Annotated in this window: 56 protein-coding genes (1 of these 56 running past the window's edge); 33 read left to right on the top strand and 23 right to left on the bottom strand. The window is 44.8% G+C overall.

Features of this window, described 5'->3' with window-relative positions:
* From HOL16_04155 to HOL16_04090, 14 genes are all read left to right on the top strand, one after another.
* Positions 1-962, top strand: partial view of a hypothetical protein gene (locus HOL16_04155; GenBank protein ID MBT5389888.1) — the 3' portion only. The gene continues 28 nt to the left of window position 1, outside the view; 962 of the gene's 990 nt are visible here — the last part of the coding sequence; its start codon lies off the left edge, out of view; its stop codon occupies positions 960-962.
* Between the two features lie 107 nt (positions 963-1,069).
* Positions 1,070-1,465 (top strand): succinate dehydrogenase, cytochrome b556 subunit, encoded by a 396-nt coding sequence (gene sdhC / locus HOL16_04150; GenBank protein MBT5389887.1) that lies wholly within the window; start codon positions 1,070-1,072, stop codon positions 1,463-1,465.
* Positions 1,466-1,492: 27 nt separating this feature from the next.
* Positions 1,493-1,855 carry a succinate dehydrogenase, hydrophobic membrane anchor protein gene (sdhD, locus tag HOL16_04145; protein MBT5389886.1) on the top strand — a complete coding sequence of 121 codons (363 nt, stop codon included), beginning with the start codon at positions 1,493-1,495 and terminating at the stop codon, positions 1,853-1,855.
* Entirely contained in the window at positions 1,852-3,654 is a 1,803-nt protein-coding gene (locus HOL16_04140; protein ID MBT5389885.1) for a succinate dehydrogenase flavoprotein subunit, read from the top strand. The genes sdhD and HOL16_04140 overlap by 4 nt, the downstream gene beginning before the upstream one ends.
* A 22-nt stretch (positions 3,655-3,676) precedes the next feature.
* A complete protein-coding gene (locus HOL16_04135) occupies positions 3,677-4,471 on the top strand; it encodes a succinate dehydrogenase iron-sulfur subunit (GenBank protein MBT5389884.1) in 795 nt (264 codons plus the stop codon).
* Positions 4,472-4,506: 35 nt separating this feature from the next.
* Positions 4,507-5,505 (top strand): transporter substrate-binding domain-containing protein, encoded by a 999-nt coding sequence (locus HOL16_04130; protein ID MBT5389883.1) that lies wholly within the window; start codon positions 4,507-4,509, stop codon positions 5,503-5,505.
* A gap of 49 nt (positions 5,506-5,554) precedes the next feature.
* Positions 5,555-5,998, top strand: coding sequence for a ribose 5-phosphate isomerase B (rpiB, locus tag HOL16_04125; protein MBT5389882.1), 444 nt, complete (start codon positions 5,555-5,557; stop codon positions 5,996-5,998).
* A 26-nt stretch (positions 5,999-6,024) separates the two neighbouring features.
* Entirely contained in the window at positions 6,025-7,356 is a 1,332-nt protein-coding gene (locus tag HOL16_04120) for a serine hydroxymethyltransferase (protein ID MBT5389881.1), read from the top strand.
* A complete protein-coding gene (nrdR, locus tag HOL16_04115) occupies positions 7,353-7,841 on the top strand; it encodes a transcriptional repressor NrdR (GenBank protein ID MBT5389880.1) in 489 nt (162 codons plus the stop codon). Before HOL16_04120 ends, nrdR begins: the two co-directional genes overlap by 4 nt.
* Positions 7,842-7,876: 35 nt before the next feature.
* On the top strand, positions 7,877-8,344 hold the full coding sequence (gene nusB / locus HOL16_04110; protein MBT5389879.1) for a transcription antitermination factor NusB: 468 nt from the start codon (positions 7,877-7,879) through the stop codon (positions 8,342-8,344).
* Positions 8,345-8,450: 106 nt separating this feature from the next.
* Positions 8,451-8,759, top strand: coding sequence for a hypothetical protein (locus tag HOL16_04105; protein MBT5389878.1), 309 nt, complete (start codon positions 8,451-8,453; stop codon positions 8,757-8,759).
* A gap of 82 nt (positions 8,760-8,841) precedes the next feature.
* Entirely contained in the window at positions 8,842-9,378 is a 537-nt protein-coding gene (locus tag HOL16_04100; GenBank protein ID MBT5389877.1) for a hypothetical protein, read from the top strand.
* A gap of 71 nt (positions 9,379-9,449) precedes the next feature.
* Complete coding sequence (locus HOL16_04095; GenBank protein MBT5389876.1) at positions 9,450-9,983, top strand: hypothetical protein; 534 nt, start codon at positions 9,450-9,452, stop codon at positions 9,981-9,983.
* Positions 9,980-10,876 (top strand): HTTM domain-containing protein, encoded by an 897-nt coding sequence (locus HOL16_04090; protein ID MBT5389875.1) that lies wholly within the window; start codon positions 9,980-9,982, stop codon positions 10,874-10,876. The genes HOL16_04095 and HOL16_04090 overlap by 4 nt, the downstream gene beginning before the upstream one ends.
* On the opposite strand, the gene HOL16_04085 is transcribed toward HOL16_04090, so the two are convergent.
* The gene (locus HOL16_04085; GenBank protein ID MBT5389874.1) at positions 10,845-12,083 is read right to left on the bottom strand and encodes a hypothetical protein; all 1,239 of its coding nucleotides are present in this window, start codon (positions 12,081-12,083) and stop codon (positions 10,845-10,847) included. The two genes, HOL16_04090 and HOL16_04085, sit on opposite strands and share 32 nt — an antisense overlap.
* A gap of 526 nt (positions 12,084-12,609) precedes the next feature.
* Here HOL16_04085 and HOL16_04080 point away from each other — a divergent pair.
* The 4 genes from HOL16_04080 to aspS all read left to right on the top strand — a co-directional run bounded on the left by HOL16_04080 (position 12,610) and on the right by aspS (position 17,132).
* Complete coding sequence (locus HOL16_04080; protein MBT5389873.1) at positions 12,610-12,780, top strand: hypothetical protein; 171 nt, start codon at positions 12,610-12,612, stop codon at positions 12,778-12,780.
* 79 nt (positions 12,781-12,859) lie between these two features.
* Positions 12,860-13,282 (top strand): hypothetical protein, encoded by a 423-nt coding sequence (locus HOL16_04075; protein MBT5389872.1) that lies wholly within the window; start codon positions 12,860-12,862, stop codon positions 13,280-13,282.
* A 109-nt stretch (positions 13,283-13,391) separates the two neighbouring features.
* A complete protein-coding gene (locus HOL16_04070) occupies positions 13,392-15,098 on the top strand; it encodes an ABC transporter ATP-binding protein (protein MBT5389871.1) in 1,707 nt (568 codons plus the stop codon).
* Between the two features lie 243 nt (positions 15,099-15,341).
* A complete protein-coding gene (gene aspS / locus HOL16_04065; protein MBT5389870.1) occupies positions 15,342-17,132 on the top strand; it encodes an aspartate--tRNA ligase in 1,791 nt (596 codons plus the stop codon).
* 1 nt (position 17,133) lies between these two features.
* Here the strand turns inward: aspS and HOL16_04060 are convergent, their stop codons facing one another.
* Positions 17,134-17,325, bottom strand: a complete 192-nt coding sequence (locus HOL16_04060) for a hypothetical protein (protein ID MBT5389869.1) — start codon at positions 17,323-17,325, stop codon at positions 17,134-17,136.
* An 801-nt stretch (positions 17,326-18,126) separates the two neighbouring features.
* Between HOL16_04060 and HOL16_04055 the strand changes: the two genes are divergently transcribed.
* Positions 18,127-18,360: a hypothetical protein gene (locus HOL16_04055; GenBank protein MBT5389868.1), complete on the top strand. Its 234-nt coding sequence runs from the start codon at positions 18,127-18,129 to the stop codon at positions 18,358-18,360.
* On the opposite strand, the gene ligA is transcribed toward HOL16_04055, so the two are convergent.
* The 6 genes from ligA to HOL16_04025 all read right to left on the bottom strand — a co-directional run bounded on the left by ligA (position 18,357) and on the right by HOL16_04025 (position 26,028).
* On the bottom strand, positions 18,357-20,453 hold the full coding sequence (gene ligA / locus HOL16_04050) for an NAD-dependent DNA ligase LigA (GenBank protein MBT5389867.1): 2,097 nt from the start codon (positions 20,451-20,453) through the stop codon (positions 18,357-18,359). The genes HOL16_04055 and ligA overlap by 4 nt on opposite strands.
* Positions 20,454-20,462: 9 nt before the next feature.
* Positions 20,463-22,124: a DNA repair protein RecN gene (gene recN / locus HOL16_04045; protein MBT5389866.1), complete on the bottom strand. Its 1,662-nt coding sequence runs from the start codon at positions 22,122-22,124 to the stop codon at positions 20,463-20,465.
* 313 nt (positions 22,125-22,437) lie between these two features.
* On the bottom strand, positions 22,438-22,695 hold the full coding sequence (locus HOL16_04040; GenBank protein MBT5389865.1) for a DUF1653 domain-containing protein: 258 nt from the start codon (positions 22,693-22,695) through the stop codon (positions 22,438-22,440).
* Positions 22,696-23,021: 326 nt separating this feature from the next.
* On the bottom strand, positions 23,022-23,423 hold the full coding sequence (locus tag HOL16_04035; protein ID MBT5389864.1) for a hypothetical protein: 402 nt from the start codon (positions 23,421-23,423) through the stop codon (positions 23,022-23,024).
* A 335-nt stretch (positions 23,424-23,758) separates the two neighbouring features.
* Positions 23,759-24,985 carry an outer membrane protein assembly factor BamD gene (bamD, locus tag HOL16_04030; GenBank protein MBT5389863.1) on the bottom strand — a complete coding sequence of 409 codons (1,227 nt, stop codon included), beginning with the start codon at positions 24,983-24,985 and terminating at the stop codon, positions 23,759-23,761.
* Between the two features lie 86 nt (positions 24,986-25,071).
* On the bottom strand, positions 25,072-26,028 hold the full coding sequence (locus HOL16_04025; GenBank protein ID MBT5389862.1) for a UDP-3-O-acyl-N-acetylglucosamine deacetylase: 957 nt from the start codon (positions 26,026-26,028) through the stop codon (positions 25,072-25,074).
* A gap of 264 nt (positions 26,029-26,292) precedes the next feature.
* Here HOL16_04025 and HOL16_04020 point away from each other — a divergent pair, with 264 nt between their 5' ends.
* The 7 genes from HOL16_04020 to recJ all read left to right on the top strand — a co-directional run bounded on the left by HOL16_04020 (position 26,293) and on the right by recJ (position 33,347).
* A complete protein-coding gene (locus HOL16_04020; protein ID MBT5389861.1) occupies positions 26,293-27,504 on the top strand; it encodes a hypothetical protein in 1,212 nt (403 codons plus the stop codon).
* Positions 27,453-27,653: a helix-turn-helix transcriptional regulator gene (locus HOL16_04015; protein MBT5389860.1), complete on the top strand. Its 201-nt coding sequence runs from the start codon at positions 27,453-27,455 to the stop codon at positions 27,651-27,653. The genes HOL16_04020 and HOL16_04015 overlap by 52 nt, the downstream gene beginning before the upstream one ends.
* A 217-nt stretch (positions 27,654-27,870) precedes the next feature.
* The gene (gene pdhA, locus HOL16_04010) at positions 27,871-28,941 is read left to right on the top strand and encodes a pyruvate dehydrogenase (acetyl-transferring) E1 component subunit alpha (GenBank protein MBT5389859.1); all 1,071 of its coding nucleotides are present in this window, start codon (positions 27,871-27,873) and stop codon (positions 28,939-28,941) included.
* Entirely contained in the window at positions 28,938-29,918 is a 981-nt protein-coding gene (locus HOL16_04005; protein MBT5389858.1) for an alpha-ketoacid dehydrogenase subunit beta, read from the top strand. Before pdhA ends, HOL16_04005 begins: the two co-directional genes overlap by 4 nt.
* Positions 29,915-31,045, top strand: a complete 1,131-nt coding sequence (locus HOL16_04000; protein MBT5389857.1) for a 2-oxo acid dehydrogenase subunit E2 — start codon at positions 29,915-29,917, stop codon at positions 31,043-31,045. The genes HOL16_04005 and HOL16_04000 overlap by 4 nt, the downstream gene beginning before the upstream one ends.
* Complete coding sequence (locus HOL16_03995) at positions 31,042-31,560, top strand: L,D-transpeptidase family protein (protein ID MBT5389856.1); 519 nt, start codon at positions 31,042-31,044, stop codon at positions 31,558-31,560. Before HOL16_04000 ends, HOL16_03995 begins: the two co-directional genes overlap by 4 nt.
* Positions 31,561-31,655: 95 nt before the next feature.
* A complete protein-coding gene (gene recJ, locus HOL16_03990; protein ID MBT5389855.1) occupies positions 31,656-33,347 on the top strand; it encodes a single-stranded-DNA-specific exonuclease RecJ in 1,692 nt (563 codons plus the stop codon).
* A gap of 36 nt (positions 33,348-33,383) precedes the next feature.
* Here the strand turns inward: recJ and HOL16_03985 are convergent, their stop codons facing one another.
* The 7 genes from HOL16_03985 to HOL16_03955 form a co-directional block, all read right to left on the bottom strand.
* The gene (locus HOL16_03985) at positions 33,384-34,397 is read right to left on the bottom strand and encodes a hypothetical protein (GenBank protein ID MBT5389854.1); all 1,014 of its coding nucleotides are present in this window, start codon (positions 34,395-34,397) and stop codon (positions 33,384-33,386) included.
* Positions 34,398-34,514: 117 nt separating this feature from the next.
* Positions 34,515-36,038: an aminomethyl-transferring glycine dehydrogenase subunit GcvPB gene (gene gcvPB / locus HOL16_03980; GenBank protein ID MBT5389853.1), complete on the bottom strand. Its 1,524-nt coding sequence runs from the start codon at positions 36,036-36,038 to the stop codon at positions 34,515-34,517.
* Entirely contained in the window at positions 36,038-37,393 is a 1,356-nt protein-coding gene (gene gcvPA, locus HOL16_03975) for an aminomethyl-transferring glycine dehydrogenase subunit GcvPA (protein ID MBT5389852.1), read from the bottom strand. The genes gcvPB and gcvPA overlap by 1 nt, the downstream gene beginning before the upstream one ends.
* Complete coding sequence (gcvH, locus tag HOL16_03970; protein MBT5389851.1) at positions 37,393-37,773, bottom strand: glycine cleavage system protein GcvH; 381 nt, start codon at positions 37,771-37,773, stop codon at positions 37,393-37,395. The genes gcvPA and gcvH overlap by 1 nt, the downstream gene beginning before the upstream one ends.
* Position 37,774: 1 nt before the next feature.
* A complete protein-coding gene (gene gcvT, locus HOL16_03965; GenBank protein ID MBT5389850.1) occupies positions 37,775-38,983 on the bottom strand; it encodes a glycine cleavage system aminomethyltransferase GcvT in 1,209 nt (402 codons plus the stop codon).
* The gene (locus HOL16_03960) at positions 38,913-39,449 is read right to left on the bottom strand and encodes a hypothetical protein (protein ID MBT5389849.1); all 537 of its coding nucleotides are present in this window, start codon (positions 39,447-39,449) and stop codon (positions 38,913-38,915) included. The genes gcvT and HOL16_03960 overlap by 71 nt, the downstream gene beginning before the upstream one ends.
* 23 nt (positions 39,450-39,472) lie before the next feature.
* Complete coding sequence (locus HOL16_03955) at positions 39,473-39,745, bottom strand: CDGSH iron-sulfur domain-containing protein (protein MBT5389848.1); 273 nt, start codon at positions 39,743-39,745, stop codon at positions 39,473-39,475.
* 99 nt (positions 39,746-39,844) lie between these two features.
* Between HOL16_03955 and rnhA the strand changes: the two genes are divergently transcribed.
* Positions 39,845-40,288: a ribonuclease HI gene (gene rnhA / locus HOL16_03950; protein ID MBT5389847.1), complete on the top strand. Its 444-nt coding sequence runs from the start codon at positions 39,845-39,847 to the stop codon at positions 40,286-40,288.
* Here rnhA and HOL16_03945 read toward each other — a convergent pair.
* Together HOL16_03945 and HOL16_03940 are read right to left on the bottom strand one after the other, a co-directional pair.
* Positions 40,285-41,904, bottom strand: coding sequence for a hypothetical protein (locus HOL16_03945; GenBank protein MBT5389846.1), 1,620 nt, complete (start codon positions 41,902-41,904; stop codon positions 40,285-40,287). The genes rnhA and HOL16_03945 overlap by 4 nt on opposite strands.
* Positions 41,904-43,289: a leucyl aminopeptidase family protein gene (locus HOL16_03940; protein ID MBT5389845.1), complete on the bottom strand. Its 1,386-nt coding sequence runs from the start codon at positions 43,287-43,289 to the stop codon at positions 41,904-41,906. The genes HOL16_03945 and HOL16_03940 overlap by 1 nt, the downstream gene beginning before the upstream one ends.
* A 64-nt stretch (positions 43,290-43,353) precedes the next feature.
* Between HOL16_03940 and HOL16_03935 the strand changes: the two genes are divergently transcribed.
* Positions 43,354-44,229, top strand: coding sequence for a TIGR01459 family HAD-type hydrolase (locus tag HOL16_03935; GenBank protein MBT5389844.1), 876 nt, complete (start codon positions 43,354-43,356; stop codon positions 44,227-44,229).
* Between the two features lie 10 nt (positions 44,230-44,239).
* Here the strand turns inward: HOL16_03935 and HOL16_03930 are convergent, their stop codons facing one another.
* The 3 genes from HOL16_03930 to HOL16_03920 form a co-directional block, all read right to left on the bottom strand.
* Complete coding sequence (locus HOL16_03930; GenBank protein ID MBT5389843.1) at positions 44,240-44,695, bottom strand: winged helix DNA-binding protein; 456 nt, start codon at positions 44,693-44,695, stop codon at positions 44,240-44,242.
* Positions 44,696-44,867: 172 nt separating this feature from the next.
* Positions 44,868-45,758, bottom strand: coding sequence for a 3-hydroxyisobutyrate dehydrogenase (gene mmsB, locus HOL16_03925; protein ID MBT5389842.1), 891 nt, complete (start codon positions 45,756-45,758; stop codon positions 44,868-44,870).
* A gap of 107 nt (positions 45,759-45,865) precedes the next feature.
* Complete coding sequence (locus HOL16_03920) at positions 45,866-47,185, bottom strand: MFS transporter (GenBank protein MBT5389841.1); 1,320 nt, start codon at positions 47,183-47,185, stop codon at positions 45,866-45,868.
* Positions 47,186-47,456: 271 nt separating this feature from the next.
* Here HOL16_03920 and rplM point away from each other — a divergent pair, with 271 nt between their 5' ends.
* From rplM to HOL16_03900, 4 genes are all read left to right on the top strand, one after another.
* Positions 47,457-47,921 (top strand): 50S ribosomal protein L13, encoded by a 465-nt coding sequence (rplM, locus tag HOL16_03915; GenBank protein MBT5389840.1) that lies wholly within the window; start codon positions 47,457-47,459, stop codon positions 47,919-47,921.
* On the top strand, positions 47,922-48,434 hold the full coding sequence (gene rpsI / locus HOL16_03910; GenBank protein MBT5389839.1) for a 30S ribosomal protein S9: 513 nt from the start codon (positions 47,922-47,924) through the stop codon (positions 48,432-48,434).
* Positions 48,435-49,055: 621 nt separating this feature from the next.
* On the top strand, positions 49,056-50,384 hold the full coding sequence (locus HOL16_03905) for a nucleotide sugar dehydrogenase (GenBank protein MBT5389838.1): 1,329 nt from the start codon (positions 49,056-49,058) through the stop codon (positions 50,382-50,384).
* Between the two features lie 122 nt (positions 50,385-50,506).
* Positions 50,507-53,236, top strand: a complete 2,730-nt coding sequence (locus HOL16_03900; protein ID MBT5389837.1) for a hypothetical protein — start codon at positions 50,507-50,509, stop codon at positions 53,234-53,236.
* Positions 53,237-53,304: 68 nt separating this feature from the next.
* On the opposite strand, the gene HOL16_03895 is transcribed toward HOL16_03900, so the two are convergent.
* From HOL16_03895 to HOL16_03885, 3 genes are all read right to left on the bottom strand, one after another.
* Positions 53,305-54,543, bottom strand: a complete 1,239-nt coding sequence (locus HOL16_03895; GenBank protein ID MBT5389836.1) for a class I SAM-dependent methyltransferase — start codon at positions 54,541-54,543, stop codon at positions 53,305-53,307.
* A 95-nt stretch (positions 54,544-54,638) separates the two neighbouring features.
* A complete protein-coding gene (locus tag HOL16_03890; GenBank protein MBT5389835.1) occupies positions 54,639-55,904 on the bottom strand; it encodes a YihY family inner membrane protein in 1,266 nt (421 codons plus the stop codon).
* Positions 55,905-55,990: 86 nt separating this feature from the next.
* A complete protein-coding gene (locus HOL16_03885; protein ID MBT5389834.1) occupies positions 55,991-57,016 on the bottom strand; it encodes an aromatic ring-hydroxylating dioxygenase subunit alpha in 1,026 nt (341 codons plus the stop codon).
* A 25-nt stretch (positions 57,017-57,041) separates the two neighbouring features.
* On the opposite strand from HOL16_03885, the gene HOL16_03880 reads away from it, so the two are divergent.
* On the top strand, positions 57,042-57,563 hold the full coding sequence (locus HOL16_03880; GenBank protein ID MBT5389833.1) for an AMP-binding protein: 522 nt from the start codon (positions 57,042-57,044) through the stop codon (positions 57,561-57,563).
* Positions 57,564-57,671: the final 108 nt, after the last annotated feature.

Here is a 57,671-nt window from a genome sequence, read left to right as displayed (position 1 = left end):
TTTTCCTCATTGTTTCCTATTTTGACTTGAGTCAAGCCAGTGCGGGGCCCACGAGCGAAGTTGATTTAAGCACAATTTTAGAAGAGAACAAATCAATCAACAAGCTGGTTGTTGGCTGTGGGAAAAAGCCTTTTAATTGGAAAGAGGATGATAAAACTACGCCAGGTGAACAAGAATATATTAACGCCTGGAGAAACTTAGAGGGGGGTCATGAAGAGGGAAAGCATTCGCATTCCGATGCCATAACCCTCGCAGAAGATGCTTCCATAAATCCTATGATTGTCTCGGACTGGACAACAGCTATTTCCCCTTTGTTAAAGGCGAGATTTAAAGCGGTTTACTTGGAAATGCTTCCGCCAAGGGTTCTAGCCCATGAAAATTGTTTTAAAAATGCTTTTGCAACCCTACAGCCAGGGGGACTGTTTCAAGCAGATTTTCAAACATCGTGTTCCATAAATTCCACCTTTGCTTTGGCGGATAATCTGATTAATCCATTTTGGTACGAAGGGGTATATAGGGGTAAAGAAGAATTGTCTGCAATCAGAAAACGAGGGGAAGAGCTTAATGAAAAAGTTAATACGCTAAAAGAAGATTTAAAACGAAAAAAGCATGCCCTCATCATGGAAAGTGGGGAGAAATATTTCGGTAAATCCCAAGAAGAACTTATCGCTGGAATCATGAAAGATCCAGAATTTAGTGCCATGTTGTATGGGACAAAAGAATTGGAATTAGAAGTAAATCAGAACGCTTGCAAAATGGAAGAGCGAGCAAAAGTGTATGCTTCCCAATCAAAAAATGAAATAAGCGACAACCTAAAAGATCAAGCAGAAACAGAATTACGTAAGCAACTAGAAGCAATTGGATTCACAGCGATCAACTTTGTCGATCTTTCTAAAAACTCCTGGAACGGAAGAACAAATATACGTTCAATTTTTGCGCAAAAGCCAAAAGGGCAGAGCTGAGCTTATAAGCAATCTAAAGTTTTCCCGAGATATTGGTGGTCTCTTGCAATTGGTGTTTGAATTTCAAAGGAATTTGGGGTTTAATATCAAAAAAAGGGATTTACAGGATGGCTCCAGAAAAAGTTGCAAACAGACCCCTCTCGCCACATCTTTTCATCTATAAGCCTCAGTTGACGTCTGTTCTTTCTATTTTGCATCGCATGACAGGGATGTTTATATCCTTAGGGCTTGTGGGCGTTGTCGTTCTTTTTGCGGGGGCAGCCATGGGCGAAGAGGCGTTTCAGTATGTTCAATATTTTTTAACATCTTGGCTTGGCATTCTGCTGCTTTTTGCCATGACTCTTTCCTATTTCTATCATCTTTTAAACGGCATTCGCCATCTTTGTTGGGACATGGGGAAGGGATTCGAGCTCTCAGCGGTCTACATGACTGGATGGATTGTTGTTTTCGGGACTGTGGTATTTACTTGCGTCGTTTGGTTCTTACCAGAGTGGGGTGGATAATCCCCGAAGAAAGGAGCAGTACCTCGAATGAATAAGAAGATAACTAGAAATCTAGGGCCTGCCGCGTCAAAGCACTGGCTGTGGCAGAGAATAACCGCTTTTGTATTGATTCCTCTGAGCCTTTGGTTCTTTGTCTCCCTCTTTTTCCATGGGCAGGACTCGTATCAAGATTTTATCTCTTGGTCCTCTACTACTTTGGTTGCCCTCGGGCTTTTATTGTTTTTGATCGTAGCTGTAGCCCATACGCAAATGGGATTGCAGGAAATTATTGAGGATTATATCCATGGGTCCCGTTTAAAGAAGGGGCTCTTGTTAATGGTAAAAATTAGCTTGTGGGGACTTTTAGTTCTAGCAGCAGTTTCTCTTATAAGGATAGCACTAACGCAATGAAGAAGACTGAAGGTAAGGCATACAAAATCGTTGATCATGAGTTTGATGTGGTTGTAGTAGGGGCTGGCGGCGCCGGACTGCGTGCGGCTTTAGGCATGAGTGCTGCAGGACTTTCCACGGCGTGCATCAGCAAGGTTTTCCCAACACGAAGTCACACAGTCGCGGCCCAAGGAGGTATCAGTGCCTCCCTTGGGAATATGGGTGAGGATAATTGGCGCTTTCACATGTATGACACGGTTAAAGGATCCGATTGGCTAGGGGATCAAGATGCCATCGAGTATATGTGCCGAAATGCTATTCCTGCAGTCGTAGAGTTGGAGCACTATGGCGTTCCCTTTTCTCGCAATGAGGAGGGCAAAATTTATCAACGGGCCTTTGGGGGGCACACCATTGATTATGGTAAGAAAATGGCAAAGCGTGCGTGTGCTGCGGCTGACAGGACAGGGCATGCCATACTCCATACTCTTTATCAGCAAAGTCTAAAGCATGAGACCCAGTTTTTTATCGAGTACTTTGTCTTAGACCTTTTGATGGATGATGATGGCACTTGTCGAGGCGTGATAGCCTGGTGCTTGGAAGATGGATCTATTCATCGATTTAGAGCCCACATTGTTGTCTTAGCAACTGGGGGCTATGGGCGGACTTTTCTTTCTTGTACTTCTGCCCATACCTGTACCGGAGATGGAAATGCCATGGCCTTAAGGGCAGGCTTGCCACTTCAAGATATGGAGTTCGTACAATTTCATCCGACCGGCATTTATGGCGCAGGCTGTTTAATGTCTGAAGGGGCGCGGGGCGAGGGAGGTTACCTAACAAATTCCAAAGGGGAGAAGTTTATGGAAAAATATGCTCCCACTGCGAAAGATTTGGCCTCGCGGGATGTGGTTAGTCGTGCGGTTACCATTGAAATTAAGGAAGGACGCGGAGTAGGGCCTAAAAAAGATCATGTTTATCTCCATATGGAACATTTGGATCCAAAAGTGATTCATGAGCGCTTGCCGGGCATTACGGAGACAGCGAGAATTTTTGCAGGCGTTGATGCAACGAAAGAACCAATTCCTGTTGTGCCAACGGTTCACTACAATATGGGCGGTGTTCCCACTAATCATCATGCAGAGGTTGTTTGCCCAAAAGGGGATAATCCTGAAGGAGTTGTTCCGGGCTTAATGGCCATAGGAGAGGGGGCCTGTGTTTCAGTACATGGTGCCAATCGTTTGGGCACAAATTCCCTCTTAGACTTGGTCGTATTTGGTCGATCAGCAGCCCAAAGAGCAGCGGAATTGATCAAGCCTGGTATGACCCATAAGCCCCTAAAAGACAGTATAAGTGGCAAAGTTTTGGCCCGCTTCGACGAGTTGCGCCACCAAAAGGGAAAGCGAAATGTCGGGGAGGTTCGCATTGATATGCAAACAGTCATGCAGAATTATTGTGGGGTTTTTAGAACCCAAGAACATCTTGCAGAGGGTCTAAAGAAGCTACAACATGTCCAGCAAGAATTGAAAGAGATCGGGTTAAGCGACCATTCCCTCATTTGGAATACGGATCTTGTGGAAGGCTTAGAGCTTCAAAATTTGATGGAACAAGCCATCGTTACAATTGCATCTGCTCTCAATCGCACAGAAAGCCGAGGGGCCCACGCCCGTGATGATTATCCCGACCGGGATGATAAGGATTGGATGAAACATACTTATGCCTGGCATAAAGGTGATTTTGATGTCAAAATACAGTATAGACCGGTTCATTTATACACACTGACTGACGACGTTGATGTTGTTCCACCAAAAAAGCGGGTTTATTAAACGGGGAAAAAAGAGGCTTTAAATGGTTGAGTTTACACTCCCGAAAAATTCAAAAGTGAAACCGGGAAAGATTCACAAATTAAAGGGCGCCGAGGAGGCACACGAGAAAGACATTTGGCGGCTTCATGTGTATCGATATGACCCAGATACAGAGGAAAATCCGCGCCTAGATGTTTTTGAAATCAGTAAGGATGCTTGCGGAACCAAAGTGCTAGATGCACTCCTTAAAATTAAGGATGAGATTGATCCTTCCTTAACGTTTCGACGTTCTTGCCGGGAAGGGGTTTGCGGCAGTTGTGCCATGAATATAGATGGCACAAATACTCTGGCCTGTACAAAAGAAATGGATGATTCCAAAAAAGATATTATGGTGCTTCCGTTACCCCATATGCATGTGGTTAAGGATTTGGTTCCTGATCTAAGTCAAGCCGTTGATCAGTACGCTTCGGTCCAGCCTTGGTTGAAAGCTGATACGCCCGCACCGGGGGAACGTGAACGACTACAGACTCCCGAGGAACGTGCTAAATTGGATGGGCTTTGGGAATGCATTCTATGCTTTTGTTGCACAACCAGTTGTCCCAGCTATTGGTGGAATGGAGATCGCTATTTGGGTCCAGCGACGCTTTTGCAGGCAAATCGATGGATTGAAGATTCACGCGATGACCATACCAATGAGCGTTTGGAAGCATTAGATGATGCTTTTAAACTCTACCGTTGTCATACAATCATGAATTGTACAAAGGCCTGCCCTAAGAACTTGAATCCGGCAAAGGCTATTGGCAATATTAAGAAAAAAATGATGGATAAATCAGAATGAAACTGAATCAAATTATTTTTAAGTCTCTAGTGTGCATGACTGTGTTTTGCATAGGGTATACTTCTAGTGCCGAAGCAGGAAAGTTGCTGGATAATATAAAAAAAAGAGGCACTTTAATCTGCGGCATAAGTCTGAAAGCAAAAGGATTTGCCGAAACCGGTAAAGATAAGAGTTGGAAAGGTTTTGATGCTGATATATGTCGCGCCGTTGCAACCTCTTTGTTCGGTGACAAGGAGCGGGTGCAGTTTGTGGAGGTAGATCCAGATACCCAATACGAAACCCTCGAAAATGGAGAGGTGGATCTTTTAGCATCTGTGACAGGAAGCACTTTTTCGGCTGCTGTTGATCACAATGTTGCCTTTGCCCCTGCTATTTTATTCGATGGACAGGGTTTTCTGGCTAAAAAGAGTTTAGGTGTTCGGGCGGCAAGTGCTTTGGATGGAGTAAAAGTTTGTATCCCAAATGAACCTGGCATGAAGGAACGCGTAAAAGATTTTTTTGCGGGAAGGAATCATATTTATAAGGCAGTCGTGAGCAATTCGTTGAATGACTTGACCCGCAATTATTTGAATGGAGCCTGCGATGTGCTGACACTCAACCGTGCTGTTTTAGTCTCGTTTATTGCAAGTTTGGACGAGAAACTTGCAAGTGAAAGTGTTTTGTTGCCAGAACTATTGACTCATGCCCCTTTTGCGCCTTCCTTTCAAGAAGGGGATCCAGAGCTTGAAAAGATTGTGAGCTGGACTCTAAACGTCCTTATTCGTGCGGAACAAAAAGGGTTGTCCCAGCAAAATTTTAGGCAAGTGTCTCAAAACCCGTCCCTTTCAATGAGGCGGTTTTTTAAAAACGCTCGACATGCAGGCAGCAAACTTGGGCTTAAGCCCGAATGGGCTGAAAAAGTGGTGCACTCTGTTGGGAATTATAAGGATATATATACAAGAAATTTTGGACCCTTTGAAAAATATGGACTTAAAAGGGGGCCAAATAAACTGTCGTCCGATGGAGGACTTATTTACGCAAGGCCTTTTCAGTAAGCTATTAATTTGCTAGTTTCCACTTTCATAGGTATAGGAGTTTTTGACCATGGAGCGACATAAGATTGCTATTGGTTCGGATCATGCAGGATTTGAGCTAAAGGAAAAGTTGTTAAAGGATTTGATCGCAAATGGATACTCTGTGACCGATTGTGGGACGAAAAATGGATCGACCTCGGTTGATTACCCCGACTATGCTCATAAAGTATCTGAGTTGATTACGAATGGTACCGTTACAAGAGGCATATTGGTGTGCGGAACTGGGATTGGGATGAGCATTGCTGCCAATCGCCACGCAAGCATTCGGGCAGCCATGTGTCAGAGTTGTACGGCAGCCAGATTAAGCCGTTCCCACAATGATGCCAATATTTTAACGTTGGGGGCCCGGATAATTGGAGAAGAAGTTGCAAAAGATTGTATTACTACATTTTTAGAAACGCCATTTGAAGGAGAACGTCACCAAAGCCGTATCGAGAAGTTAACGATTTTGTAAGTAGATATTTTTGAAAGGATTACTTTATGTCGCGTGTTACAGCACGACCTCGTAAAAATAAGGATTTTGATTTGTTTCATGAAGAACTTTCCCAATTTGATCCAGAGATTTTTTCGGCCATAGAGAAAGAATTGTCTCGGGAACAGAATCAAATTGAGCTCATCGCGTCTGAGAATATTGTGTCTCGGGCCGTTTTGGAGGCACAAGGATCTGTGCTGACCAATAAATATGCAGAAGGCTACCCTGGTCGTCGGTATTACGGAGGCTGTGAATTTGTGGATGCCGCCGAATCTCTTGCCATTGAACGCGCGCGTGCTTTGTTCAATTGTTCCTACGTGAATGTTCAACCCCATTCTGGATCCCAGGCAAACCAGGCTGTTCTCTTAGCCTTCTTAAAACCAGGAGATACAATCTTAGGCATGAGTCTGGATGCAGGAGGTCACTTAACCCATGGATCTCGCGTCAATCTTTCTGGAAAATGGTTTAACATTGTTGCCTATGGCCTTGAGAAATCAACGGGTCGTATAGACTATGCTCAGTTGGAAGAGAGGGCGCTCAAGGAAAAGCCCAAACTTATCATTGCTGGAGGTTCGGCCTATCCCCGCAATATTGATTTCAAAAAATTTCGAGAGGTTGCCGATAAAGTAGGCGCTTATCTTATGGTAGACATGGCTCACTTTGCAGGTCTTGTTGCCGGGGGAGTATCTCCAAACCCATTGCCTTATGCTCATATGGTAACCACGACTACCCATAAGACCATGCGGGGCCCTCGGGGCGGAATGATTCTCTCCGTTGATGACGAAATTGGTAAGAAAATTAACTCGGCCGTATTCCCGGGACTCCAGGGAGGGCCGCTTATGCATATTATTGCGGCGAAAGCCGTTGCCTTTAAAGAGGCACTTCAGCCTAACTTTAAGATTTATGTTCAGCAGATTATTAAAAATGCCAAGGCCCTGTCAGAGTCACTATTGCAGCAGGGCTTTAACTTAGTCTCCGGGGGAACGGATACACATCTTCTCTTGGTCGATCTCCATAACAAAGGCGTGACCGGAAAAGATGCGGAGGCTATTTTAGAGCGCGCTTTTCTCACCTGTAACAAAAATTCAGTGCCAATGGATGAACAGCCGCCCACTATTACCTCGGGCATTCGCTTGGGGACACCTGCCGGAACAACCCGTGGATTTGGTGAAGATGAATTTAGACAAGTTGGTGAGTGGATTGGGACTCTCATTCACGCGTACAAGGATAATCCTGAGGCAATAGAGGACGTGATTGTTCCCATCCGAAAAGAAGTACAAGCTTTGTGTGGGGCTTATCCTATATATGATTTCCAAGGCAAGGGGGGAACCTCAAAATGAAGTGTCCCTTTTGTGGTTTTATTGATACACAGGTGAAAGATTCTCGCCCCACGGAAGATGGGATATCCATCCGGCGGCGGAGATTCTGCAATGATTGCAATTCCCGCTTTACAACCTTTGAGCGCGTTCAGTTGTGTGAGTTAACTGTTCTGAAGAGCAACGGCGCAAAGGTCTCCTTTGATCGCGACAAGTTGGCCCGTTCTATCTATGTGGCCACAAAGAAGAGGCCAGTGGACCAAGACAAGCTGGAAAGGATTATTAATAGCGTGGTGCGACGCTTGGAAAGCTTGGGAGAGTCAGAGATCCCTTCCCAAGTGATCGGTGAACATGTTATGGAGTCTCTAGAAACTTTGGATACCGTATCGTACGTGCGGTTTGCCTCGGTTTATCGTAACTTTGAAGAAGTGAAGGATTTTGAAAAGTTTATTGGTGCACTCGACGAGGCGGATAAACCGGCAAAACGGTCTAAGCGCAACGCTTCTTAACATCTAATTTGGATATAGATAGATCTAATTTTAATATGACAGATAAAAAGAAACCTCAAATAAGAAAAAAAACGCTCGCACGTTTGGCCGCTGTCCAAGCTTTGTATCAAGTGTCACAGACACATGAAGAGCTTGTGGACGTGATGCGTTCGTTTCAAAGAAAGCCTCTGGAGTTGGCGCCAGACAACCCTCTTTTGGAGGAAATGGAAATTAAACTTTTCATGCAGGTGGCATCGGGGACTCATAAACACGCGCAAAAATTGGATAAAATTCTTGTGGCGGCATTGCCTGCCGATTGGCCTCTTAACAGATTAGATCCGGTGCTCAGGGCCATATTGCAGGCAGGTGCATACGAGTTACTATTCCATCATGAAGCGCCTATCAAAGTGGTTATTTCCGAGTACCTGGATGTGACCCATTCCTTTTACTCAAACAAAGAGCCTGCCTTTGTAAATGGCGTCCTTGACCAAGTGGCTAAGCAGGTTCGTTCTAAAGATTTTTAGGTTTGTATATCATAAATTTCTCTTGCCAAAATAGGATACTGTTGCTACGAGATGGGCAGTACTAAATTTTTCGAATTGATTGAGAGTTGAAATAAGGAAGGTTACCATGAATATATTATTTAGGACGACTTTGTCTGCCGTGTTGGTGTGTGTGATGTTTGGCGCTTTTGAGTTGAGAGCTTCAACAGATGGTGAATGTCTACGGGACGTGGGACAAGTAGATGATAAAAGGCATGTGAACATATATAAGCCGTTCATGCAGAAAATGGGAGAAGCATTAGATAAGTCTGAACGCAAACTCTGGACAGCTAAGCGACTTATAAATATTGCAACTTTAGAAAGCATTCAGACAGTGGGTGAAATAGATACCAAAATGATGTATTTGGCTAGTGACGAAAAGGAAGTAACTAACTAACTAACTAACTAACTAACTAACTAACCCGCTGGCTCTGGCAGTAAATTTTGCTGACGTTACATTACTTCAAAAACTTTTGTTAGTGGAAGGTCTTGATGTCAATGATTCGGCATTTGAGGCTTGGGGCTTTAGGCAATATTTTTCTCCAGCACATGTAGCTTTAGATCCTCAGTTCCCATACGTTTCTGCCAGCTTGAAAGATCGTTTAGCCGTAATCGATTTACTTGCACAAATGGGTGCTGATTTTAATTCTATACCAAGCGAGGGTCTATACCAAAATCCTCCCTTAACCGCAGGAACAACTCATACCACCCGAGTCCCAGACTATCAACAGTTGCAAGCCCGAGCGATTCTTCATGGGGCAGATCCAGAACTTAAAGGCTCTTCTTTCTTTGGCATTTCTTTAGATTCAGAAAAAAACTCCTATTTCTTGGCTTTCCTTCGTTTGCATGCCAAGGATATGAAAAGGGAAGGCATATCTACGACCCCCGTTGAAAGTGTTCAAAACATCTTAGCTAAGGACCCCGAGGACAAGGTTTTGGAGAGAATGAAAGAATTGCGTTCTGTTAGTAAGACTATGTCTTCTTCTAGTAAGGCTGAGTCTTCTTCTAGTGAATAATAAATTTCGCTTGCCCTCCTGAACTTTCCTTTATATCCTTCCTGACGAAGTTTCAGGAAGGTAGGAAGGATATGGGAAATTATATTAAGACGAGTAATAGTGCGCGGCGCGTGGCCCTTGTTGTCGCGTCTGTGGCCCTTTGTATTCATACGGCGGCCATGATAATGGGGCCGGCGCCAAAGTCGCTTTTGCGGGATCGACTTTTTCCACTGGTTTCATGGTATATGGATGCTCTTCATATGAGTAACGGCTGGGCGTTTTTCGCACCTATGCCGTTGCAGTATATGAGTCATTTTAGTTATGTGGTGACGACGCGGGAAGGGACGCAATCTGTCTTTTCCCCTGAGGCGTCTATGTCCCGACGGCAGGGAACATATTTAAGATATATGAATCTCTTTGGTCGCCTTTTTCGCAATCCGGAAATGTATCAAGCGGGGATTGCCCGACATTTATGTTTCCGTCATCAAGAGGTGCAGCCCCATTCTATTCGTTTACGGTTTGACTATCAGCGTGTCCCGACTTCTGAAAAATACTTGGACCATGATGATGCTTGGGAAACAGAGACGCTAGGGCCATTTTTCTGTACAGAGGAGGTTGTCAGATGAGTGGAAATTTATGGGAAAATTGGAAGGCCTTTTGGTTTCACGCTGAGGAACCTTACATATTAGAGCTTATTCGAATAGGCCTTGGGTTAGCTCTTTTATGTGTGTATGGAAGCTATAGTCAGGATGATTTGAGCCAATTATATTCCGATCAGGGCTGGGTATCTCTATCGACAGTTTCACTAGATGTACTGAGCACGAAATATTCCCTTTTATTTTATCTTACAACGCCTGCAAAAGTTGCCCTGATTCATTTTGCTTTCATGGTTTTGTGTCTTTTGTTCACTTTGGGCATTGGGACCTCTGTCGTAAAGTGGATGTTGTTATTGGGCCATGTTAGCTTTGTTTGGCGTAATCCGGGCATCTTTTATGGTATGGATAATCTGATGTGCAATCTTCTTTTTATTTTGTGCTTTGCGCCCATTGGACAACGGCTAAGTTTGAGGCCCAAAAAGAAAATGGATGCCTCCTGGAGGGATTCGGCATGTTTGCGGCTTATTCAGATTCAAATGGTCGTGTGTTATTTCTATGCGGCAATCAAAAAGCTAAAAGGCGATGTCTGGTGGTCAGGGGATGCCCTTTGGTACGCTTTGGCCCATTTCCAGTATACGAATCTTCCCATAGGGTGGTTGGCAGAAAACTATTGGATCATTAATTTCCTAACCTACTGGGTAATCGTGATGCAACTGGCCTATGTGTTCCTTATCTGGGGCAAGAAGACGCGGCCTTTTTTCCTGGCAGAAGCAATTCTACTCCATGTGGGCATTGCTCTTTTCATGGGAATCTACGCGTTCTCATTCGTCATGATTGTTGGACATTTTTCTTTTGTCAAAAGAAGTTGGCTTGTGGGAATAGGCGAGAGGTTTATTGTAAGGCTGATTCGAAAACCGGGCTGACATTGCCAAATTGAACAAAGACAATGTTATCAAAGAGCGACGCAAAGCCTTCGTCAAAGAGGACCTCTTTATATGCTTGTGCGACGATGGTTTGTGGGTTTCCAAAGGCTCCTGTTCCGATGGCACCAATGACGATGTTTCGAATGCCTTGGTCTGCGGTTGAGGCTAGGATAGCTCTGATCTTCGCCCGTGTATTTTTTATATATTGCTGTGAGCCTAGGGGATAGGTTTCAGCAAAACTAGATATAAACTTTCCTACTTTATGGTCGGGATCCGTTAGGCGCTTGGCCATATCTTTATGAACATAGTTATTATAGCCCGATGGAATATTTCCATAACCTTGGTAGTCGTATAAGGCCGAGGCAACAATATTGATTTTGCGATCAGTTACGGCCTTTGTGCGGGGATCTAGCAGTTTTACATCGCGTAAGAATATAACGCCGAGTTCTGGGAGATCAAAAAAGCCTCCTTGATAGCGATCTTGAATCCAATTCAAACGCATAAATCCATCGGTTTGACGAAGCATGGCCTCCTCTTGCGTGCTAGCGTCGGCGTAAAAAAGGGGGCCAGCGCCAGCTAAATTAGCATCAGCATGGTCTAAGATAGCAATCTTCGATGTGTCTCCGTCTAAAAATCTATCGGCGAAACTTATGGCACCTTGCACGGTATCATTTGCCTCCAGATATATTTTTGGTTTTTTAGAGCGGTCAATCTGGTGCCTTAAATCATTCACCACTTGCACAATATCTTTGCCTTGTAGAGCACCCTCATTATCTTTTGTGTTCGGGTACTCATCGGCCAATAGTAAATGGGGGTCGTTAGCTTGCTTCGTCCCATAAATTGTAAATTTATCCAGCTCAACTTTATTCTGTTGTGCAGCCTGATTTAACTGCGTTAAAATGCGTTTCGCTTGGGAGGCTGCACCCGCAGTACTAAGTTGATACCTTCCATTTTGCACGAATCCTCGAACGTAATTTCCAAACTTTGGTCCATTGGGGTGATCAAAAATAGGAGCGTGTCTTCCCTTTTGTTGAGCAATGTCTGCGGTGCTAGTCTCGGAAATTGTTGGCTCATTTTCTGTTGCGACCTCACTTAGAGAATTTGTTGCGCTTTCTTTCATCACTATGTTCTCAGACTTTGCATCATATATTCCCATAGTTTTAAAACTTGCAAAGATCATCAGGAGTACAAAAAATAAATTTACCAACGTTCTACTCTTCCAATTTAAAAGGATATGTTTAAAAAATAATCCTACTTGTTTCGTCTAAAAGCGGGTTTTTGCAAATATCAAAGGTGTGCTGCATCAAACCTTGCGCAATCTACGAGACTCTATTCCATTTTTCAAGCCTTGATCGTGTATCCGGCTAGTACAGCAGGGTGATTTCCAGCAGTGGGGTGCATGATAATTCTTATTTTAAAATGTAGGTGGTTTTCGATAGGTTTGAAGAGGAGTAAAAAAACCGCATGGAAGAGGTGAATATTTGTTTAAGAGTAAGCTGTTTTTTAGAAATATTATTCAAGCTCTCAACTTTTCTTCCTGCAAGCTTTGATCGTAACTCCTTGAAAAAAAATAATATTTATCTCTCTTTTATATAGAGTGAGTTTTTCCTAAATAAACAAAATAATCGCATTTCAAGATTGTATAAATGTATTTTTATGGGTGTTGAAGGGGGGGATGTTTTCTGATTAATTTTTTGCAGTAATTGGATTAACCGAAGTATAGGAGGTAAATTATGCGTAAAGAATCAAGGAATGGTTACATGTCAAAAACAGGAACGAAGATTGTGATCCCACATTGTTTGGGGTCAGACACCAGTTGTGGAATTCTAAATATACAACGTCAAGCAATTGGTAGTTTCTTTGAATATGGAGCGAAGGCGGCAACCCCTCGTCTTGCTTCTTAGAGACTGTAATCTAGTGGAGGTGCTAGTCACCTCCACTTCGTAATTCAGGAAGGTTTTATAATCTGGGAGATTAAAAGGAATGGATAGAGTTGAGGCACCAAAAAAACTATCAAATAATATCATCAAATATATTCAAAAATATAACTTTACGAAGCTGCGTAAACGTATGGGTTATCCTGTTGAGGTGGCTGGAACCGGTTGGGATGAAGCGACGCTTAGACGTGTGGAAAGAAAGTATAAAGATTGGATGACAATCTTGTATGCATATCAAGATAGAATTTCCATTATTGGCTTTGATATGGAGATTGATTTCTTTTGGCACAATCATATGTTGGATACCATTTCCTATGTTAATTTTTGTAAGAAGGTTTTCGGTTATTATTTGCATCACAATCCTTATGCGGGAATGCCTGGAGAGCCAGTGAGCATGAAGGACTTGGCAGGTTATTATGAGAATTTTCAGCAACTCTTGGAACAATACCAGAAATCTAAGGCCGCCTAGGATGTTTAGGCAGTCAGTTTTATATTGGTTTTGGCAGGAATTTGTTTGGATTTCTGAAAAGAGCACCTCTTTTAAGGACTTTAAAAGCCCCATTATATATCTATCAATAATGGGGGTCCTCATTGCGGGCATGCATATGGCGATTCCGGTCATTTTTAAAAATGTTGTAGAGGAAATATCCAGTGGAAGTTCGGTTTCACAACTGACAATTCTGGTGACTAGTTACTGTAGCATTCAATTATTTTTGCGTGTCTTGAGTGAGCTGCGATGGCGGTATAGTGGTGCCATTGATTGCTGGGCTCAATCCAATATTCTGCAACGGGTTTTTAGGCACACCATGGGGCTTGATTTTGGATTCCATGAAAATCGATCCCTTGGAGAGATGGGGGCTGTTTTGTCAAAATCCTTAACGGCAAGTCGACAAATTTTGTTAAGCATTTTTCTGATTATTCTCCCCATGTTTTTAGAGTTTTTCTTTTTAGGATGGATGATTCTGTATTTTTTTGACGGCCTATTTTTAACGGTATTTTTTCTGTCTGTTGGAAGCTATCTATTGGTCCTAATGGTAGGATCAGAGTGGCTATATAAACAACAAAAAGTCGCGCAAATGTCTGAAAAAGGAACCGTTGGAAGCTTTGTAGATACATTGTTAGGCTATCAATCCATTCGACTTTTCCGGACAGAGGCTTTTCAGTATTCAAAGTTTAAGAAAATCGTTACTGATACCATGGAAAAGAGTCTCTCAACCTGGGAAAGGCGGAGCATTTTTGGCGTTGTCCAAGCGGTGATAATTTCAGGGGGAATCGGGAGTATATTTGTTCTCTCCGTGTACTACTATCGCTTGGGCCATATTAGTATGGGCAGCTTGATATTTATCAACATGTACTTTTTTCTATTGGTACGTCCCTTAGAAGTTCTGGGGTTTACCTATCGGGAAATGAAGCGCTTTGTGGTGGATTTGGAGCATTTAAAAAAATTATTCTCCGTAAAATCAGAAGTCACCTTTCCCACAGAGATGCAAGCGGTGCTTTCTAATCAAAGAGGACTTTACTTTAAGGGGGTTACCCATGCATATCCCGGAAATGCGCCGGCCTTGGAGGATGTCAGTTTTAAAGTAATGCCGGGGCAGTCCGTGGCTTTGGTAGGACACAGTGGCGCTGGGAAATCGACCCTCCTGAAATTATTAATGAGATTCTATCAACTGCAAAGAGGAGAAATTCTTATAGACGGGAGGCCCATTGAGACTTTTTCCAAGGAAGCTTTGAGTCAGAAAATTTCGGTCGTTCCCCAAGACTCGTCCCTTTTAAGAGGCACATTTTATGAAAACATCCTGATGGGGAATCCGGATGCTTCCCAAGATCAGGTTGTGAAGGCAGCAAAACGTGCGCTGATTCATGATGTTATTATGGGAACGGCTGACGGGTACGAAACAGAAATAGGGGAGGGGGGAGTGAAACTTTCCGGGGGACAAAAGCAAAGAATTGCTATCGCACGGGCTCTTTTAAGATCGGCGCCCATATTGATTCTCGATGAGGCGACATCTGGATTGGATCTTAGAACAGAAAATATCCTATTGGCACCCCTGTTAAAGGGAGTGGAAGAACGAACATTGATCATTATGTCCCATCGACTCTCGAGCATTCGGAGTGTGGATCATATTGTGGTGTTGGAAAATGGTCGTGTTGTTGAAGAAGGAAATCATGAGAGTCTTATACCCTTGCGTGGCGCTTATCATGAGCTTTGGACAAGCCAATTGGAGGAAAAGCGAGAGTTTCGTGGTTTACCACAAGCTTACATGCCGACATGGGCTGTCTAGTTTTAATGGGCCGTCTAGTTTTAGAAGAGAGCAGGGAAAGGAGTCTGCGATTTTGAGAGGGGGTAGAATTCGCAAAATACTTTTGAATGGAAGGGTAGGATTTTAGGCAAAAAGCATGTGAATATTAAGGGCCAGATCGTTGTGTTCATTTGCTAAGAATTCCCAGATAGACTTGACAAATGGGCGTAAGTCCCGTAACCGCAAAGGGTTAAGATTGTTATGGAAATAGGGGAATTTAATATTATGCATCCGTATCGGACACATACGTGCGAAGATTTGCGACTCAGTGAAAAAGGGAAGACCGTTCGGCTTTCAGGGTGGATCCACCGCATGAGGGACCATGGCAATCTCCTTTTCGTTGATCTGCGGGATAATTATGGCATCACCCAGTGTGTAATTGATTCGGATAATCCCCTGTTCAAAAAAGTGGAAGTGCTTCGCAACGAAACGGTTATCACTGTCACGGGCAAAGTGGTTGCACGGACTGAGGATACCATTAACAAGACATTGCCCACGGGCGAAGTAGAAGTAGCCATTGAGGAAATGGAAGTTCTTTCCCACGCTGACATGTTGCCCATTCAGGTAAACAGTGATCAAGAGTTTCCTGAGGATACACGACTTACCTATCGCTTTTTGGATTTGCGCCGGGAAAAAATGCATCGAAATATTTTGCTCAGAAGCCAAGTCATTTCCAGCATCCGCCGCCGTATGATCGAGCAGGGGTTTGTAGAGTTTCAGACACCGATTCTGACGGCCAGTTCTCCCGAGGGTGCTCGTGATTATTTGGTGCCAAGCCGAATTCACCCTGGAAAGTTCTACGCCTTGCCTCAGGCGCCTCAACAGTTCAAGCAACTTTTGATGGTTTCTGGCTTTGATCGCTATTTCCAGATTGCGCCCTGCTTTCGTGACGAGGATGCGCGTGCCGATCGATCTCCTGGTGAATTTTACCAGCTTGATTTTGAGATGGCATTTGCGACCCAGGAAGATGTCTTTAATGCCCTAGAGCCGCTCCTTCATGGAATCTTTACGGAATTTGGAGGAGACCGAAAAGTATCTCCTATGCCGTTCCCAAAGATTCCCTTCGGAGAAGCCATGCTCAAGTACGGGACAGATAAGCCTGACCTGCGAAATCCTCTTGAGATTAGCGATGTAACAGAGGCCTTTAAAGGATCGGGTTTTTCTATTTTTGCCAAGGCCATCGAGAAGGGAGCGGTTGTTCGGGCCATTCCTGGAACGGGCGCAGCTAGCCGTCCCCGAAGTTTTTTTGATAAGCTCAATGGTTGGGCGCAGGATGAGGGGGCTGCGGGACTTGGCTATGTGGTGTTTGCCGAGGAAGGCCCTAAAGGTCCCATTGCAAAGTTATTAGACGAAAAGCGCTTGGATCAGATCCAGAAACTAGCAGGCGTTAAAAAAGGCGATGCCGTCTTCTTTGTGTGCGACCAGAAAGAGGATGCTGAAAAGTTTGCAGGCACCGTGCGCCAGAAAGTAGGAATTGACTTGGATCTGTTGGAAAAGGATGTTTTCCGTTTTTGTTGGGTGATTGATTTCCCCATGTTTGAGAGAGACAAGGACACTGGCAAGATTGAGTTCAGCCACAATCCATTCTCCATGCCTCAGGGAGGACTTAAGGCCCTTGAGACTCAGGATCCTCTGACTATCAACGCATTCCAATATGATATTGTATGCAATGGCATCGAGCTCTCTAGTGGGGCCATTCGAAATCATTTGCCTGAAGTAATGTACAAGGCTTTTGGAATCGCGGGATACGGCAAGGAAGTGGTGGAAAAAGAATTCGGCGGCATGCTCAATGCCTTCAAGTTTGGGGCGCCTCCCCATGGTGGTTGTGCCCCTGGTATTGACCGAATTGTGATGCTCCTGGCCGATGAACCTAACATCCGCGAAGTCATTGCCTTCCCCATGAATCAACAAGCACAAGACTTGTTGATGCAGGCTCCTTCGTCTATCTCAGAGGATCGCTATAAGGAACTCCACATCAGCCCCGTGAAAAAGAAGACAAAGGCAAAAGTAGCTTAGTTCAGAGATCAGGGATCAGAGATCGGAATTCAGAGAGCAGAGATTGGAGTTCTGAGGCCACACACGACGGCGTCTTCCCTGCCATTAGATCCAAAACCGTCTTCCCGACCATTAGGTCCAAAACCGTCTTCCCGACCATTAGGTCCAAAACCGTCTTCCCGGCCATTAGGTCCAAAACCGTCTTCCCGGCCATTAGGAATTCTAGGAGTGCGATTAAGCACGAATTAGTATTCCTTATGAGCGCGGGATCCAGTTTATATCCTCGTTTGTGGCAAGCTTTTTTCTGGATCTCGCGATACCAAGCCCCTCTATGACTCATCGGCTTAAGACGCCGATTCGTCAAGAGTGCCTAAAGGTTCCGAGATGACGGACCCTCTGTGTGTCTTTCACCCTGAGACATCTGACCACAAACCGTCTTCCCGGCCATTAGGAATTCTTGGAGTGCAATAAGCACGACTTAGAATTTCTTATGAGCGCGGGATCCAGTCGAGCAGCGGTCGTTGATTAGGAAGCAGAAATATCATGTCGAAGCATCGCGTAGACGAATCTAAAAATCACGTAAATTTAACATCCAATATTAAATTTACGTGATTTTAAAAACTAGTAACCTTTAAATTCAATGGATTAACAAAACTGCCCCTGACAGCGGCAAAATGAATCTAAATATGCGAGCCAACCCTCTTATCGGACAACCAGTTTGTTAACGAAGTTGGTCATATCATGTGTTTGCGACATAATTGGCAAAGAATTTGCCTTTAAATCATATATAGCGTAGCATAACCCCAACTTTGAATTGATTGGGAGAGTGAAAATGCCAAAGACGGAAACGAAGGGCGCATTGTGGATTCTGTATCCTTCCATTGTTTGCGCCATATGTGTGATTGGGCTTTGAATATCTGGAAGCTTTTTTATCTATGGTGTACTAGAGGCCAGTTTTCCTTCTTATACGATTAGTTCCTACGAATATTCAAGCTTTAGGGATGACGAAGCATTTTTGGATTCTAAAAAACATACAGTTAAGGATGAGAGAGTTTTGCCGAAGGAATATCTCCAACTTTCCCAGGAACAACTAACGGCCAAACGTTTGCGCGCACGGGCCATGGCCTTTTCTGAAGAAAGCAGGGGAGGCATTCGGACAATGCTCATCAATTCTCCCTTCATCCTCTTGAGTCTCATCTTTTTCGGCATCCACTGGCGGATCTATAGGCGCGTTTTGGGGAGAGACTAAACAAACCCCAGCCATTCTTCTTCTGTCAACACTCTCACACCCAGTTCTGTGGCCTTTTTGGCTTTGCTACCGGGGTCTGCACCGACGACCACATAATCGGTATTTTTGGAGACGGAACCAACCACTTTGGCACCGAGGGATTCGGCACGGGCCTTGGCTTCGGGGCGGGACATTTTCGTGAGAGTGCCTGTGAAGACAATGGACTTGCCCGAAAGGGGTGAGTCAGAAGTTTGAAGTTCCTCCGCATCTTGGATGGCCAGGAGGGATGACAGATCTTGAAGGATTTCTTGGTTATGGGGTTCGTCCATGAAATCAATAAGCGCCTCTGCCATGCGTGGGCCAATGCCGTCCAGACTCACCAAGTCTTCATAGGCGGGGTGGTCGTGGTCTTTGGCATCTGAAATGGCCGTATGCCAGTTTTCATAAGATGTGTAATGGCGGGCCAACATTTTGCCAGTGACTTGCCCAATTTCAGGAATACCCAGGGCAAAGAGAAAACGACCGAGGGGAATATTGCGCTTTTCCTGAATGGCGGCAAATAGGTTTTGCGCCGATAATTTGCCCCAGCCTTCCCGATTTTGAAGGGGTGTCAGGCTTTGCTTGTTTTTTTCTTCCAGCCGAAATATATCGCCCGGCGTTTTGATCAGGCCCTCTTTCCAGAAGGCGATAATGTGTTTGGCCCCAAGGCCTTCTATGTCAAAGGCATCCCGGGACACAAAATGGCGGAGGCGCTCCACGGCTTGGGCAGGGCATATAAGACCGCCTGTGCAACGATGGGCAGCAAACCCTTCCTCTCGCACAGCATGACTGCCGCATTCTGGACAAACTTTGGGAAAATCGTAGGCTCGGCTGTCTTTGGGTCTCTTTTCAGTTATGACAGAAACTACTTGGGGAATCACGTCGCCGGCCCGCTGGACAATAATCGTATCTCCAATGCGAACATCTTTGCGGTGGATTTCTTCCTCGTTATGTAGGGTAGCTCGAGAAACTACCACACCGCCGACTGTAACGGGCTTTAGATGGGCCACTGGGGTCAGGACTCCTGTGCGCCCCACTTGAAGCTGAATATCTTCCAGGACTGTTTGAGCCTGTTCTGCCGGAAACTTGTGGGCAATGGCCCAACGAGGAGAGCGGGCCGCTGTTCCTAGCCGGTGTTGCCAGTCCAGCCGATTGATTTTGTAAACGGCGCCATCAATATCATAGGGCAGGTGAGGGCGCTCTTCCTGGAGTTTGTCATAAAATTCAAGGATGGCGTTTTCAGACGACAGCAATTTCTTATGAGTATTGACCGAAAATCCGCATTCTTCTAGAAACACCAACACCTCCCAGTGGTTCTTGAAATTCTTCTCATCGCATTCTAAGGCATAGGCAAAGAAATGAACCTTGCGCTTTGCTGTGATGCTGGGATCCAGTTGTCGCAAAGACCCCGAGGCCGCATTGCGTGGATTGGCAAACACCGATCCTCCAGTTTCTTCTCGACTTTTATTCAGGGCATTAAAGTCATCGTGGCGCATATAGACTTCGCCCCGCACTTCCAAGGATTTTGGCACCGAAGAGGCCTTTAGCTTATGAGGAACGCCTGAGACAACCTTAAGGTTTTCTGTAATTTCTTCACCTACTTGACCGTCTCCTCTTGTAGCCCCCAGAACTAACTGGCCATTTTCATAAAGGAGCGTGGAAGACAGCCCATCAATTTTTGGCTCGCCAACCACATCAATGGGTTCCTGGGAAGAGAGAGACAAAAAGCGACGCACCCGGCCAAAAAAGTCTTCGATATCTATTTTTTCGAAGGCATTATCTAATGAAAGCATGGCCGTCTTGTGCTTAACCTTTTTGAAACCCTTGGCGGCAATGTGGCCCACTTTTTTACTGGGGCTGTCATTTCGAATCAAATCGGGAAAGAGTGTTTCGATTTGACCATTGCGAAGGCGCAGCGCATCGTAGTCGGCATCGGAAATCTCTGGAGCACTATGCTCGTAATATAGTTTGTCGTGATGGCCGATTTCGTGGGACAGATTCTTGAGTTCTTCTCGAGCTTCTTCCTGGGTGAGCTGGTTGGGTTGAATCTCGCGGAGTGTATCAAAAAGGGGCATGCTGGATCCTCACGATGCCTTTGCCATGAGGCGAGAGGCAGCGGCTCGGGCTTCATCGGTTATTTCGGTCCCAGCCAGCATGCGGGCTACTTCTTCCTGGGCGGTCTGTAGATTTAATTTTTCAACAGACGTCGTTATGCCCCCTGCTTTTTGGGATTTTTCCACCCGCCAATGATGGTCGGCCAGGGCGGCAACTTGGGGCGCGTGGGTAATGGTTAAGATTTGCAGACCGTCCTGAGAAAGCCTATGCAAGCGTTCCCCAACGGCCGTGGCGACGGCACCACCTAAGCCAGCATCAATTTCATCGAAGACGATGCTAGCGAGGGTGTTTGACTGAGAGAGAGCCACTTTGAGCGCCAACATGAATCGAGATCGCTCACCACCCGACGCAATTTTTTTAAGGGCCCCAGGAATGCCTCCGTTGGGGGCTACTTGGAATTCGATTCGATCGATCCCGGTGGCCGACCAGTGCTCTTCGGGCAACTGAACACATTCCACATTGAAAAGAGCTCGTTCCATTTTGAGTGGGGGAAGTTCTTTCAGGACAGCATTGGACAAGTCTTTGGCTGCCTTTTGGCGGGCCTGGGAAAGTTTTTCTGCTTTGGATGCAAAGGCTTGCCTTGCGGCCGCCTCTTCTTTTTCAAGCTCTTGCAGGCGGGCATCGTGATTCACTATTAAGTCCAGCTCTTCCAGGAGAGCATTAAGTTTCTCGGCCAGTTCGTCAACGGCACAGTCGTGCTTTCTGGCCAAAGATCTCAACAAATGGAGGCGCTCTTCTGTTTCTTCCAGATGGCTTTGATCAAAAGCATCCTCGCCCTCCGCATTTTCTAAAAGGGCGGTGGCTTCTGACAGTTCCAGGGCGGCTCGGTCCAGGGCTTCCATGACGGGTGTGAGCTTAATGGGGGCATATTCTTGGACGGTGGCCAGACTGCGATGGGCTGTGATTAAGGCCGTCGCAATATTTGTCGGCTCGTTAAGGTTTTGGCTGGCATTGGCCATGGCTTCTTTCAATTTGCCATGGTGCATCATTTCAGACCGAGCTTGAGCAAGGGTTTCTTCTTCGCCGGCCTGGGGGTCGAGGGCTTCCAATTCCTGAATATAGTGCTTTAAGAGTTCTTCCTTTTCCTGGGAAGAACAATGCGTTGTGCGTGCCTGTTCCAATCGTTCTCGTGCCGCTTTCCATGCATCAAAAGACGCAGAAACCTGAATGCGTTGGGAAGTGAGATGGGCGTAGGCATCCAAAAAGTCTCGATGGTGGGAGGATTCTAAAAGTCTATCAAATTGGCCATGTATTTCGATAAGCGTTTCGGCTACCTGTTTTAGGAGAGCTAAGCTGACAGGTTCATCATTGATGAAAACGCGATTTTTGCCATCCCGACTGAGGAGCCTTCTTAGGATCAGAGTATCATTTTCCGAGAGGCCATGTTCCTTTAAAAGTGTTCGCGCCGGATGATCTGTTGGGGGGTCAAACTCGGCTGTTACAATGGCTTGATCCGATCCGTGGGAAATAAGGGACAGATCTCCCCGGGTGCCCAATGTGAGGCTCAGGGCATCCAATAGGATGGATTTTCCGGCACCAGTTTCTCCGGTCAGAATGCAGAGTCCCTTTTCAAAGGTCAGATCGAGGCGATCAATGAGGACAATGTTTCGGATGGAGAGGCTTTTGAGCATGAATGACAAATCGCAATTAAAAATTCCTGGGCAAGTAGGCCAAATGTAATGGGTAGTGCCTAAAATGAGAAGCCTTATTTTTCATAAAACAACGTAAAGAGATTGGAGGTGAAATAAAATTTACTTAATCAGATTTAAGTCTGGCGGATGATATTCACTGGGGCAACTCACAGATGAGACATATGTACGTAAGGAGATGGGTTTTGAGAATATGCGAATAGGTTTGGAGTGAAGCAAAAAACTGGACTTAAACATGTTTCAGAATGTTCAGTTGTTTGAAATTTGAGAGCAATTATCTAAAACTAAAGATTAACTATCTAAGGCGAGGTGCTTTTGTATTCATGGTGCCTATGAAGGAAAATCTAGGTTGAGGATTCTCATTGGCGTTAACCTCTGCAAAAAACATGGCTTTTGGTCTTACCCACAAACCGTAATCAGCATATAACGCCCTATACACGACCATTTCTTCTAAAGTTTCAGAATGGCGGCAAAGTCCTATTACCTCGTAAGTCTTTCCTTTGTAGTGCTTGTAGAGACCTAGCTTGATCTCTTGTTCGGAATGCTGAGTCACTTTAAAAAACTCCTAAATTAATCATAAGAAACTACAGGATATACATCTTTAAACAACCTACATTGAACTCTTCTAACGGAAAGATAGAACTTCTTCAAGAAGTCTAAACAATATGTGCTGCATACGAATGATTGCAAGCCTCCGCGGGGAAAGGATGGATTTGATATAGCGACGCCCTTATGCCCTAAAGCGCGATACCTTAGGGCAGATAAGTCAAATTGGGAGGCTTAAATATGAAGAAAACAGTCACACACCTCAAAAAAATGAGCAAGAAAGATCCCAATTGCTCTCTATATCGGTGCCACCTCTTAGTGAACTATTTATGATTATTTCACTGGTGTACGTACGACACGAGGCTTCCAGTATCCACTTTTAGCTTTTGTACAGTTTTTATCGGTGTACTCTTTGCATTCCTTCATTCTATAATGAAAATGATTCATAGGGTCTTGTTTATTACCCTCTGGAACATAAACTCTATAAACTTCATGACATTTATCATAACATGCACCAGTCCATTTGCATAAATTTCTTGCAAGGTGATCACCAGGTGTTGCACCCTTTTTCACATGTTCCGCCCAGCCATCATATTCAGTGAAATTATCATCACAGGATTTTGCTAGCGCCTTCTGATCAGCAGTTAACACAGGTGACTTACTATTCGCAGAATCTGACCAGCTCACAGATACCAATATAGCGGCAACTGAAGCCATTAAAGTTTTCTTAAACATGACCTTTCTCCCATTTAATTCGTAATTTCCTCCACAGTAAGAACCCAGCAACCAAACTCATATGCAAAAAAGCTCAATTTCTGAGTGTGTTACTTCTATTCTCTTCCGATTATATCAAATTCAGGGGAAAAATGCAATTTATTGGCATGAAATGAGGGCCAAGAAACATGCTCAAATCCAGGCAGGAAGCGACTTACGGTTCCTTCAGGTTTTAAGCTTGGGGTATGTTCAACCAAATATCTTTATTCGCCGGTATGAAATACCTTTATTCGCCGATATGAAATGCCGAAATTGCCGTTTCTTTTGGCGGGCACTTCCTAGGAAATGCCTTTGTCTCAATCTTCGGCTATCTCTTCGTCAATGCCTGGCTCATCCATCTCATCTAGATCAATGGCAGGTTCATCGCTGACTTCCAGTTCGTCAACTTCGGCCTCATCGGCTTCAGATTCATCAAATTCGGTTTCATCACTGGCTTCCAGCTCGTCAGCTTCACCTTTGTCAGCTATATTTTCCTCAGCCTCATCATCCTTAGCTTCACCTTCGTCGTCTACGGCTTCCTCACTCTTGTCAGCTTCATCATCCTTAGAGTCATCTGCGTCGTCCTCAGCGCTTTGATCATCAGCTTCGGCTTCATGGGCGGGCTCTTCTGTGGCGAATTCTGGCTTCGCCACATGGGCTGCAGCCTTTGCTTGATCTTCTTTTAGTGTGGCGTCATCTTTGGCGGCCTCTTCAGAGACTGCCTCATCAGACTCATCATCCTCATGGGGGATGGCTCTTTGGATGGGCTTTAGATCATCTTTCGCCAAGAGAGCCAATGTATCCGCTGTCCACTGGTTCCGGGGGAAGTTATGCTTTAGGACCGAAGCCGTTGCCAGGGCTTCATCCTTGATGCCAATGGTAAGGTAAGATTCTACCATTCTGTGGAGGGCCTCTGGAATATGGTTAGTGGTTTGAAATTTATCCAGGACTTTCTTAAACCGGTTTAGGGCCGCGATCGACAGGTGTTGTGATTGGTAAAAGCGGCCAATTTCCATTTCCTTTCCGGCCAAGTGATCCCGAGTGAGATCTAACTTATACTTGGCATCTTTTGCATATTTTGTGTTGGGATAGCGCCGCAAGAGTTCCTCGAAGGTAACCATGGCCAGTTCGGTCATTTTTTGGTCTCGGTCAACGGTGGAGATTTGTTCGTAATAGGAAAGAGCCAACAGATAGTAGGCGTAGGCAATATTCTCATTGCCAGGGTGGAGTTCGATAAATGTCTCTAGGCCTTCGATGGCATCTTCGTACTTTTGGGCCTCATAATAGGAGTAAGCAGACATAATTTGCGCCTTGATGGCCCATTGGGAGTAGGGGTGTTGACGCTCAACTTCGTTAAATGATTTCGCGGCTTTTACAAAATCACGGTTTTTCATTTCGACGTAAGCTTTGTTGTAGAGTTCTTCAACGGGGCGTTCCACATACTCGTCATCTTTTGAATCAGAACACCCATTCAAAATGCCCAGTGCAAGGACAGCAACATAAAGAAATTTGATATCTTTAAAATGAAAATGTTTCTTAGCCATTCGTACTCTCAACTCCATTTATCCCATTACAAATCGCCTTCCCCAACCCTAAGGAGGCATCCTTCATTTATTTCCTTATAAAGGGATTAAGCAGAAACAGCAACTCTTTCGGTCGGAAAAGCTACGGGGAGGAATTGCTCCACGGAACCGGCTTCTTCAGCCAAAGTTACCCAGGTATAGGCATCGTTATCGGCGAAGAGATCTTTGAGAACAAGATGATTCAAAGTGTGCCCTGAGCAATAGCCTTTAAACCTGCCTATAACGGGGCCACCAGCAAGATATAGATCTCCCAAGGCATCTAAAGCCTTATGACGTACAAATTCATCGTCATACCGGAGGCCTTCTTTATTCATAATTTCGGAGCCATTGAAAACAACCGTATTATTAAGGGATCCTCCTAAGGCAAGTCCTGCTTTTCGCAGCGTCTCAACTTCATCGATGAATCCAATAGTACGGGCGCGAGATAGGTCCCGTTTAAAGTGCTGAGGATTGTTTTTAAAGGTGATTTTTTTCGTGTTTTTCCAAAAGCGCTTTAAAGTGGCCTCAAAAGTCATGGAAAAACTATCAGCAGGGCGAAGCGATACTTTAGCTGAATCCGATGAGATTTCCATAGGCTTAAGGATCTTTAAATATTTTCGGTAAGCATCTTGCTCGAGAGTTCCGGCACATTCAATCAAAAGGACGAAAGGATGAGAGCTGCCATCCATAATAGGAACTTCGGAGCCGTCAATATCCACATAGGCATTGTCGATTCCAGCGCCGGCAAAAGCGGCCATGAGATGTTCAACGGTGCTTACGCTAATGTTTTTGGAAAGTCCGATCTTTGTGCAGCGCGTTGTGTCAATAACATACTTATGATTGGCTGGGATTTCGGGACGTCCTTCAAGATCCGTCCTGACGAAAACAATTCCCATATCTGACGGCGCTGGGCGCAATGTAATAGAGACGGATTCACCAGAATGAATGCCAACGCCACTACAACCCATAGCGTTTTTCAAAGTTTTCTGATAGAGTCCAGAATTATCTTTCTCGAAACCAAACATATTATAAAAATCTCTCATATGAGCGTGAAACTTTAGATCTACTTACACTCTAAGCCACCTCTTGTCCCATTAAAAATCAAACATTATTACCGTTTGTTACAGAAAGGAAACATTGTTTGATTTTGGGGCTGGATTTCGGGCGAACACTTGAGCAAAACCCCAAAAAAGTAAAATATAATTTATTATATGGGAAAATATGACTTGAAAATAAAATATATTTTACTATAATAAAAGAATCTTGGAAAAAATAAAAGATTTTTTACTATGGCAAATCTTCTTTGGGGGAAAGTTTTTTATAAAGATCATTTTGCAGGGTTTTTGCGTGAAGAGCCTGGAGAGAGGATTTCGTTTGCCTATGATGAAAATTACTTGGATTCAGGCCAGCCTGAGATAGCGTATACTCTACCGCTGCGGAAAGAGCCTTTTATTTCAGCCCACGGATTGCTCGCGTTTTTTGATAATTTAGTTGCAGAAGGTTGGCTTGAAAATGCCCAAAGCCGTCTTTTGGGCAAAAGAGCTGTTTCTCGTTTTGAGCTGTTGCTTGCATTTGGAAGCGATTGTGCGGGGGCTGTGTCTGTTCTTGATCCTGAGCCTAATAAATTAAGTGGAAAGTTTATGGATACTGATAATCCAAAAGAGTTGGCAGTTATGAATGGACGCGCTTCTCTTTCAGGTGTGCAACCTAAATTGGCGATTGTTGAAAGGGGGGGCGTATTTTTTCCTGCAAAAATTGGAGAGCTTAGTACCCATATCGCTAAATTTCCTTCATCCCATCATGAGGATTTGGTAATAAATGAATACCTGACAACTTTGGCCTTTAAGACTCTTATGCCTAAAGAGGAAGTAGTTGACCTACATATGAAGGCCATACATGGCTTCGAGGAACAAGCTCTTATCATTAAGCGTTTCGATAGGGCAGAGAACGGAGAGAGGATCCACTTCGAAGAATTTAACCAATTGCTGGGAAATAATTCACTTCAGAAGTATGATGGTAACTACAAACAGATGGCTGACTTTATCAGAAATCTTAAAGAAGAGAACAGATTGGATCTATATAAGTTGTTCAAGCGGATTATCGCGGGGTTTCTTTTGGGGAATACAGACATGCACTTAAAAAACTTTGCGATGATATACAGAGAAAAGTTTATGCAACTTGTTCCAGTTTATGATGAAGTTTGCTCAACGTTGTATGGATACAAAACATTGGCTCTTTCTTTAGGAGGGGCCAAAGATATGGAGTTGGGAAGCCTAAAACCTAAACACATCATCGCGCTGGGGCAGGAGTTTGATGTTCCGGATGAGGCCATAAAAATGGCGGTAGATCAGCTAAAGGAAAATCTTGAAGCTGCGAAAACAGCAATCGCTTCCGCGCGTGTAGAAGCGCCCTTTTTGAAAAACACACTCATAGAAACGATAGAGAAACGATGGAACGGAACCTTTGCCTTAATTGGCAAGAGCTTGTCAAAGAGGCCGTAAGACGCCGAAAAAAGCAAAAGCTGACGCAAAAAGAGTTAGCAGCGCTTGCTCAGTTGAGTTTACCAACTCTAATCGCTTTTGAACAAGGCAAAACAAGCATCACAGTTGCAAATGCATTAAAGATCCTAAGGTGGTTAGGGCCTGCTTGATGCGTTAAATTATTTTCGTTGTAGAACAATGTATACGGGTTGTGATTGAGGTGAGCAATGGAAAATGCTGCTAGCAGACGTATCATCACAAAAAATAAAACACGGTCATTGTGAAAAGATTTTTGAATTTTTTTCGTCCAAAACTCATATAAACTTGACGTTTGCTAAAATTTCCTTTCATAATGAAGGCAATAATAAAAATGTGGGGTCTTCCGGGGTGGTAATTTCCGCAAAGTTCGAAATCAAGTATCTGCAGTTTTTGAACCCCGACGGTGAAGTTGTTACTAAACTTCCGACTTTTGCATCTGATGCCAAAAAGCTTATTCCATTGTATGAAGGCATGGTACTTACGCGCACATATGACGCTAAGGCTGTGGCCCTTCAACGCACAGGGCGACTGGGAACATTTGCTTCTTCATTGGGACAAGAGGCCGTCAGTGTTGGTCTTGCCAGTGCTATGAAATCGGATGATGTATTGGTGCCTTCCTTTCGTGAGCAAGGTGCCTATATATGGCGCGGCGTTGGGATGGCTCAAATGCTCCAATACTGGGGTGGAGATGAATTTGGCAACCAACTTGCTCCGGATATAGAAGACTGTCCACCGAGTATTCCCATTGGAACACAGGGGACTCATGGCACAGGAATTGCCCATGCCATCAAGTTGCGCGGCGAAAAGCGTGCCGTTGTTTGTGTCTTTGGGGATGGGGCCACTTCCAAAGGGGAAATCTATGAGGCCATGAATCTGGCTGGTGCTTGGAAATTGCCCATCGTGTTTGTTATCAATAACAACCAATGGGCCATCTCGGTGCCTCGTGATGCTCAGTCGGCAACGGAAACCCTTGCCCAAAAAGGCATCGGGGCTGGGATCCCCAGTCTGCAGGTTGATGGCAATGATGTTATCGCCGTGAAGTATGCTGTGGAAGAAGCGCTGAACCGGGCTCGCAAAGGGGAGGGTGCCAGTGTAATCGAGGCCGTTACCTATCGTATGACCGATCATACAACGGCTGACGATGCAACGCGGTATCGCGAGGAAAAAGAAGTCTCGGCCCAGTGGAAGCAAGATCCTATTACCCGATTGCGCACCTATCTGGGCAACGAGGGTGCTTGGACCAAAAAGGATGAAGAACGACTTACAAGTGAAACGCGTCAAAAGGTGGAGGAGGCTGCAGAAAGTTATTTAGCCCTTCCTGATCCTGATCCATCTTCCATGTTTGATTATCTTTATGAAACGTTGCCAGACGCTTATGTTTCCCAGCGGGATGATCTGTTGGGGAGAAGCAAAAAATGAGTGAAGTGACACTTGTGGAAGCTGTCCAAATGGCTCTCAATAAGGCCATGGAAATGGATGAAAAAGTGATCGTTTTGGGGCAAGATGTTGGCCCCGATGGTGGTGTTTTTCGAGCGACCGATGGGTTACATGAGAAATTTGGCACCGATCGCGTTTTTGATACCCCCTTGGCCGAAGCCATGATTGCAGGACATGCGGTTGGGATGGCCATTCAGGGTTTTCGTCCCGTGGCAGAGATTCAGTTTATGGGATTCATTTATCCCACCATCGATCAGATGCTGAATCATGCGGCGCGCTTTAGAAATCGAACTCGGGGTAGATTCACGTGTCCAATGGTTTTGCGGGCTCCTTTTGGCGGTGGCATTCATGCCCCAGAACATCATTCGGAAAGTACCGAAGCCCTTTTTGCTCACATGCCAGGGTTGCGGGTCGTTATCCCGTCTACACCACAACAGGCATATGGGTTGTTACTAGCGTCCATTTGGGATCCAGATCCGGTGGTATTTTTAGAGCCCAAACGAATATATCGGGCCCCCAAAGAGCAAATAGATGATGATGGGAAAGCTCTGCCGTTGGATAAGTGTTTTTTCCTAAAGGAGGGCAGTGATGTCACGTTCGTAACGTGGGGAGCCATGACTGTTGAGGTTCTGGAGGCTGCTATGCTTTTAGAATCAGAGGGCATTTCGGCGGAGGTGATCACGCCTGGGACCATCAAGCCCATGGATATGGAAACGATTCTTCAATCTGTGGAAAAAACTGGACGTTGTGTCATTATTCACGAAGCAGCTTTAACAGGTGGGGTTGGGGCTGAAATTGCGGCGCAATTGGCTGAGAAGGCGCTTTTATCTTTACTAGCCCCTGTGCAACGGGTGGCGGGGTATGATACGGTGATGCCACTTCCTAAACTGGAGAAGCTATACATACCCAGCGCGGAACGTATCGTTGAAGCTGCAAGAAAAGTCATAGAATACACATGAAAAAATTTAATCTACCCGATTTAGGTGAAGGCCTTCAGGAGGTCGAAATAATTTCGTGGAGGGTGGCCCCCGGAGACAACGTGGTGGCGGACCAGCCCCTCCTTTCTGTGGAAACCGATAAGGCCGTCGTGGAAGTCCCTGCGCCCTATTCGGGCCGTATTGCTAAGCTTCATGGCGAAGCCGGAGATGTGGTCAAAGTAGGCTCGATTCTTGTTGAGTATGAAGAAGGAGAAGCATCGGATTCTGGGGCGATTGTTGGCGAAATTCCCAAAGAGGAAGAGACCGTAGAAACTGGTCCCAAAGATGAAAAGCTCTCTGGGGCGGGACCAAAAAAACCGCTGCCCAAGCACAAACCTCACCCGGGGCACAAGGCGCTCCCGGCGGTTCGTGAACTGGCCAAGAGCTTAGGCGTCGATTTAGCAAAAGCGACGCCATCGGGGCCTGAGGGAAATATTACAAAGCAAGATGTAGAGGCAGCGGCGGCGGGTCAGGGAGAAAGTACATATGAACCTCTTCGGGGCGTCCGAAAAGCCATGGTTAAGCATATGGAAAAGGCCCACAGAGAAGTGGTGCCTGCCGGTGTTTCAGATGAGGCTGATGTGGATGCTTGGATCAAAGAAGGCGATCCTACGGTCAGGCTTGTACGCGCCATTGTTGCTGGATGTAAGAGTGAGCCAGGCATGAATGCATGGTTTCAAAAGGAAGGGCGGCGCCTTTTCAAAGAGGTAAATCTGGGGATTGCTGTCGACACGAAAGAGGGATTGTTTGTCCCCGTTTTGAGGGAAGCAGGGTCTTTGGCTGCTAAAGAAGTGCGTCAAAAAATTGATGAATTAGTTGCTGGAATTCAGGACAGATCGTTACCGCCAGAACTGTTACATGGAGAGAGCATAAGCCTTTCCAATTTTGGCGCTATTGGTGGCCGTTATGGCAATATGATTGTGAATCCACCGCAGGTTGCTATTGTGGGTGCGGGCCGGGTATACGAAAAGGTTGTGGCCGTAGAAGGCAAGCCAGAGATTCGTCATGTTATGCCCATGTCTCTTACCTTTGATCACCGAGCCGTGACGGGGGGAGAGGCCGCTCGATTTATGAAGGCGATTATCCAAGATCTGGAGTTAGATCAATGAAGCTGATTGTCCGTGGAAACGGCATTGGGGCAACTCAAGGAACGGCCCAATGGGGAAAACATGTATTTCCTTGTGCCCTGGGGCGGTCTGGTATTCAGCCTAAGGTTAAAGAGTGGGATGGGACGACACCCATCGGGGATTTTCCTTTTCGAAAAGTGTATGCGCGAAAAGACAAAATCTCGCTTCCAAAAACAAAATTGCCTCTTATTGTGACGGAAGAAAACATGGGGTGGTGTGATGATGCGGGCGACAAAGAAAATTACAATCGTCCCGTAGAACTGCCATACAACAAAAGCCATGAGAAGCTCTGGCGGGATGATGATCTCTACGATGTGGTTCTAGTCATTGGTCACAATGATGATCCCCCTTGCCCTGGACTGGGAAGTGCCATATTTATTCATGTGGCGCGGGAGGGATTTTCCCCTACCGAGGGTTGTATTGCTTTTAAGTTAGAGGATTTGCAGATGATTTTAGAAACGGCGACGCAAGAGACAATCGTTGAGATTCGCCCGTGAGTCAGGGGGATTCCACTCAAAAAGCATTATTAGGTGTTCAGCAATCCCTCTTGGGAAAGCAGTGGGTATTAAGCGAAGGAAACGATCGACTTGGAATGGCTTTTTCCCAGCGATTGGGAATCCCGGAAATTGTGGGGCGCATTTTATCTTCTCGAGGGGTGCAATCAGATAAAGCGGCCGAGAATTTCCTGGAGCCCACATTGCGGGATTCTTTGCCTGATCCCTCTCACTTAAAGGATATGGACAAGGCAACGGATCGCATTTGTCAGGCCATTGAGACGGGTGAAACAATGGCTGTTTTTGGGGACTATGACGTGGATGGAGCCACTTCATCAGCCCTTCTAAAAAGATACTTTGACGCCTTGGGGAGTGCCCTCCGGATTTATATTCCCGATCGGATAAAAGAAGGCTATGGCCCCAATGTGAAGGCTTTTCAGACCCTTAAATCAGAGGGGGCATCTCTTGTCATTACGGTGGACTGTGGCACGACGGCCTTTGACGCGCTGGAAGGGGCACAAGAGATGGGTCTGGATGTGATCGTCATGGATCACCATGTTGCCGAGTCCAAATTACCATCGGCAGTAGCTGTGGTTAATCCCAATCGTTTGGATCAGGATAGCTCGGGAAAGTCTGTTGCCGCAGTTGGCCTTTGCTTTTTGCTGTGCGTGTCTTTGAATCGGGCCCTGCGAAATCGAGGTTTTTTCAAAGATCGTTCCGAGCCTGATCTAAAGCAGTTCTTGGACTTAGTGGCCTTGGGGACAGTTTGTGATGTGGTGTCTTTATCTGGACTCAATCGTGCCTATGTGTCTCAAGGGCTGAAAGTTATGGCTAATCGGCGCAATACGGGACTATCAGTTTTGGGAGAGGTTGCTGGACTTTCTGAGAGGCCTGAAGCGTACCATGCTGGTTTTGTATTGGGCCCCCGTATTAATGCTGGCGGGCGTGTGGGAGAATCCAGTTTGGGGGGGCGCCTTTTGTCCAGCGATGATCCCCATGAGGCGAAGATAATTTCTTTACGCCTTAACGAGCTCAATAAAGAGCGTCAAGAAATAGAAGCACGTGTTTTGCAAGAGGCTACAGAACAGGTGGAGAGCAGGGGGAAGGACCTGCCGCCATTTCTTCTATTGTCCCAAGAGGGCTGGCATCCAGGTGTTATTGGCATTGTGGCGGGGAGACTAAAGGATCGATACCATCGGCCCGTTGGCGTGGTGGCCATAGATGATGAGGGTGTGGGTAAGGGCTCGGGTCGTTCGGTTTCAGGGGTGGATTTAGGAACAGCTATTCATGGCGCTCGACAATCGGGGCTTTTGACGGCAGGAGGAGGCCACGCAATGGCGGCGGGATTTACAGTTTCTGCTGATGCACTTTCTCAATTCGAAGCTTTTATGATTGAGCGCGTTGCGCAACAAATGAAAGAGTCTGACTATACCCCCAAGTTGATGGTTGAGGGGATTTTGACACCGGCTGGTGCAAGTAAAGATTTTATCCAAGTTCTGAGTCAACTGGCTCCGTTTGGCATGGGAAACCCGACGCCTCGGTTTGTTTTCCCCAATGTGAAAGTAATCAATGCTTCTATTGTGGGCAATGACCATATTCGTTGTTTGATTCAAGGGGAAGATGGGAAGAGTCTAGCTGCCATTGCCTTTCGTTCAGTGGAGACACCCTTGGGGGATGTTCTTCTTTCCAAACAACGGACCCTGTTGCATTTGGCGGGGACGCTTCGCGTTGACTCTTGGCAGGGAAGGGAGACGGTTAAGCTGACCATTGAAGATGGGGCGAACGTTTAAAAAAAGATCACCTGGGATGATTTATCAGGAATAATCCTATTTCAACATATCGGAGAACTTTTTGATATACATGCTCGGGGTTCCTAGCATTTTTTTCAGAGCACGTCTTTCCATAGCATAATGGCTGGATCCATAAACAACGAGAACGCGATCATACTTATTGAGTGTCTTCGCAATGGTAGAAATGATATTGGCTTCACGCACTGTGTTCACATGCCCGGAAACATTTTGAATAAATGTTGCCTCAGGACCTACATCTGGCATATACGTTTCTTCGCTAACATTACTAGTCTCAAAGCTTTCTTGGGAGTTGTCTTCGAACCATGTGAGGAAAGATGCGTATGTAAAGTCATTTGACTTCACGCCTAGGTTACGAAGATCTCTTTCCTTGGAGGCTTGAAAGAGATCCATAAGATTTTTCTCTGTTGTTTGGACGGATCTGATTTCTTGGGGGATTTTTCGGACAAAGTTAAACCCCATATAATCCTCGGGGTCATAGCCTAAGGTTTCCAGATAGTCCCATTCTTCTTTTGGAAGAGGATCTCCTCCAATGAATGGAATCCCCAAGAGATTTGCCAGGTGGACGGCATAGAAAATTTCGCCACAGTTGAATCCTCCTTTTTGATCCCAGCATTTTTTTGTTTCTTTCAGAAAATCTTTTGGCGAAAGGCCTGCTTTCTCGGGATACCCCTCAATAATAATAATGTCAGGCTTAAATCGTTGAATGGCTTCTTTTATAAGGAGGAAGGTTTGGGTCGATAGCTCTTTTCGATGAGAGGTGCCCACATACCCTAAATATTTTTGGCCATCATGAAACAAGGCCAAAAAGGGTGGCGGCACCAGTGCTTCTCCAGTTGCGATAGGGCTGTTTGGTTCGAACCGCCAATGGGGAATCAGGGAAGGATCTGCTGTATATGTCTTTTGAGCGAGTGCATTTTGGGAGGGGTAGTAGAAAGCGATGATCGCAAGAACGCCCATAAAAAACTTTAAAGAGTTTCTGGGAAGGAATTCTTTGTATGAGTCAGCTTCTCGAGCAGATACGCATCTCATATTTGTCACCAAGTTATTCTGTATTATGTTGACCACAATTCTTAGATTCATAATCTTATTAGGTAATTTAAAATACGCAACCCCTGTTACGCGAATCAATGTGAAATTGCACAGATTCTATAGGTTTTTTTTCCATCTTAAAACTGGATTTCGAGCCGCTTTTGTCTCATCCAGACGTTTGCGAGGAGTATGCACAGGGGCTTCTTGAAAGAGAGTTTTATTCCCTTTCTTAGCCTCATGGGTCAGATATTTGAGTGTATCAATGAATTGATCTAGCGTTTGTTTGCTTTCCGTCTCGGTAGGCTCAATCAAAAAGGCCCCACTGACGATGAGGGGGAAGTACATGGTCATGGGGTGAAAGCCTTCATCAATTAGAGCCTTGGCCATGTCCAGTGTCGTAACGCCAGTTCCCTTTAGGAATTTGTCATCAAAGAGGCACTCGTGCATACAAGTGCCCTTATAGGCAGGCGTCATGGTATCTTTCAGCTTGGCCAGGATATAATTGGCAGATAAGACTGCATCTTCTGATACTTGCTTTAGGCCATCGGCACCGTGGCTCAGCATATAGGCCAGGGCCCGGATAAACATTCCCATCTGTCCGTGGAATCCTTTGAGGCGGCCAAGGGTTTTTTGGGTGCTTTCCGAAATCGTTTCTACCAATTTCAGTCCATCTTTTCCCTTTGAAAGGTAGGGTACGGGGACAAATGGGGCTAATGAATCAGCGAAAACCACCGGTCCACTTCCAGGGCCGCCCCCTCCATGGGGTGTTGAAAAAGTCTTGTGAAGATTGATATGCATGCAGTCGATGCCCAGATCTCCTGGGCGAACTTTGCCCATGATGGCATTGAAATTGGCACCATCACAGTAAAAATAGGCACCAGCCTCATGGACTGCCTTGGAAATCTCGAGAATATCCTTTTCAAAGAGGCCACAGGTGTTTGGGTTGGTTAACATGAGAGCCGCCACATCGGGCCCTAATTTCGCTTTTAGATCGGTGACATCCAAAAGACCGTCGTTGGTGGATTTGACCGTGTCTACACTATAGCCGCAGAAAATGGCGGTGGCGGGATTGGTTCCATGGGCTGAATCGGCCACCAGGATTCGAGAGCGTTTTTCCCCATCTGCATCAAGGGCGGCTTTGATGGCCATAATTCCGCACAACTCTCCGTGCGCCCCAGCGCCTGGGGAAAGGGCGACGGCAGACATTCCTGTCAGGGTCATAAGCCAGTGGCTTAGAGCGTCCATAAGGCCTAGAGCCCCTTGGACTGTCTCAAAGGGCTGAAGGGGATGGAGAGCGGTGAAACCTGGATTGCGAGCAATCTTTTCATTGAGGCGCGGGTTGTGTTTCATTGTGCATGAACCCAAAGGATAAAATCCAGCATCAATGCTATAGTTCTTTTGGCTTAGCCGTGTGAAGTGGCGGACGACTTGGGGTTCTGAAAGCCCTGGTAGTCCTATTTTTTCTGAGCGCTCAAGGGACCCCAAACGCCTTTTCTTCTCCAACGGCTTTGTCCAATCTACACCCGAAAGGCCAGGATCGTCTAACTCGAACAAGAGGGGCTCTTCCATCTGGAGCCCCTTGTTCCCGGTGAATGTGCTTTCTTTCTGGGCAGGAGAGGGTGTTTTTTTTGCTGCTTCCATTATAGCGCCTCCTGTAAAACGACCTTTAATCTAGCAACAAGTTTATCCTGATCCGCTTCAGTTGTCAGTTCTGTGGCAGCCACAAGCAAATATGGGGCCAGCTCTTTTTTCTCTGGGTAAAGTCTGGAGAGAGGAACGCCCGCCAAAAGGCCCTTAGAAAGGAGTTTTTTCATTACTAGGTCTGCATTTTTGGGCAGCTTAAGCGTGAATTCGTTAAAAAAAGTATCATTCACGACGGTGACTTGGGGAATTTTTTCCAATTTCTCGGCCAGTTGGACAGCATTTGCATGATTCACATCCCCTAGCCGCCGAAATCCTTTTTCTCCCAAAAGGGCAAGATGAATGGTAAAGGCGAGTGCGCAAAGTCCTGAGTTGGTGCAAATGTTGCTGGTGGCGCGCTCACGGCGGATGTGTTGCTCGCGCGCTGCCAGGGTCAGAACCCATCCTCTTTTTCCATCACTATCGACAGTTTGGCCCGAGATTCTACCTGGCATATGGCGAACATATTTGTCTCGGGTGGCCATAAGACCCAAGTAGGGACCACCATAATTAAGGGGATTTCCCAAAGACTGGCCCTCTGCGACAACAATATCGGCTCCCATACTGCCGGGTGATTTAAGTTTACTGAGGGATATGACTTCGGTCACGACGACAGCTAATAGAACGCCGTGCTCGTGACATTTTTTTGAGAGATCTGACAGATCATAAAGCTGCCCAAACAGGCTGGGGTTTTGAATGATACAGCATGAGTAAGTGTCATCAATTTTGGAGAGTAAGTCTTCTTCGTTCTCTATGTTTGGTTCTAAGGTTTCTACATCAAACTCGGCGAAGTGGGCATAGGTATTAACAGCATCGGTATAGTGGGGATGTAGACCCCCAGAAATTAGGACTTTATTTCGCTTAGTGATCCGATTTGCCATGAGAGCCGCTTCGGCCGTTCCAGAGGCCCCGTCGTAGAGTGACGCGTTGGCTACGTCCATTCCTGTCAAAAGGGCTACCTGGGTTTGGAATTCAAAAAGATATTGGAGAGTGCCTTGGGAAACTTCTGGCTGGTACGGCGTATAGGATGTGAGAAATTCTCCCCGCTGTATGAGAGAGTCTACTGCGGCAGGCAGGTGATGGCGATAGGCACCGGCTCCCAAGAAGCTGGTCAGCGTTTTTGTTGTTTGGTTGGCATTGGCAAAGGTATCCAAATAGTTCTCGACTTCCCACTCCCCCATATGCCCTGGAAGATCCAACAGTTTTTTCAGTTGGACGTTTTGTGGAACATCACGAAAGAGATCTTCTACAGAGTTTACACCGATGGCTTCCAGCATTTCTTGCCGATCATTTTGGGTCAAAGCCAAATAGCGCATTAGGATAGATCCTCTACGAATTTCTCGTAAGCAGAAGTATCCATGAGTGTCTCCAATTCTTTGGGATCAGACAGTTTAATTTTAATAAACCAGCCCTCTTTAAGAGGGGACTCGTTGACTTTTTCAGGGGTCTCTTCCAATTGAGCATTTACCACGAGGACTTCCCCACTCACAGGTGAGTAGACTTCGCTGGCTGCTTTCACTGATTCGACCACCGCCACTTCTTCCCCCCTTTTGACCGTTTGTCCCGTGTTGGGAAAATCGACGAAAACCACATCTCCTAGTTGCTCTTGGGCATAGGAGGTGATGCCAACTGTTCCCACATCTGATGATCCTTGGTCTAAACGGATCCACTCATGTTGCTTTGAAAATTTTTCCATATTATTGGCCCCTAAAATAGTTTTGCTTTACGAAGGGTAATTTTACGACCTTCGCATCGAGTTCTTTGTTCCGAACGATCACTTTGAGCGGTGTCCCTGGTTCAGAATAATCCGAAGCAACGTACCCCATTGCTATGGGAGTTTCAAGACATGGGCTGTATCCACCGCTGGTAATGGAACCGATTGTGATTCCCTTCTTCGATTGAATCTCCGCCCCTTCGCGAGCCGGAATTTTACTGTTGATCAGGAGACCTACCCGAATCTGATCAGGTTTTGAATCCAACTGAGGCAGAATGATTTTGTCTCCCAAAAAGCCACCTTGCTGGCGTCGCCTTTTTCCAATGGTCCACCCCAGGCGAGCAGCAATGGGTGAAGTGGATTCTGTTAGATCCTGTCCATAAAGACACAGTCCTGCCTCTAGTCGGAGGGAGTCTCGGGCGCCAAGTCCTGCCGGTTGAACAACTGGATTTTCCATAAGTTTGAGGGCGAGTTTCTGGGACTGATTTTCGGGGAGGGATATTTCAAATCCATCTTCTCCGGTGTAGCCTGATCTACTAATGAGGCAAGGAATACCAACAATCTTTGTTTCAAGAACATGCATGAATCTTAAGTCGTGGAGCGCTGGAACATATTGTGAAAGAACGTCCACCGCTTTGGGCCCTTGGAGGGCGAGGAGTGCCTTTGATTCTAAATACTCAATTTTGCAGTCGCTTCCTATATGCTTATGGAGATGTTTTAAGTCTTCTTCTTTTCGTGCGCCGTTTACAACAAGAAGGAGAGAGTCTTCTAGTCGCGTAACGAGTAGATCATCTAGGACCCCACCATTACGGGTCGAAAAGAATGTATAAGTCATTTGATAGGGAGCAAGCTCAGAGAGATCTGCAGGGACTAGTTTTTCCAATAATCCGCAAATATCAGAAGATCCGGATAGCTTGACTTGTCCCATATGCGAGACATCAAAAAGGGAAGCTTTGGTGCGGGTATGTTTATGTTCTGCTATAATTCCCGAGGCATATTGGATTGGCAAAAGATATCCAGTAAACGGGACAAGCTTGCCTTCCCATAATTCGTGCAAATCATAGAGAGGTGTTTTCTTAGGAGATGGTTGGGAATCTGTAGTGACGGTCAATGGATCGAATTTACTTCCCCCTTCTAGCGTATTTCTTGCGGTTTTTTTCCAGTTGGACACTGTCAACTTGGAGGCCAACATAAACGCGATAGTCTTTGATGGATTTTTCAGAACTTTCTGGAATGGAGATAACTTGTTCTATAAGCTCAACTTTTTTTCGTTGGTTTTCATCAAAGTCAACAAGAGCGGTATAAATCATTTTCGATATAATATCATTTTGTGCATCTGTGACGGTTATAAAGTAATCAAAACTGAATTCTTGTGAGTCATCGGACGCGGTATTTGGGCGTTGTATCATGGTTTGAATTACAAGTTTGACGTTCGTTGTTTCCTCGTCACCTTCACACCATCCTTTTACTTGATCTAAGTTTATGATGAGGCTTCTATTGCCGTCTGTGTCATATTGGACTGATTCAGAAAGGTCTCCCAGTAAAGCCATGGGAACACAAGGTGTGGGATGGTATGCGTATTCTTTGTAGCCACATCCCGACAGAAGGGGAGCAACAAGCAGGCTTACGATAAATGTCAAACTGGTATATTTTCTCATGGTCTTTATTCCATCCATATTTATTACTTCAGTGAATTATGACTTCCGTCACACAGGGGAGGCGTCCGGGTTTGCTTACATCCGCAAAAATAAAGGGTCTCAGATTTCGTTGGCGTGAAAGAGACAGGCTTTATACCTGATCCTTTGTGTTTTCCATCGCACATGGGTTGTTTCGAACTATGTCCACAGGTGCACCACCAATACTGTTTTCCAGCTTCAACTTGAACGGGGTATGCTCCCTTCTGAGCAACACATATCTCAAGAGGATTTGTAATGGCGTTGTTATCTGTAGTCATAAATCTTTCTTTCAAAGAAATGTTTCGTTGACGCGACATTAATAGAGCTTGTAAGAATACTCAAGAGGGAGAAAGAACAAAAATGAGAGGAATTTTAGAGTGCCAACCATTGTAGAGATTTATACGGATGGGGCATGCAAAGGGAACCCAGGTCCCGGAGGTTGGGGCGTTCTATTGCGCTATGGAGAAGTTGAAAAAGAACTTTCCGGCTATGAGTATGATACAACCAATAATCGCATGGAGCTTTTGGCTGCAATAAAAGGACTAGAAGCCTTAAAGCGACACTCTGTTGTTCACGTTCACACAGATAGTACCTATGTTAAGGACGGCATTACCAAGTGGATCCACGCTTGGAAAAAAAAGGGATGGAAAACGTCTCAACGGAAACCCGTTAAAAATGCCGACCTTTGGGAAATATTAGAAGGCCTCACACATGCTCACAAAGTATCTTGGTTTTGGGTAAAAGGTCACTCAGGACACCCCGAAAATGACCGGGTGGATGAACTGGCGCAAGAGGCTGCAGAAGCGGCTTCAGGACATTAAACCGATTGCGCTTGTGTTAAAGACTCTAAAAGAATGTCCGTGGATAAGAGCTCTGGAAGGATGACTCCTTCTGGGCGCTGGGGACTAAAGATAACCGTAAATGGAATTCCTCCCCGTTGATAAAGCATTAAGAATTTTTTGATGCGTTCATCTTTTTTGCTCCAATCACCCTTCATAAGAACGATATCAGGATTTTTTAGAGCTGCAGAAACTTCTTCGGAGTTAAAGACAAAATTTTCATTGAATTTGCACGTTAAGCACCATGTGGCGCTGATGGTAACAAGGACAGTTTTTCCGTCTCTGACCAAGGAAGGGATTTTTTCCGAGTCAAAGTTTGTCCAGGGGAGGGAGCTAGCACTCTCAATGGAGATGTGTTTTTCGTAAACGTGTTGGCCTAAAAGGGAACCGATCCAAAGAGCAGTTCCAAACAGGCCGACGGCCAGTATTTTCTTCAACTTTTCCATCCACGGGCCAGGTTTTGGGAGAAGATGAACCATCTTGGGTGACATTGCTACTAGGATATAGGGGATGGCCAGTCCTAGGCCGATGGTGAAAAAGATTACCAGGAGCTCTAGAGGGGACCTTCCAAGGGCAAAACCAACGGCTGTTCCAAGAAAGGGGGCCGTACAGGGGGTCGCAAGAACAGCTGCTAAAATGCCTTTTACATAGTCGCTCAAATAGGGGTGCGTTTCATTGGTTGGAAGCCATCTACTTACCTGCGAAGGAATGGGGATGTTTATGGTGCCCCACGTCCCTAGTCCAAATACAACAAGGGCAATGAAAAGGATGGTCAAGAATATGGGATTTTGAAATTGAAATCCCCATCCCATTGTAACGCCAAAAGTTTTTGCTATATTGATGGATACCGCAAAGGCTATGAAAAAAGATAGGATCCCAGCAACTGTGATCATAAATCTGAGTCGGATCCGCGCTGCTGAATGATTATGTGATTTGAGAACGCTAAGGATTTTGAGAGAGAGAACGGGTAACACACAAGGCATGAAATTAAGGATAAATCCTCCCAGAAGGGCAAATCCTAAAATCATGAAAAAGAGACTCCAGTTTAGGGTATGGTCCGATGTAGAAGTAGAATAGGCAGCTTCAATGAGTTTGGCATCATCGGTTTGAGAAGAGGGGCCATTTGGAACAAAAAAAGTGACCGTTTGTTCTACAGGAACACACATGTCACTGCAGCTCATATAGTTGAGGTGCATGTTCATAGTGAGGTGTTGGCCAGGGTTCTTTAGGGTTACCTTTAGGGGTAAAATTATTTTTCCTTCGTAAATGGAAATTGTTTCTCCATAACTTTCCACTTCTTTTGGCTGAGGCCAATATATTTCAACATCTTTAATATTGTTAGAGTGATTCCAGTTTATTTTGGGGGGAAAGCCCACATGGCCGTTTTGAGAGTGGGCGTATATTTTCCAAGGGGACTGAGTTTCCAAAACTAATCCCATTTGGACTTCATTTTGATTTGAGATTGCCGTGATAGAAGATATAAGTGATGCTTTTGTGGGCTGAGGCGCTTTTGGAAAGGCTGCTTCGGATAAACAGGGTATCAGGAAAGCCACAAGCCATCCAAGCAAGAAGTATTTATTCCAGAGCCGTTTCGACATTATTTTACCCATCTGTTTACCATCTCGTACATAGCTCTCAATCCCATGGCTTCTCCACCTTTTGGCCGCCCAGGTCGTGCAGTTAAATTCCATGCCATAAGATCCGTATGAATCCAAGGGGTATCGTTAGAAATAAACTTCTCTAAAAACAACCCTGCTGTTATAGCGCCGCCGTAAGGACTTGTTGGATTGTTGCTTAAATCAGCCACAGACGTTTCGATCATGGCATCATAGCCTTTCCAGAGAGGAAGCTGCCAAAACGGATCGTGGGAAACTTCGGATGCCTTCATGAGATCCTGTGCAAGGGATGGGCGATTGGTAAAGAACACAGGTACATCCGGGCCCAGTGCAACACGAGCGGCCCCAGTAAGGGTTGCAAAATCAATGATCAGATTTGGCTTTTGGGAGGATGCTTCTGTCAAAAGATCGGCAAGCACCAGCCGTCCTTCCGCATCGGTATTCCCGATCTCAACAGTCATGCCATTACGAGTCTTCGTAACATCCAGAGGGCGCATCGCTTGGGAAGAAACACTGTTTTCAACGGCGCCAATAAGGAGTCGTAGAGAAATGGGTAAGTTGGCATCCATGATCATCTGAGCAAGAGCAAGGGCATGGGCCGCGCCCCCCATGTCTTTTTTCATGAACTTCATGGCACCGCTTGGCTTGAGATCTAGGCCACCTGTATCAAAAGTAACGCCTTTTCCAACTAAAGTAAGTTGGGGATGTTTGGGGTTTCCCCATTTGAGATCTATGACATGTGGTAGGCGATGGCTACTTTTTCCAACCGTATGGACGGCGGGGTAATTTTGCTCGATCAGGTCATCGCCCGAAATAACATGGCACGTTGCCTTGTGCTGTTTCGCCACATTCTGGACCTCTTCCACAAGTTCTTGGGGCCCCAGATGAGATGCCGGGGTATTGATGAGATCGCGTACGAGGCAGATTCCGTTGAGGGTGGAAGAGACATCCTCAAAATTTACAGATGGGGGGACGATGATTTTTGAAAAGGATCTTTCAGGTTTATCAGACTTCAGTTTATCAAATGAATAAGCGCTAAGCCCCCATGCCAAGATCGCAAGCAATAATTTGTCGTCGGATAAAGGGGACTTAAATTCGTAGATATGATGATGGGGAAGCCTCTTTGCTAGGACACCATAGGTCCAAAAGTCATCGGGAGTGCCAAAAAGAACTTGGTCCAAATGGCCCTCTTTTGTCGGAACAAGACGGAACGTCCCAGGGGCGGCTTTAAAATTAGTTGCCTGAATCCAATTTTGGGTTTCTAAGGATTGCTGCAAGCTCCAGGACTTTAAGGCTTTCTTGGTGAGCAAATAAATGGGGACTGGATTTGTAGCTTTTTTTGCTAGGACGTATGGGCTATTTTTCATTCTTATGTCTTTTCCATCAAAGGTGATATGTGTCATTGTAGCCTTTCAACAAGAAGGAGTGAAGATGAGTTTTTCAACTTTAGTGGGGATGCGTGAATGTGTGGATAAATTTGAAGGATTTATCGTCGATTTATGGGGAGTGACCCATGATGGAAAACTACCGTATCCTGGGGTCATTGAGTGCCTGACAAAACTAAAAGAGCTAAAAAAACCGGTGATTTTTCTGTCCAACGCTCCTCGGCGGGTTGAGAAGGTTGAAGAACGTTTGGACGAAATCGGTATTCCTCATCAACTTTATGAATTTATCATGACGTCGGGTGAAGATGCCTATAAAACGCTTAAGGCTGGAAAATATGCTGATTTGGGAGAGAAGTGCTATTATCTGGGGCCTGGTAAAGATGAACATTTGATGGAGGGAGTGCCGCTTGAGGTCGTAGATAATGTCTCGGAGGCGGATATTATATTAGCAACGGGTACGCGTGAGGCCTTTGATACGTTGGAACCTTATAAAGGTTTATTGGACAAAGCAGCTACTAATAGCCCTCCCATGATTTGTGTCAATCCAGATTACATTGTCCATATTCAGGGCAAGCCGATGTTTTGTGCGGGAGCTTTAGCAAGTCTGTACGAAGAGAGAGGCGGAACAGTTTTCTATCATGGCAAACCGCACCCTTCGGTTTATAGAGCCATTTTTGATAAATTTGATGGTATTCCAAGGGAAAGTTTTTTGGCCATTGGGGATTCTTTTCATACTGACATCCAAGGGGCACAGGGAGTAGGAATTTCCAGTGCCTTTGTTCCCGGCGGAATTCATTGTAAAGAGCTAGAAGTATCATATGGACATTTGCCAAAGGAGTCGCTTTTGCGGGGGCTTTGTAAGAAAGAGGGTCTTGATCCAACCTTTGTCCTGCCAGGACTTATTTGGCAACAAGAAGACTAGTGTATTCGTCTTAGAACAAGGGTGTTCGTGTTTCAGAGGCCCAAAAGTTTTCGAGCATCTTTAGATAATCGGTTGCGTCTTGGAGGTTTTCTGTTGTCGTTCCTGCTTTCTTGAGTTGCTTGGCCTGTTTGTCGAGGACGGCAGCAATTTTTTTGCAAAGGGCGCGTCCTTTCTCTGTCACTCGTACTTGGCTTGACCGTCGATCGTGGGAAGATTTCTCTTGATGAAGGTATCCATTTTCAACAAGTTTTTTTAAGTTGTAAGTCACATTAGAACCCATATAAAGCCCTCTGGACGTCAAATCTCCCACTGTGAGCTGATTCTCGCCAATGTTATAAAGAATGAGTGATTGAACATTATTGATGTCATAAATCTTTGAGCGTTCCAGTTCTGCTCGGACAACTTCTAAAAATAGCCTGTGCAATTTTTCAATCAACACAATTGATTCAAAATAAATACTTTTCATGTTCCACGTCTCCCAGACCTAAAAAATTTAACTCCCTTTATATTAATTATGTGAATAAAAAGGTTAAAATTTAGTTAATTTTTTAAAATAAATTTTAGTTGGTTGTTTTTAAAGGGATAATTTGTGAAAGATTGCACTTTGGTGGTTTAAAAATGGGAATCAACCCTTTTCACTACAACTCTTCAATTATTCCTGAGAAATCTTTGCCGTCGAAACCGTCTTTGCAGAACTTCTCGTAAAGTTCGATGGCCTTATCGCCTATGGGGATATTGGCTTTTGCAAGGGAGGCTGCGGCCTCGGCTAATTTTAGGTCTTTCAGCATCATGGCAGCCGTAAATCCTGGCTCATAATCACGATTAGAGGGGGCGGCTTCGACGAGTCCTGGTTCGGGGCAATAACTGGTGACAGACCAGCATTGGCCCGAAGACTGGGAAATAACTTCGAAGAGGCGTTGAGGATCGATGCCGAGTTTTTTCCCCAAGGCAAAGGCCTCGCACGTTCCAATCATGGAAATACCCAGCAATAGATTATTGCAGGTTTTGGCCACCTGACCCATGCCATCTCCCCCCGTGTGGATGATATTTTTGCCCAGAATATCAAAGATAGGAAAGGCTTCTTGAAAGTCTTTGTCAGAGCCGCCGACCATAAAGGTCAAAGTGCCTGCTTTTGCGCCACCAACGCCACCAGAGACAGGGGCATCCACCATGCGATGGCCAGCGGATTTTGTTTTGATGTGGACAAGTTTAGAAGTCTCTACGCCAATGGTAGAGCATTCCATGAAAAAACTATGGGGCTTGGCATGGGCGATTAAACCTTCGTCTCCTAAGTAGACGCTTCGAACATGGGGGCCTTCAGGAAGAATACTCAGGATAGTGGTGCATTTTTCGGCGACTTCAGCTACAGAAGATGCTTTAACGGCGCCTTCTTTTTCAATGGCATCAAGGGCGCTCTCAGCTAGGTCGAAGACATGGACCTTATAGCCACTGTTCAGGAGGTTTTTGGCCATAGGAAAACCCATATGCCCGATTCCAATGAAGCCTATTTCTTTTTGCATCGTTGCCATCTCCCACGTTTTGAAAACAGTAACTCCCTAGGCTTATTGTGACTCAATATAGGGGGAAAAACAATTGGGAAGTTCGTGGTTTTGTAGAGAGTCTCGGGCCTCAATGCCTATTCTTTCTCAAGGCCTTCTTCGATGCGAGGATCGAATTCACTGACGACGGGTGTAGAGCGTGGCATGGCGACGAAGTTTGCTTGGTCATCTGCTGAGACAGCGGGTAACATAGCTCGTCTCCAAAAAATGAAGATGCCCAAGGCTGCGGAAAGAAGCCCAATGTATACGAATAGTCCAATGGGGGACATGAATCTCACTAAGGCCTCTGGGAAGTAAGGAGCAAGCCTTGCCCCGACGCCATAGAGGAAAGGACCAACGGTTGCTCCGATACCATAGGCCAAAAATAGGGTTCCGGTCGTAGCAACGATGTCATCAGGCTTTACTGTGTCACAGGCAAAGGTAATGCTGAGTGGGTATAGCACAAAAGCGAATCCTCCAAATAGAAATGTGGAAAAGGTGAAAAATAGTTGATGTGTGTAGGCAGAGGCCATAATCAAAATACATGAAAGGCTTAATAAAATGCAGATAACTGTCATGACACTTCGTTTCTCAAAGAGATCAGACATAAGACCGATGGGGTACTGAAGGAGCATACCGCCAAAAATGACGATACTCATTAAAATGGCAATTTGATCCACATTGGATCCCACATCGTGAAGGAATGATGGGAAAAGGCCGTATAGGGAGCCCAGGATCATGCCCGATACTAAACTTCCTAGAACGCTAGAAGGTGAGATTTTGAACATGGTCCCAATGGTTAGAAGAGAGGTTTTTTCGAAAATAGGAGACTTCACCTTTGTCATGGACAGAGGAATAATCGAGAGAGAGCAAAAAATAGTAATAATGCAAAATGGCATAAGAGTTTCCATGTCGCTGAGTCTCAGGAACAGTTGTCCCAAGGACTGGGAGGCATAAAGGCTGATCATGTAAAAAGACAGAATTCGTCCTCGTGTGCTAGGAGCGCTTTTTATCAGCAACCAGCTTTCTATCACAATATAGAGGCCTGCTAGGCAATAACCTCCGATGAATCTAAGCACGATCCAGGACCATGGATTCAGAAAGAGACCATGAAGCATAGCCACGATAGCTGTAATTGCCCCAAAAACAGCGTAGGCTCTGATATGTCCGACACGCACCAAAAAGGGTTCAGATCTAAATGAGCCTAGAACAAATCCGCCATAGTAGGTAGTAGAAAGAAGGGCTATCTCGAACGTGGAAGCTCCCATCATTTCCATGCGCACCGTTAGCAGTGTCATTAAAAAACCGGTTCCAATACTGATGGCACCGAGGCTAACAAGTGGGGAAACTGTGGGTAAAACAAGTTGCAAAAATTCGCTCTTCTTTAATTTCCTGAGAAGATGAAATTTTTTAAACATTTTTTATACCTTTTATACAGGAAGTTTCGCCTCCAATTCACCTTTGACTATACGATAGTTGTGCCCTCTAATCAAAAGGGAAATTTAATTGGGGAGCGATTTTTTTTCCTGTGAGAAAGGGGCAATATCGGGCCCTTAAGAGGCGGAGGTATTATGATACCTCTCTTGGGACTGGCATAAAATATGGAAGGGAGCGATTTTTATTGACACCAGTCTTACTGTTCAGTAGAAGCATACTCATTGGATGAAACATAAGGATAGTAGGTGCTTCATGAAAACCTATTCGATGAAAGCTTCTGAGATCGATAAGAAGTGGTACATTATTGATGCGAGAGAAATTATTTTGGGGCGAATGGCGTCGTTGGTTGCCAATATGCTTCGTGGAAAAACAAAGCCTGAGTATACGCCTCATATGGATTGTGGGGATTACGTGATTATAATCAATGCTGAAAAGGTGGGGCTCACCGGTAAAAAGCTTTCTGATAAAATCTACTATCGTCATACAGGATTTCCTGGCGGAATTAAGCAGAAAACTGCTGGTGAGATTCTCGAGGGTAAGTTTCCTGAACGTGTGATTCAAAAAGCTGTTCAAAGAATGATTCCGAGGGGTCCTCTTGGACGGCAGCAGATGAAGAATCTATACGTATATGCTGGAGAAAAGCATCCCCATGAGGCTCAAAAGCCTACAGTATTAGACATTGCAAAGATGAATCCAAAGAACAAGAGGAGCGCATAGATGGCTGCAGAAAAGACAGATCTTGCTGGATTGAAAAAGGTAACCGAAGGAATCGCAGCTCCAGAGCAGAAGACGACAGAAAAAAAATCTGCGGAGTCAAAGCCTGTTGAGCCCAAAAAGGATTCTTTGGGGCGTTCTTACGCGACCGGAAAGAGAAAAAATGCCATTGCCAGGGTATGGATTAAGCCTGGAAAAGGTAAAGTTACAGTAAACGGGAAAGATAGCAGAGTTTATTTTGCGCGTCCTGTTTTGCGAATGCTCATTGGGCAACCTTTTGATATCGTAAATCGCAAGGGTCATTTTGACGTTATGTGCACCGTTAAAGGTGGTGGGCTTTCGGGACAAGCCGGAGCTGTACGCCATGGTATCAGTAAGGCACTCGTTTGCTTTGAGCCAGAGCTTAGGCCATCATTGAAAACGGGCGGATTCTTAACGCGTGACAGTCGTGTGGTTGAGCGTAAGAAATACGGTCGTCGCAAAGCACGTCGTAGCTTCCAGTTCTCCAAACGTTAGGTTTTTTTCAGAGTATTCGTCTTCCCGGCCCCAGGTCGTCTTCCCGGCCATTAGGAATTATGGGCAAGCCGTAGGCGCGTCCCTAGAATTCCTTATGAGCGCGGGATCCAGTCTTACACCTTGTCTGTGGCACGCTTTTTCCTGGATCTCGCGATACCAAGTCACTCTAGGCCTCACCGGCTCAAGACGCCGGTTCGTCAAGAGTACCTAGGTTCCGAGATGACGGACACTCTGATTATTCAAGCCCTCTGAGATATCCGACCAAAGCCTTCTGAGAATCAGGACCAAAAACGTCTTCAGCCATCAGGACTCAAGCCTTTTTCTCGGCCATTATGTCCAAAGTCGTCTTCCCGGCCATTAGGAATTCTTGGAGCGCGATAAGCGCGACCTAGAATTCCTTATGAGCGCGGGATCCATCTTCCAGAAATCAGAGAAGGTTCAAAATCACGTCATAGCGGCCTGTCCGTCATAGCGTAGCGAAGACGGAAGCGAAGACGGATGAGCGCGGGATCCATCGCTCAGGAACCTTCTCATCCCATAAATATTTTATTCCCTTTTGAAATGGCAATATGCTACACAATACCAGTTCTTGGAATTCTTGTTTAGAATGTGGGATGAACTATGAGTCATAAGATTGCTGTTGTTGGACTTGGGTATGTCGGATTGCCATTGGCCGTGGCTCTTGCCAAGTATTTTGATGTCACGGGCTTTGATATTGATGCTGCCCGAATAGATGAGCTAAATCGAGGGATCGATCGTACTGACGAGGTCTCCAAAAAGGGCCTGCAGGATTCTACCATAACCCTGACCGATGATCTGGAGGCCTTAAGAGGCTCAGATATATTTATTATCACCGTTCCGACGCCTGTGACCGATCAGAATAAACCGGATTTGACGCCCCTCGAACGCGCTTCTAAAAGTATTTCCAAAGTTCTGCAAAAGGGAAATATCGTCGTTTATGAAAGCACTGTCTATCCCGGGGTTACGGAAGATTTTTGTGCCCCAATATTGGAAAAAGAAACGGGACTTAAGGCAGGTGAGGACTTTTATTTAGGATATTCTCCAGAGCGCATGAATCCCGGAGATAAGGATCATAATATCTATACTCTGACCAAAGTCGTCTCTGGACAAACACCGGCGGTGACAAAGCTGTTGGCAGATATGTACGGCAAAGTGAACAATGGAAACGTTTTTTGTGCCGCAGATATTCGTACAGCTGAGGCAGCCAAAGTGATTGAGAATGCCCAACGGGATATTAATATCGCTTTCATCAACGAAGTTACCATGATTTTCAACAAAATGGATATCTCTATCCATGATGTGTTGGCTGCTGCCCAAACTAAGTGGAATTTTCTCCCCTTCACGCCGGGGCTGGTTGGGGGCCATTGCATAGGGGTTGATCCGTACTATTTGGCCGAAAGTGCTAAAGGCTTGGGACACAATCCGGAAGTAATTCTATCGGGGCGCCGTATTAATGACTCCATGGGACACTTTATTGCCGAGAGAGTGCATGAAAAACTCAAATCCATTTTGAGCTATGGAAAGAGTGGTCGCATTTTAGTCCTCGGCCTCACCTTTAAAGAAAACGTTCCCGATTTGCGCAATACGCGCGTTATAGACATTATCAAGACACTCGAGTCATTTGGACATAAAACAGATGTGCATGATGCCTATGCAGCTTCCGCAGAAGCCAAAGAGCATTATGGGATTGAATTGATTTCTGAAACTTTGATGTCACGTAAGTCCGCACAAGCGGTTGGGCAAACACATTCATCACAGAGTTCCGATGCTTATGATTGCGTGCTGCTTGCCGTGCCCCATGATCAATATTGTAATCTCCCATCTGAGACTATCAATGGTCTTTTAAGGGAAGGTGGATTGTTAGTTGATATTAAAGGCACCTGGAAAGAAAAAGAATTGTGTGATTCTTTCCATCTTTGGACTTTATAGGGCATACATAATCACTGATGATAATACGTAACAATATCATATTGACGTGGCCGAGTTCGATGGTTTAAACCTATTCATAAATATTTCATACACTTTTATTGTATTTTTAGGTTTGGATTCAAATGTCTATGAAGAAATTTACGTTTTTTATTCTGGTTTTAATGTTATGCAAAATTTCCGTGGCACATGCGCTAACGGATTCACTATTATACAGAGATGCTGATGAAAAAGTACAATCGATTGTATCTGTACACACAAAGGAAGTGCTGCCAGATCACCTGCTTCCTTCACAACGACTTGCCATAAAGCAACACGTACTTTCGCTAAAAGCTATTATGTTTATAGGCGAATTATTCAATGGGTATTATCCACATCGCCATACCGTAAGTGTAGAGGGTTGTCCCTTCCCACAAAGTGCTTTTGCAAGCCTATTACAAACCCTATTCCCTAGTGAGGAAGAATTTTTAATCAGAGTAAATAACTGCGCAATTGATCCCGTCGCAGAACTGTCTCCTTTGAGAATTGGTCAATTAGTTAGAGAGGTTGAAAAGTTAAGTTCTTATTCGGCTCACATCTTAGTAAATGGCTATTATGAATGGAGGGAGAAGTCCATATCAAGCATTGGTGACATATTAAAGTGCAACTCGAAAGCGGCAGAAGTCACACTCCAATCCATATCAAATGAAGATTTCGAACGTTATGAAGTGCTTCATGAACTGGCAGTATCTTTTGACCAAATTCTGAAAACAGTTAGTCTTGAGGATATTCCTTTGGAGGACAGAGAAGACATTTCTCAAATATTTGGCTCCAAATTTCCTTTAACCACAGGTTTGAAAGTGTCATTAGAAGTGCGATACACGACTCTAAAGTTGAATGAGGGTGATTTAGAGGATTATCTCCCTGACAGATACGAAGGAAACAAAGGTCATCGCGCTTTAAAAATTTTGCGAAAGAGGCGATTTTTAGTACGATTGATTGATGCTATTCATGATCAGGCTCTTCATTCTGTCGATCAAAACGAACATCTTATTCAAAAGTTGTTGACCGTATTTTTCTGGGAAAAAGCAAAGGGAGTGGAAGATGTTGCTGAGTTCTATCTGGGCCTCACAGGTTGTTCCCAATTTTCGGAACTTAAATTGGAACAAGGAAGCGCCTTTGAGACAGGAAGCACATTAAACAAAGAGCTAACCGCTAATCCTGAGTCATTCTTTGAGTTAGGTACAAGTGAGATGCCAACGGCTGTTTGGTACGAAAGAATTATGAGCAATTTTTTCCCTATTTCACTTGGTACAACGAAATTCCAAAATAATAGTTGTGCAGACTGTGTTGAAACTTCTTTTCGGAACCTCTTAATGCTTTTTCGAAGGAAAATCACTCCAACAGGAGAAATTTTCTTTGATTTTTCTGGATTGGCAGACTCTCCGGCAACAGGATTTTTTAATGGTTTCCCGGGATTTGAGCAGGCTCTATTGCAAAGTGCCAGAGATGCATGGGGACAAATTCTCTATGATAGGGGAGAACATAATATTCGTTATTGGAAACCAAAAGAAGCGCCGCTGTACGAAGTTAAATCTGGTTTTTTAAATATGCTGAATGTCTTCAAGTACTTATTAGAACTTGGAGATGACATTTTACCAAAGTCGATTTTTGATTCGCAAACAGATGAGGCGCTTACAGAGGCCTTTGGAAGATTGGCGCACGTATTAGATCCAACAGGAAAACTTACTCTTTTAGTGGAGGATAGTTACAGTTTTATTGAAGAACAAGATTTCTATGGCCAGCTGATTGTTAAGCGTGGGGAAAGTCCTGTGGCAAGACTTACAATGAGTATAGGTCATCTAGAATTTACCCCAATTAAAGCATCAGAAAATTCCTGGTCTTCTGAAGTCATGTCTCACGTTTCCGATGAGAGCCGTGTTCTTCGGATAGCTCCTTTTGTTGGGAGCAGAGAGGCTTTTGATCAGCTTCTCCCAATGGTTACTAACGAGCAACTTCACAGATTTATATTAAGGGTTGATTCTTTTGACCGTAGTGTCAAGTTGGCAATTCTAAAGGCGGTTTTAACGCAAGCTTCTGAACACTTGTTTACGGTTGCCTTGGGGGTTTTATCTAATTTACATAGACTCAACGATTGGGATTCAAACCGTGAAGCGCGCGAAATTATTTATCCTCTCATGGATGCAGCTCTCCCTGGCCTATCCGATCGTCAGATAAAAGAAATCTTAACAATGAATCCTGAAATGATTTCGAGTAATCCAACTAATCCAATTTTGGAGTGGTTATTGAAAAACAATAAAGAAAAGCTCTTATCAGATGAGATATTAGCTCGAGTTGCGAATATACGTATAAGCAAGGCTCTTCAGGATAAACTTGAGCTGTTTATATCGACCATATTACCAAGGTTTAAAAGGCTTTTTCACATGGAAATAGAGATTCCACTTGAGCATGATTCTGTTTCTCAGATAGCAAAAGTCTTTCCGGCTGAGTTAGACTCCCTATCTGTTAATGTCGTTCACGTAGACATGTTGCAACTCCTCATAGATTCCTTACCAAAGAAATGCACCAAATTCAGCCTTTGTAACGATTTTATGACGCCGGTTGAGGGGAATGATATGGAAAGGCTATCTATAGAGGTTGCGCGATTCTTTCAAAAACAATCATCGCGCAAGGTTTCTTTTATAGTGCCCACCATCAACGAGGTGCAATTCCGAACCATCGTTCAACATTTATACGATAAGGGGCTTCCGTACCGTTCATTTCGAGTTCAGGAAACCCAACAATCGACAGAGGAGCACTGGCAGGAAAGTGTTTATGCGGAGTTTGATGCCTTAACAGCAGAAAAAACACATTAATTCACCTGCCAATATTTTTGGAGTATTGCTTACTGGCACTTTGAGAGACCTTTTAAAAGTACATTAATTTATGAGGCAGTCTTGAGGTGTCCTCGTTTTTGACGGACCTCGTTTTCTGCTTCAAAAATATAATCTCGCGTCATAGGGACGGTGTCAAATTTCTTGCAAAGCTGAATCTGAAAGACCATATAGTTCTCGTTGCGGAAGACAGCTTCGCATCCAGCCAAGTAAAAATGCCACATGCGACAAAACCGTTCGTCGTAAATTCCTTTGACCTTATCCCAGTTTTTTATAAAACGTATGCGCCAGGATTTTAAAGTTTCCGCATAGTGAAGGCGTAAGGTTTCCATGTCACTTACAACAAGCTCTGTTTTCTCAATAGATTTCATCACTTCTGAAAGAGCAGGGGAATAGCCGCCAGGAAATATATATTTTTTTGCCCATTGTGAGGTTACACCAGGCAGTTCAGAACGAAAGATAGAGTGAATGAGGCTGACGCCATCATCTTTCAAAAGATTTTGGACTTGATCGAAATATTCTTTATAGTGAGAAGCTCCCACATGTTCAAACATGCCAACTGAGACAATGCGCTCAAATTTATCTTCAATTTTGCGATAGTCTTGCAAAAGGAAAGTAACTTTATCCTCTAGTCCAGCTTCCTTTGCTCGGCTCTTTGCAACGGCAAGTTGCTCCGTTGAAAGGGTAAGTCCGGTTACACTTACATCGAAATGTTTGGCGAGATAGAGAGCGAGTCCGCCCCATCCACAGCCAATATCCAGGACTGTCATGCCAGGCTTAAGCAGCAACTTTGCGGCAAGGTGGCGTTTTTTATGTTCTTGGGCAATTTCTAGATCATGATCTGGGGTTTCAAAATAGCCGCAGGAATACTGCATATCTTTATCCAGAAACGTTTTGTAAAGCTCATCGCTTAAATCGTAATGATGGGCTACATTTTTCTGCGAGCGTGATATGGGGTTAGATTGTTGCAAGAGCCGCTGGAGAGGCCACAAATATGTTGCTTTAAATTTTTCAAAGGGCTCACTTTTCATGAGCTGAACATTACTTGTGCACAGATCTAGAAAGTTGTAGAGGCCACCCGATTCAATGGTAAGCTTGCCATCCATATAGGCTTCACCCACGCCGAGGCTAGGATTCAGAAAGAGCTTTAGATCCTGTGACTTATCGTGGATGCGAATAGTGGCTTCTGGTCCCGGTTTACCTGAAAAAGTGCGTGTCCTCCCTTCAGGGTCAATGACGTGAAGAGTTCCAATTTTGATTAATTTCTTGAGTACGATATGAAAGAGCATTTCCCCATCCCAGTTTATTTTTTACGACTCGATCATATAGATTTGGCTTAAACTGGGCAACGGGGAAAATGTAAGATCTTTTCCAAATATGACTTTTATACCTCCAGAGAGTCTTTCCCCAAAAAGAAGCTTTTTAAGTCCAGGTTTAAATTCTTTTTTTCAGAAATCCCTATGCTTTTTGAAATTTTTTTATAGTGTTGAACCCAGGGAAAACTTGTGCCGTTAGTTTCTCTTTCAACGATTCCGCCTCCAACGATCCGGTAGATGTCATAAAGAGAAGCATTACCGGGGTCGTGGCTCAGAATCCAGCTCCCTTTTTCAGTTCTCTCGGTATAGGAGGCCTCTTGAAGCTCGTTCAGTAAGTTTTCCAGCTCCATACCTCCGATGCCTGTTTGATTGATGAGGGCTTGATATTCTACGCCTTGGCCGCCTGTTTGAGAGTCTTTAAATAGGATAAAGAGGAGATTAAGGGCATAGAGAAATTTTGTCTGTCGTTTTTCTAGCTCGGTTTTAGCAATGTTTTTGACATTATGCCATTCAGGAAGGCAAGCGGTAATAATGGCGCCAATAAGAACGATCAACCAAAACGTGTACATCCACATGATGAAGAATGGAAAAAATGAAAGGGTTCCGTATATGAATTTGTAGGTTGAAAACTGGACCGTGTAGGCTGTAAAAATGTATCGAAGAACACTAAACATTAGAGTACTAAAGATTCCTCCTATGAAGGCGTGTTTTAGCCTAACGGGGAAATGGGGAATAATAAAATAAATAAGTGTAAAGAATCCTGTGACACATATGATTGGAAACAGTATTTCTATGAAGTCAAAGATAAAAGTATTTGGATTTATGCCATAGGCACTTAATTGACTAAAGAGCTGTTCTGAAAATTGAAGGGCGATGGCGACAAGAAGAGGTCCCAATGTGATGGTTGTCCAAAAGGCCAGAACGCGTTTTACGATAGCTCGGGGCTTTCTAACCCACCAGATGTCATTAAAGGCGCTTTCAATGGTGGAAAAAACAAACACAAGTGAAATAATTAAAAAGGCGATTCCGACAACAGTTAAATGCTGAATGTTCAGCAAAAAGTCATTTATTTTTTCCACAATGATATGGCTGGTATCAGGCACCAAATGTTCGATAATAAAGCTTGTGAAGTTCTCTCTAAACTTCGTAAAAACCTTAAAGCTGGTCAGCATGACAAGGGTGATTGCCAACATGGGAATAAGAGCCAGCAAAGAGTTATAACTTAAAGCAGCCGCTGTGATAAAGCATCTATTTCGGTCAAAATTAAAGTAGAGATACAGTACGAAGTTGTACAGATCTCGAAAGGGGAAGTTATAGTCCTTGAGCTTTTTCATTTGTATCCACGTTTTAGGGTAGTTTACTCTCTTTTGAGATTGGACACAAACGAAGTTCGCTTAAAGCACTTTGGGGCTAAAAATATTCAGCTCTTCCATTGAAGGATGCATTCCTTAACGGGATTTTTGAAGGCTCGCTTTTCTTCCTGGGCAAGGGCGTGTTCTTTTTTAAGACGGAAGTACCATTTTGCCTGGGTATCGGCATCATTGATAAGCATCAGAGGAGGGTTATACTCTAGTCCTTTGCCCTGCGCTATGATGGCATCTCTATCCTGATCTAAAAAGGTTTTTGCAATGTAAGTGAGGAGGGGTTTAAAGAAGACAAGCCAAGGCATAGTCCAGTAAAAAGTCTGATGAATCTGGCTGGTGTTTTCATCAATGGGGGTGATGGTGGTAAGGCTACATAAACTGTGTTTTCCCGTTTGAATATGTTCTCGACGAACGCCAGGCAAAGTAAAAGTAATCTCGGTTTCTGGAACGCCTCCTAATAACTTATAGGCTTTGGAATTTTTTGAAGCGCGGTGGCGGCACATTTGAAAGCCTCTCGGGACTGGGGCAAACTGCTTTTGCTTTTCATGACTAGACTTTTTAGAACGCCAAAACCACGATTGGTGCACGTAAGGGCCGTGGGCTGGGTCCATGAGACCGATAATAGCGTGGTCAGTGGAACAAGGAAATATGCGAGAAAAAGCAAGTCTGGGCGTATTTTCGGCACCCATCATGTTTGGGACTAAGGGAATATCTTTTGGATTGGCTTTTTCATCCCCTAAGAAAACCCAAATGTTTCCTTGAACTTCTTCACAGGGATAGGTCTTTACTTTGATCTTGCTCAGATCAAAATCTTGGCCTTTCGCAAGAGAGGGTATTTCGGTGCACTTTCCTTTTTCATTAAAACGCCAGCCATGATAACAGCACTCTACTTCTTTTCCATCAAAACGCCCACTGGTGAGGGGAATGCCTCGATGGGGACAAATGTCTCGAAGAGCAAAGGGAGTTCCTTCTTTCGTGCGCCCCAAAAGAATTGGTTGGCCGCACATTTTGATGGAAGTCATGTCACCAGATTTCAGGGACTTGCCAGAAAGGGCAAAATACCAAATATTAGAGAGAAACATATAAACTACCTCACAGGGATCAAGGATGCCAAAACCATTATGGACCCCCACGCAAGAACAAGTGGCTCAAGCCAATATGACAGCCTTTATGGAGACTGTGCGCTCCCAATGGGGATTCGATGCTGAAAGCTATTCCTATCTGTACGATTGGTCAATAAAAAATCCAGAAACCTTTTGGCAAGCTATTTGGGACTTTTGCGGTGTAATTGGCGACAAAGGGAAAAAGGCCTTTCAGCCGGCTTCAGAAATGTTTAAATCCCGCTTTTTTCCTGAGGCACGGCTTAACTTTGCCGAGAATCTTTTAAGGCCGCGAGATGATGAAACAGTCATCATCTTTCGGGGGGAAGATCGTGTGAAACGTTCTATGACTTTCAAATCCTTGTTTGAGCAAGTTTCCCAATGTGCGGCAGCCCTGAAAGAATTGGGTGTTCAAAAAGGGGATCGTGTTGCTGGATATCTTCCCAATATGCCAGAGACTATTGTTGCCATGCTAGCGACGACGAGTTTGGGGGCTATATTACTCCGGCCAGCAAACAGTTTACATTAAGCAGCGTAAGAGACCTCTGATTTTAGGAAATATGATTTAACGATATCAGGACTTTTTTGAGTTCCAAAAAGATATTTGGATATGTTGTGTTTTAACTCGGTGAGAGTT

The organism is Alphaproteobacteria bacterium (assembly GCA_018662925.1).
Taxonomy (GTDB): domain Bacteria; phylum Pseudomonadota; class Alphaproteobacteria; order 16-39-46; family JABJFC01; genus JABJFC01.
This window is presented reverse-complemented; position numbering and strand designations above follow the sequence as displayed.

Bases quoted from the DNA above. Each gene is read 5' to 3' on its own strand.
- sdhC (MBT5389887.1), top strand. From the start codon at position 1,070: ATGGCTCCAGAAAAAGTTGCAAACAGACCCCTCTCGCCACATCTTTTC.
- sdhD (MBT5389886.1), top strand. From the start codon at position 1,493: ATGAATAAGAAGATAACTAGAAATCTAGGGCCTGCCGCGTCAAAGCAC.
- HOL16_04140 (MBT5389885.1), top strand. From the start codon at position 1,852: ATGAAGAAGACTGAAGGTAAGGCATACAAAATCGTTGATCATGAGTTT.
- HOL16_04135 (MBT5389884.1), top strand. From the start codon at position 3,677: ATGGTTGAGTTTACACTCCCGAAAAATTCAAAAGTGAAACCGGGAAAG.
- HOL16_04130 (MBT5389883.1), top strand. From the start codon at position 4,507: ATGACTGTGTTTTGCATAGGGTATACTTCTAGTGCCGAAGCAGGAAAG.
- rpiB (MBT5389882.1), top strand. From the start codon at position 5,555: ATGGAGCGACATAAGATTGCTATTGGTTCGGATCATGCAGGATTTGAG.
- HOL16_04120 (MBT5389881.1), top strand. From the start codon at position 6,025: ATGTCGCGTGTTACAGCACGACCTCGTAAAAATAAGGATTTTGATTTG.
- nrdR (MBT5389880.1), top strand. From the start codon at position 7,353: ATGAAGTGTCCCTTTTGTGGTTTTATTGATACACAGGTGAAAGATTCT.
- nusB (MBT5389879.1), top strand. From the start codon at position 7,877: ATGACAGATAAAAAGAAACCTCAAATAAGAAAAAAAACGCTCGCACGT.
- HOL16_04105 (MBT5389878.1), top strand. From the start codon at position 8,451: ATGAATATATTATTTAGGACGACTTTGTCTGCCGTGTTGGTGTGTGTG.
- HOL16_04095 (MBT5389876.1), top strand. From the start codon at position 9,450: ATGGGAAATTATATTAAGACGAGTAATAGTGCGCGGCGCGTGGCCCTT.
- HOL16_04090 (MBT5389875.1), top strand. From the start codon at position 9,980: ATGAGTGGAAATTTATGGGAAAATTGGAAGGCCTTTTGGTTTCACGCT.
- HOL16_04080 (MBT5389873.1), top strand. From the start codon at position 12,610: ATGCGTAAAGAATCAAGGAATGGTTACATGTCAAAAACAGGAACGAAG.
- HOL16_04075 (MBT5389872.1), top strand. From the start codon at position 12,860: ATGGATAGAGTTGAGGCACCAAAAAAACTATCAAATAATATCATCAAA.
- HOL16_04070 (MBT5389871.1), top strand. From the start codon at position 13,392: ATGGGGGTCCTCATTGCGGGCATGCATATGGCGATTCCGGTCATTTTT.
- aspS (MBT5389870.1), top strand. From the start codon at position 15,342: ATGCATCCGTATCGGACACATACGTGCGAAGATTTGCGACTCAGTGAA.
- HOL16_04060 (MBT5389869.1), bottom strand. From the start codon at position 17,325: ATGGCCGGGAAGACGGTTTTGGACCTAATGGCCGGGAAGACGGTTTTG.
- ligA (MBT5389867.1), bottom strand. From the start codon at position 20,453: ATGCCCCTTTTTGATACACTCCGCGAGATTCAACCCAACCAGCTCACC.
- recN (MBT5389866.1), bottom strand. From the start codon at position 22,124: ATGCTCAAAAGCCTCTCCATCCGAAACATTGTCCTCATTGATCGCCTC.
- HOL16_04035 (MBT5389864.1), bottom strand. From the start codon at position 23,423: ATGTTTAAGAAAACTTTAATGGCTTCAGTTGCCGCTATATTGGTATCT.
- bamD (MBT5389863.1), bottom strand. From the start codon at position 24,985: ATGGCTAAGAAACATTTTCATTTTAAAGATATCAAATTTCTTTATGTT.
- HOL16_04025 (MBT5389862.1), bottom strand. From the start codon at position 26,028: ATGTTTGGTTTCGAGAAAGATAATTCTGGACTCTATCAGAAAACTTTG.
- HOL16_04020 (MBT5389861.1), top strand. From the start codon at position 26,293: ATGGCAAATCTTCTTTGGGGGAAAGTTTTTTATAAAGATCATTTTGCA.
- HOL16_04015 (MBT5389860.1), top strand. From the start codon at position 27,453: ATGGAACGGAACCTTTGCCTTAATTGGCAAGAGCTTGTCAAAGAGGCC.
- HOL16_04005 (MBT5389858.1), top strand. From the start codon at position 28,938: ATGAGTGAAGTGACACTTGTGGAAGCTGTCCAAATGGCTCTCAATAAG.
- HOL16_04000 (MBT5389857.1), top strand. From the start codon at position 29,915: ATGAAAAAATTTAATCTACCCGATTTAGGTGAAGGCCTTCAGGAGGTC.
- HOL16_03995 (MBT5389856.1), top strand. From the start codon at position 31,042: ATGAAGCTGATTGTCCGTGGAAACGGCATTGGGGCAACTCAAGGAACG.
- recJ (MBT5389855.1), top strand. From the start codon at position 31,656: ATGGCTTTTTCCCAGCGATTGGGAATCCCGGAAATTGTGGGGCGCATT.
- HOL16_03985 (MBT5389854.1), bottom strand. From the start codon at position 34,397: ATGAGATGCGTATCTGCTCGAGAAGCTGACTCATACAAAGAATTCCTT.
- gcvPB (MBT5389853.1), bottom strand. From the start codon at position 36,038: ATGGAAGCAGCAAAAAAAACACCCTCTCCTGCCCAGAAAGAAAGCACA.
- gcvPA (MBT5389852.1), bottom strand. From the start codon at position 37,393: ATGCGCTATTTGGCTTTGACCCAAAATGATCGGCAAGAAATGCTGGAA.
- gcvH (MBT5389851.1), bottom strand. From the start codon at position 37,773: ATGGAAAAATTTTCAAAGCAACATGAGTGGATCCGTTTAGACCAAGGA.
- gcvT (MBT5389850.1), bottom strand. From the start codon at position 38,983: ATGTTGGCCTCCAAGTTGACAGTGTCCAACTGGAAAAAAACCGCAAGA.
- HOL16_03960 (MBT5389849.1), bottom strand. From the start codon at position 39,449: ATGAGAAAATATACCAGTTTGACATTTATCGTAAGCCTGCTTGTTGCT.
- HOL16_03955 (MBT5389848.1), bottom strand. From the start codon at position 39,745: ATGACTACAGATAACAACGCCATTACAAATCCTCTTGAGATATGTGTT.
- HOL16_03945 (MBT5389846.1), bottom strand. From the start codon at position 41,904: ATGTCGAAACGGCTCTGGAATAAATACTTCTTGCTTGGATGGCTTGTG.
- HOL16_03940 (MBT5389845.1), bottom strand. From the start codon at position 43,289: ATGAAAAATAGCCCATACGTCCTAGCAAAAAAAGCTACAAATCCAGTC.
- HOL16_03935 (MBT5389844.1), top strand. From the start codon at position 43,354: ATGAGTTTTTCAACTTTAGTGGGGATGCGTGAATGTGTGGATAAATTT.
- HOL16_03930 (MBT5389843.1), bottom strand. From the start codon at position 44,695: ATGAAAAGTATTTATTTTGAATCAATTGTGTTGATTGAAAAATTGCAC.
- mmsB (MBT5389842.1), bottom strand. From the start codon at position 45,758: ATGGCAACGATGCAAAAAGAAATAGGCTTCATTGGAATCGGGCATATG.
- HOL16_03920 (MBT5389841.1), bottom strand. From the start codon at position 47,185: ATGTTTAAAAAATTTCATCTTCTCAGGAAATTAAAGAAGAGCGAATTT.
- rplM (MBT5389840.1), top strand. From the start codon at position 47,457: ATGAAAACCTATTCGATGAAAGCTTCTGAGATCGATAAGAAGTGGTAC.
- rpsI (MBT5389839.1), top strand. From the start codon at position 47,922: ATGGCTGCAGAAAAGACAGATCTTGCTGGATTGAAAAAGGTAACCGAA.
- HOL16_03905 (MBT5389838.1), top strand. From the start codon at position 49,056: ATGAGTCATAAGATTGCTGTTGTTGGACTTGGGTATGTCGGATTGCCA.
- HOL16_03900 (MBT5389837.1), top strand. From the start codon at position 50,507: ATGTCTATGAAGAAATTTACGTTTTTTATTCTGGTTTTAATGTTATGC.
- HOL16_03895 (MBT5389836.1), bottom strand. From the start codon at position 54,543: ATGCTCTTTCATATCGTACTCAAGAAATTAATCAAAATTGGAACTCTT.
- HOL16_03890 (MBT5389835.1), bottom strand. From the start codon at position 55,904: ATGAAAAAGCTCAAGGACTATAACTTCCCCTTTCGAGATCTGTACAAC.
- HOL16_03885 (MBT5389834.1), bottom strand. From the start codon at position 57,016: ATGTTTCTCTCTAATATTTGGTATTTTGCCCTTTCTGGCAAGTCCCTG.
- HOL16_03880 (MBT5389833.1), top strand. From the start codon at position 57,042: ATGCCAAAACCATTATGGACCCCCACGCAAGAACAAGTGGCTCAAGCC.